At 66.3% G+C, this 56,054-nt stretch carries 50 protein-coding genes, 4 tRNA genes and 1 pseudogene (1 of these 55 running past the window's edge); 34 read left to right on the top strand and 21 right to left on the bottom strand.

All coding sequences use genetic code 11. The annotated features are described in order from the left end of the window. Both C265_RS13240 and C265_RS13235 read left to right on the top strand, forming a co-directional pair. Positions 1–1,031 carry the 3' portion of a triacylglycerol lipase gene (locus C265_RS13240; protein ID WP_010813119.1) on the top strand. The gene continues 79 nt to the left of window position 1, outside the view, so the window shows 1,031 of its 1,110 coding nt (coding positions 80–1,110); the start codon falls outside the window, past its left edge; it ends in the stop codon at positions 1,029–1,031. Continuing rightward, the gene (locus C265_RS13235; protein ID WP_010813118.1) at positions 1,018–2,067 is read left to right on the top strand and encodes a lipase secretion chaperone; all 1,050 of its coding nucleotides are present in this window, start codon (positions 1,018–1,020) and stop codon (positions 2,065–2,067) included. Before C265_RS13240 ends, C265_RS13235 begins: the two co-directional genes overlap by 14 nt. Positions 2,068–2,140: 73 nt before the next feature. Here the strand turns inward: C265_RS13235 and C265_RS13230 are convergent, their stop codons facing one another. Next, positions 2,141–3,829 carry an electron transfer flavoprotein-ubiquinone oxidoreductase gene (locus tag C265_RS13230; RefSeq protein WP_010813117.1) on the bottom strand — a complete coding sequence of 563 codons (1,689 nt, stop codon included), beginning with the start codon at positions 3,827–3,829 and terminating at the stop codon, positions 2,141–2,143. 311 nt (positions 3,830–4,140) lie between these two features. Between C265_RS13230 and C265_RS13225 the strand changes: the two genes are divergently transcribed. From C265_RS13225 to C265_RS13205, 5 genes are all read left to right on the top strand, one after another. After that, the gene (locus tag C265_RS13225) at positions 4,141–4,926 is read left to right on the top strand and encodes an SDR family oxidoreductase (RefSeq protein WP_010813116.1); all 786 of its coding nucleotides are present in this window, start codon (positions 4,141–4,143) and stop codon (positions 4,924–4,926) included. Positions 4,927–5,194: 268 nt separating this feature from the next. Continuing rightward, positions 5,195–5,797: a TRAP transporter small permease gene (locus tag C265_RS13220; protein ID WP_010813115.1), complete on the top strand. Its 603-nt coding sequence runs from the start codon at positions 5,195–5,197 to the stop codon at positions 5,795–5,797. Next, positions 5,794–7,098 (top strand): TRAP transporter large permease, encoded by a 1,305-nt coding sequence (locus C265_RS13215; RefSeq protein ID WP_010813114.1) that lies wholly within the window; start codon positions 5,794–5,796, stop codon positions 7,096–7,098. Before C265_RS13220 ends, C265_RS13215 begins: the two co-directional genes overlap by 4 nt. A 49-nt stretch (positions 7,099–7,147) precedes the next feature. Beyond that, on the top strand, positions 7,148–8,179 hold the full coding sequence (locus tag C265_RS13210; protein ID WP_010813113.1) for a DctP family TRAP transporter solute-binding subunit: 1,032 nt from the start codon (positions 7,148–7,150) through the stop codon (positions 8,177–8,179). A 52-nt stretch (positions 8,180–8,231) separates the two neighbouring features. Further along, positions 8,232–8,633, top strand: a complete 402-nt coding sequence (locus C265_RS13205) for a thioesterase family protein (RefSeq protein ID WP_010813112.1) — start codon at positions 8,232–8,234, stop codon at positions 8,631–8,633. A gap of 15 nt (positions 8,634–8,648) precedes the next feature. Here the strand turns inward: C265_RS13205 and C265_RS13200 are convergent, their stop codons facing one another. Next, entirely contained in the window at positions 8,649–9,194 is a 546-nt protein-coding gene (locus C265_RS13200; protein ID WP_010813111.1) for a PAS and helix-turn-helix domain-containing protein, read from the bottom strand. A 182-nt stretch (positions 9,195–9,376) separates the two neighbouring features. On the opposite strand from C265_RS13200, the gene C265_RS13195 reads away from it, so the two are divergent. After that, positions 9,377–10,078, top strand: coding sequence for a CoA transferase subunit A (locus C265_RS13195; protein ID WP_010813110.1), 702 nt, complete (start codon positions 9,377–9,379; stop codon positions 10,076–10,078). Positions 10,079–10,089: 11 nt separating this feature from the next. Continuing rightward, positions 10,090–10,728, top strand: coding sequence for a CoA transferase subunit B (locus tag C265_RS13190; RefSeq protein ID WP_010813109.1), 639 nt, complete (start codon positions 10,090–10,092; stop codon positions 10,726–10,728). 213 nt (positions 10,729–10,941) lie between these two features. Here the strand turns inward: C265_RS13190 and C265_RS13185 are convergent, their stop codons facing one another. Both C265_RS13185 and C265_RS13180 read right to left on the bottom strand, forming a co-directional pair. Beyond that, positions 10,942–11,424, bottom strand: coding sequence for a DUF411 domain-containing protein (locus tag C265_RS13185; protein WP_010813108.1), 483 nt, complete (start codon positions 11,422–11,424; stop codon positions 10,942–10,944). 10 nt (positions 11,425–11,434) lie between these two features. Beyond that, positions 11,435–12,211 carry a 3-hydroxybutyrate dehydrogenase gene (locus C265_RS13180; RefSeq protein ID WP_010813107.1) on the bottom strand — a complete coding sequence of 259 codons (777 nt, stop codon included), beginning with the start codon at positions 12,209–12,211 and terminating at the stop codon, positions 11,435–11,437. A 205-nt stretch (positions 12,212–12,416) separates the two neighbouring features. Between C265_RS13180 and C265_RS13175 the strand changes: the two genes are divergently transcribed. The 14 genes from C265_RS13175 to C265_RS31395 all read left to right on the top strand — a co-directional run bounded on the left by C265_RS13175 (position 12,417) and on the right by C265_RS31395 (position 25,049). Continuing rightward, positions 12,417–13,298, top strand: a complete 882-nt coding sequence (locus C265_RS13175; RefSeq protein WP_010813106.1) for an alpha/beta fold hydrolase — start codon at positions 12,417–12,419, stop codon at positions 13,296–13,298. A 44-nt stretch (positions 13,299–13,342) separates the two neighbouring features. Further along, complete coding sequence (locus C265_RS13170) at positions 13,343–13,705, top strand: RidA family protein (protein WP_010813105.1); 363 nt, start codon at positions 13,343–13,345, stop codon at positions 13,703–13,705. Between the two features lie 15 nt (positions 13,706–13,720). After that, entirely contained in the window at positions 13,721–15,949 is a 2,229-nt protein-coding gene (locus C265_RS13165; protein WP_010813104.1) for a bifunctional (p)ppGpp synthetase/guanosine-3',5'-bis(diphosphate) 3'-pyrophosphohydrolase, read from the top strand. A gap of 21 nt (positions 15,950–15,970) precedes the next feature. Further along, positions 15,971–16,047: transfer RNA gene (locus C265_RS13160), tRNA-Val, on the top strand. Positions 16,048–16,407: 360 nt separating this feature from the next. Further along, positions 16,408–18,315 (top strand): threonine--tRNA ligase, encoded by a 1,908-nt coding sequence (thrS, locus tag C265_RS13155; protein WP_010813103.1) that lies wholly within the window; start codon positions 16,408–16,410, stop codon positions 18,313–18,315. A gap of 48 nt (positions 18,316–18,363) precedes the next feature. Continuing rightward, positions 18,364–18,885, top strand: a complete 522-nt coding sequence (infC, locus tag C265_RS13150) for a translation initiation factor IF-3 (protein WP_078195944.1) — start codon at positions 18,364–18,366, stop codon at positions 18,883–18,885. A gap of 167 nt (positions 18,886–19,052) precedes the next feature. Further along, positions 19,053–19,250 (top strand): 50S ribosomal protein L35, encoded by a 198-nt coding sequence (gene rpmI, locus C265_RS13145; RefSeq protein ID WP_006575466.1) that lies wholly within the window; start codon positions 19,053–19,055, stop codon positions 19,248–19,250. 28 nt (positions 19,251–19,278) lie between these two features. After that, positions 19,279–19,635 carry a 50S ribosomal protein L20 gene (rplT, locus tag C265_RS13140; RefSeq protein WP_008650487.1) on the top strand — a complete coding sequence of 119 codons (357 nt, stop codon included), beginning with the start codon at positions 19,279–19,281 and terminating at the stop codon, positions 19,633–19,635. Between the two features lie 238 nt (positions 19,636–19,873). Further along, positions 19,874–20,905, top strand: a complete 1,032-nt coding sequence (gene pheS, locus C265_RS13135) for a phenylalanine--tRNA ligase subunit alpha (protein ID WP_010813101.1) — start codon at positions 19,874–19,876, stop codon at positions 20,903–20,905. 57 nt (positions 20,906–20,962) lie between these two features. Next, entirely contained in the window at positions 20,963–23,410 is a 2,448-nt protein-coding gene (gene pheT, locus C265_RS13130; protein ID WP_010813100.1) for a phenylalanine--tRNA ligase subunit beta, read from the top strand. Positions 23,411–23,511: 101 nt separating this feature from the next. Next, positions 23,512–23,922: an integration host factor subunit alpha gene (locus tag C265_RS13125; RefSeq protein ID WP_037024300.1), complete on the top strand. Its 411-nt coding sequence runs from the start codon at positions 23,512–23,514 to the stop codon at positions 23,920–23,922. A 116-nt stretch (positions 23,923–24,038) separates the two neighbouring features. Next, complete coding sequence (locus C265_RS13120; protein WP_010813098.1) at positions 24,039–24,464, top strand: MerR family transcriptional regulator; 426 nt, start codon at positions 24,039–24,041, stop codon at positions 24,462–24,464. A gap of 55 nt (positions 24,465–24,519) precedes the next feature. Then, positions 24,520–24,596, top strand: a tRNA-Pro gene (locus C265_RS13115). Between the two features lie 141 nt (positions 24,597–24,737). Then, a complete protein-coding gene (locus C265_RS31395) occupies positions 24,738–25,049 on the top strand; it encodes a hypothetical protein (protein WP_081645124.1) in 312 nt (103 codons plus the stop codon). Positions 25,050–25,600: 551 nt separating this feature from the next. Here C265_RS31395 and C265_RS32850 read toward each other — a convergent pair. The 4 genes and pseudogenes from C265_RS32850 to C265_RS13090 form a co-directional block, all read right to left on the bottom strand. Continuing rightward, positions 25,601–25,876: pseudogene (locus C265_RS32850) on the bottom strand (BrnA antitoxin family protein); the annotation flags it as partial. Further along, entirely contained in the window at positions 25,860–26,024 is a 165-nt protein-coding gene (locus tag C265_RS31385) for a BrnT family toxin (RefSeq protein ID WP_246840206.1), read from the bottom strand. The gene C265_RS31385 and the pseudogene C265_RS32850, both read right to left, overlap by 17 nt. 278 nt (positions 26,025–26,302) lie before the next feature. Further along, the gene (locus C265_RS13095; protein WP_010813094.1) at positions 26,303–26,809 is read right to left on the bottom strand and encodes a cupin domain-containing protein; all 507 of its coding nucleotides are present in this window, start codon (positions 26,807–26,809) and stop codon (positions 26,303–26,305) included. Between the two features lie 43 nt (positions 26,810–26,852). After that, a complete protein-coding gene (locus C265_RS13090; protein WP_010813093.1) occupies positions 26,853–27,113 on the bottom strand; it encodes a hypothetical protein in 261 nt (86 codons plus the stop codon). Between the two features lie 268 nt (positions 27,114–27,381). On the opposite strand from C265_RS13090, the gene C265_RS13085 reads away from it, so the two are divergent. The 4 genes from C265_RS13085 to C265_RS13070 all read left to right on the top strand — a co-directional run bounded on the left by C265_RS13085 (position 27,382) and on the right by C265_RS13070 (position 28,741). Next, on the top strand, positions 27,382–27,726 hold the full coding sequence (locus tag C265_RS13085) for a hypothetical protein (RefSeq protein WP_231881416.1): 345 nt from the start codon (positions 27,382–27,384) through the stop codon (positions 27,724–27,726). A 39-nt stretch (positions 27,727–27,765) separates the two neighbouring features. Beyond that, positions 27,766–27,999 carry a hypothetical protein gene (locus C265_RS13080; RefSeq protein WP_010813091.1) on the top strand — a complete coding sequence of 78 codons (234 nt, stop codon included), beginning with the start codon at positions 27,766–27,768 and terminating at the stop codon, positions 27,997–27,999. Between the two features lie 91 nt (positions 28,000–28,090). Continuing rightward, complete coding sequence (locus tag C265_RS13075) at positions 28,091–28,279, top strand: hypothetical protein (RefSeq protein WP_010813090.1); 189 nt, start codon at positions 28,091–28,093, stop codon at positions 28,277–28,279. A 102-nt stretch (positions 28,280–28,381) separates the two neighbouring features. Then, the gene (locus tag C265_RS13070; RefSeq protein WP_010813089.1) at positions 28,382–28,741 is read left to right on the top strand and encodes a hypothetical protein; all 360 of its coding nucleotides are present in this window, start codon (positions 28,382–28,384) and stop codon (positions 28,739–28,741) included. A gap of 17 nt (positions 28,742–28,758) precedes the next feature. Here C265_RS13070 and C265_RS13065 read toward each other — a convergent pair whose 3' ends face one another. Both C265_RS13065 and C265_RS13060 read right to left on the bottom strand, forming a co-directional pair. Further along, on the bottom strand, positions 28,759–33,615 hold the full coding sequence (locus C265_RS13065; protein WP_010813088.1) for an NAD-glutamate dehydrogenase: 4,857 nt from the start codon (positions 33,613–33,615) through the stop codon (positions 28,759–28,761). A gap of 170 nt (positions 33,616–33,785) precedes the next feature. Then, positions 33,786–34,340 carry a hypothetical protein gene (locus tag C265_RS13060; protein WP_011615017.1) on the bottom strand — a complete coding sequence of 185 codons (555 nt, stop codon included), beginning with the start codon at positions 34,338–34,340 and terminating at the stop codon, positions 33,786–33,788. 394 nt (positions 34,341–34,734) lie between these two features. On the opposite strand from C265_RS13060, the gene C265_RS13055 reads away from it, so the two are divergent. After that, on the top strand, positions 34,735–36,252 hold the full coding sequence (locus tag C265_RS13055) for an acetyl-CoA hydrolase/transferase family protein (RefSeq protein WP_010813086.1): 1,518 nt from the start codon (positions 34,735–34,737) through the stop codon (positions 36,250–36,252). 81 nt (positions 36,253–36,333) lie between these two features. Here C265_RS13055 and C265_RS13050 read toward each other — a convergent pair whose 3' ends face one another. The 3 genes from C265_RS13050 to C265_RS13040 form a co-directional block, all read right to left on the bottom strand. Next, a complete protein-coding gene (locus C265_RS13050; RefSeq protein ID WP_010813085.1) occupies positions 36,334–36,693 on the bottom strand; it encodes a hypothetical protein in 360 nt (119 codons plus the stop codon). 319 nt (positions 36,694–37,012) lie between these two features. Beyond that, positions 37,013–37,990 carry a tripartite tricarboxylate transporter substrate binding protein BugE gene (locus tag C265_RS13045; protein WP_010813084.1) on the bottom strand — a complete coding sequence of 326 codons (978 nt, stop codon included), beginning with the start codon at positions 37,988–37,990 and terminating at the stop codon, positions 37,013–37,015. Between the two features lie 341 nt (positions 37,991–38,331). Further along, positions 38,332–38,407 (bottom strand) — tRNA-Lys (locus C265_RS13040). A 146-nt stretch (positions 38,408–38,553) separates the two neighbouring features. Here C265_RS13040 and C265_RS13035 point away from each other — a divergent pair. After that, positions 38,554–39,462 (top strand): LysR family transcriptional regulator, encoded by a 909-nt coding sequence (locus tag C265_RS13035; protein ID WP_010813083.1) that lies wholly within the window; start codon positions 38,554–38,556, stop codon positions 39,460–39,462. 133 nt (positions 39,463–39,595) lie between these two features. Next, positions 39,596–40,984: an 8-oxoguanine deaminase gene (locus C265_RS13030; protein ID WP_010813082.1), complete on the top strand. Its 1,389-nt coding sequence runs from the start codon at positions 39,596–39,598 to the stop codon at positions 40,982–40,984. A gap of 116 nt (positions 40,985–41,100) precedes the next feature. Here C265_RS13030 and C265_RS13025 read toward each other — a convergent pair. Further along, positions 41,101–41,176, bottom strand: a tRNA-Lys gene (locus C265_RS13025). A gap of 225 nt (positions 41,177–41,401) precedes the next feature. Between C265_RS13025 and C265_RS13020 the strand changes: the two genes are divergently transcribed. Next, positions 41,402–41,665 (top strand): DUF1488 domain-containing protein, encoded by a 264-nt coding sequence (locus C265_RS13020; RefSeq protein ID WP_010813081.1) that lies wholly within the window; start codon positions 41,402–41,404, stop codon positions 41,663–41,665. 221 nt (positions 41,666–41,886) lie between these two features. Here C265_RS13020 and C265_RS13015 read toward each other — a convergent pair whose 3' ends face one another. From C265_RS13015 to folD, 5 genes are all read right to left on the bottom strand, one after another. Then, positions 41,887–43,677, bottom strand: a complete 1,791-nt coding sequence (locus C265_RS13015) for a SulP family inorganic anion transporter (RefSeq protein ID WP_010813080.1) — start codon at positions 43,675–43,677, stop codon at positions 41,887–41,889. A gap of 19 nt (positions 43,678–43,696) precedes the next feature. Next, positions 43,697–44,215 (bottom strand): homoprotocatechuate degradation operon regulator HpaR, encoded by a 519-nt coding sequence (gene hpaR / locus C265_RS13010; RefSeq protein WP_010813079.1) that lies wholly within the window; start codon positions 44,213–44,215, stop codon positions 43,697–43,699. 86 nt (positions 44,216–44,301) lie between these two features. Then, positions 44,302–45,132, bottom strand: a complete 831-nt coding sequence (xth, locus tag C265_RS13005) for an exodeoxyribonuclease III (RefSeq protein ID WP_010813078.1) — start codon at positions 45,130–45,132, stop codon at positions 44,302–44,304. Further along, positions 45,129–47,213 (bottom strand): M3 family metallopeptidase, encoded by a 2,085-nt coding sequence (locus C265_RS13000; protein WP_010813077.1) that lies wholly within the window; start codon positions 47,211–47,213, stop codon positions 45,129–45,131. Before C265_RS13000 ends, xth begins: the two co-directional genes overlap by 4 nt. 103 nt (positions 47,214–47,316) lie before the next feature. Then, on the bottom strand, positions 47,317–48,168 hold the full coding sequence (folD, locus tag C265_RS12995; protein ID WP_010813076.1) for a bifunctional methylenetetrahydrofolate dehydrogenase/methenyltetrahydrofolate cyclohydrolase FolD: 852 nt from the start codon (positions 48,166–48,168) through the stop codon (positions 47,317–47,319). 159 nt (positions 48,169–48,327) lie between these two features. Here folD and C265_RS12990 point away from each other — a divergent pair, with 159 nt between their 5' ends. Further along, the gene (locus C265_RS12990; RefSeq protein WP_010813075.1) at positions 48,328–49,008 is read left to right on the top strand and encodes a hypothetical protein; all 681 of its coding nucleotides are present in this window, start codon (positions 48,328–48,330) and stop codon (positions 49,006–49,008) included. A gap of 101 nt (positions 49,009–49,109) precedes the next feature. Here the strand turns inward: C265_RS12990 and C265_RS12985 are convergent, their stop codons facing one another. Together C265_RS12985 and C265_RS12980 are read right to left on the bottom strand one after the other, a co-directional pair. Beyond that, the gene (locus tag C265_RS12985; protein WP_010813074.1) at positions 49,110–49,742 is read right to left on the bottom strand and encodes a response regulator transcription factor; all 633 of its coding nucleotides are present in this window, start codon (positions 49,740–49,742) and stop codon (positions 49,110–49,112) included. 170 nt (positions 49,743–49,912) lie between these two features. After that, positions 49,913–52,498 carry a PAS domain S-box protein gene (locus C265_RS12980; RefSeq protein WP_037024292.1) on the bottom strand — a complete coding sequence of 862 codons (2,586 nt, stop codon included), beginning with the start codon at positions 52,496–52,498 and terminating at the stop codon, positions 49,913–49,915. 423 nt (positions 52,499–52,921) lie between these two features. On the opposite strand from C265_RS12980, the gene aceE reads away from it, so the two are divergent. After that, positions 52,922–55,609 carry a pyruvate dehydrogenase (acetyl-transferring), homodimeric type gene (gene aceE / locus C265_RS12975; protein WP_010813072.1) on the top strand — a complete coding sequence of 896 codons (2,688 nt, stop codon included), beginning with the start codon at positions 52,922–52,924 and terminating at the stop codon, positions 55,607–55,609. A gap of 167 nt (positions 55,610–55,776) precedes the next feature. Next, positions 55,777–56,054: acetyl-CoA carboxylase biotin carboxyl carrier protein subunit (locus C265_RS12970; RefSeq protein ID WP_010813071.1), on the top strand; the 278-nt coding region annotated here is incomplete at its 3' end.

Here is a 56,054-nt window from a genome sequence, read left to right as displayed (position 1 = left end):
GGCTCGCAGGCACAGCCACGCTGGTCGCAGCGGCCATGCTGGCGCAGCCAGCACCAGCCCTGGCCGCGAGCGGCGACTACGCGAAGACGCGTTACCCGATCGTGCTGGTCCACGGACTGACCGGCGCGGCCAGGATGGGTGGTGTGCTCGACTACTGGTATGGCATCCCCGAAGTGCTGCGGGCCAACGGCGCGCAAGTCTATGTGGCCACGGTGCCGTCGTTCAACAGCGACGAAGAGCGCGCCCTGGCGCTGCAGGCCTATGTGCGCGCGGTCAAGCTGGAAAGCGGCGCAGACAAGGTCAACCTGATCGGCCACAGCCAGGGCGGGCCGACCTCGCGCATGCTGGCGGCGATGTCGCCGCAGGACGTGGCCTCGGTCACCACCATCGGCAGCCCGCATCGCGGCAGCGAAGTGGCCGACACCGTGCTGGACCTGATCAATGGCGTCAACAGTATTCCGATCGCCGGGCCGGTACTCGTCGGCATCATCCAGGGCGTGCTCGATACAGTGGGCTGGTTCAACGGCATCGGCAACGGGCAGGCGCTGGACCAGGATGCGCTGGCCTCGCTCAAGATCCTGACCACGCGTGGCGCCGCCGAGCAGAATGCGCGCCTCGATGCCACGCTGGTGCCCGGCACGAAATCGGCACTGGGGCCGGATTGCAATACTGCTGGCGCGGTGTCCGAGCAACGGCAGGCGCGCGATGCCGCGGGCAACTTCGTCACCCATACCCAGGCCGCGTATTCCTGGACCGGGCAGGGTGGGCCGTTCAGCCTGCTGCGCTCCAACCTGCTGGACCCGACCACGGTGATGATGTCGGCGTCGGCCGGGCTGATGGACCTGAAGGGCGCCGGCCCCAATGACGGGCTGGTCTCGGTCTGCAGCAGCAAGTGGGGCCGGGTGCTGGCCACGGGCTACTACTGGAACCATCTCGACGAGGTGAACCAGATGGCCGGCCTGTACCAGGACGTCGATCCGCGCACGGTCATCCTCAGCCACGCCAACCGGCTGCGCAATGACCAGCTCTGAGCGCTCGCCGCGGCCCTGGCTGGCCTTGCTGCCGGCCGGCGCGGCGGCGGCCGCGGTGTACTGGCTGACGATGCCGTCTGGCCCGGTTGCCGTGCCGCAGCGCCCGGCAGCGATCACCACCGCTGCGAGTCCTTCGGCGACATCGGCTGACGCCGGACCCGCCGGCGTGGCTGCCTTGCCATCGCTGTCCGGCGTCGACGTGCCCGCGGGCCCCGAACTCGACGCGCAAGGCAACCTGCGCCTGACGCGCGCGCTGCGCACCTACTTCGACTACTTCCTCAGCGCCCGCCACGACGCCGGCGGCGCCGACGCGCTGGACCGGCTGGTGTACGACGATATCCGCCGCCGCGTGCCGCAGCCCGCGGCAGGGCAGGCGTGGCAGCTGTGGCAGCGCTACCTGGCTTATCTTGCCGAGATTCAAGCGCTGGCCGCGCGCAAGCCGCGGGCGGATACGAACGGCACGCTGGATGCGGCACAAGTGCGGCAGTTGCGCGCGCTGCAGGCCGGGCGTAACGGCGCGCGGCAGCACCTGCTGCCGGAGGTGGCGGCAATCTGGTTCGGCGACGAGCAGGTGTATGACGATGCCATGCTGGCGCGGCTGGACATCGCGGCACAATCCGGCCTGGATGACGCGCAGCGGCGGCAGCGGCTGGCCGAACTCGAAGCCACGCTGCCCGAGCCACTGCGTGCGGCACGGGAGGCCAGCGCGCGTCCGCAGGCGATCAGCGACACCATCGCCGGCATGCAGGCCGCCGGCCGCAGTGCGCAGGACATCGGTGCGGCGTTGGCGCAGGCCTACGGTGCCGAGGTGGCGCAGCGCTACCAGCAGCAGGCGCAAGCCGGGCAGGCCTGGCAGCAGCGCTACGACGACTACGCCGCGCGCCGCGCGCAGATCGAGTCATTCCCGGGGTTGTCGGAGCAGGACCGCCGGCAGCAGCTGGATGCGCTGCGCAGCCAGGCCTTCGGCAATCCCGCCGAGGCGCTGCAGGCCGAGGTGGTCGACAAGGCGATGGCCGCGCGGCGGCAGGCACGATAGCCGCGCTGCATCGCCCAAAGAAAAACGGCACCGGGTTTCCGGTGCCGTTTTTTCTGCCGCTGGCGCGGCAGGCTTACATCCCGACGTAGTTCGGACCGCCGCCGCCTTCCGGCGTCACCCAGACGATGTTCTGGGTCGGATCCTTGATGTCGCAGGTCTTGCAGTGAACGCAGTTCTGCGCATTGATCTGCAGACGTTCCTTGCCCGACGTCTCGTCCTGCACGAACTCATACACACCTGCCGGGCAGTAGCGCGACTCGGGGCCGGCGTACTTGTCCCAGTTGATGTTGACCGGAACGCTGGCGTCCTTGAGCGTCAGGTGCGCCGGCTGGTTCTCTTCGTGGTTGGTGTTGCTGATGAACACCGAGCTCAGGCGGTCGAAGGTCAGCTTGCCGTCCGGCTTCGGATACTCGATCTTCTGGCACTCGGCCGCGGGCTTCAGGTACACATGGTCCGGCTTCACGCGGTGGATGGTCCATGGCGGGTTGCGGATGCCCAGCTTGGGCAGCAGCCATTGCTCGATGCCGGTCATCAGCGTGGCGGTGGTGCGGCCCTTCTTGAACCACTGCTTGAAGTTCTTGGCCTGCAGCAGTTCCTTGTGCAGCCAGCTCTGCTCGAACGCGGTCGGGTAGGCGGCCAGCTCATCGTGCTGGCGGCCGGCCTGCAGCGCGTCATAGATGGCCTCGGCGGCCAGCATGCCGGTCTTGATGGCGGCGTGGCTGCCCTTGATGCGCGAGGCGTTCAGGTAGCCGGCGTCGCAGCCGACCAGCGCGCCGCCCGGGAACACGGTCTTGGGCAGCGACAGCAGGCCACCGGCGGTGATGGCGCGGGCGCCGTAGGAGAGGCGCTTGCCGCCCTCGAAGTACTGGCGGATTTCCGGATGCGTCTTGAAGCGCTGGAATTCCTCGAACGGAGACAGCCACGGGTTGGTGTAGTCCAGGCCGACCACAAAGCCGACCGCGACCTTGTTGTCTTCCATGTGGTACAGGAACGAGCCACCGTAGGTGGCGGGGTCGAGCGGCCAGCCGGCGGTGTGCACCACCAGGCCGGGCTTGTGCTTGGCCGGGTCGATCTCCCACAGCTCCTTCAGGCCGATGCCGTAGCTCTGCGGATCCTTGCCGGCATCGAGCTTGAATTTCTCGATCAGTTGCTTGCCCAGGTGGCCGCGCGCGCCTTCGGCGAAGATGGTGTACTTGGCATGCAGTTCCATGCCCAGCTGGAAGTTGTCGGTGGGCTCGCCTTCCTTGTTGATGCCCATATTCCCGGTGGCCACGCCCTTGACCGAGCCGTCTTCGTTGTAGAGCACTTCGGCGGCGGGGAAGCCCGGGAAGATCTCAATGCCCAGCGCCTCGGCCTGCTGGCCCAGCCAGCGCACGAAGTTCGACAGGCTGATGATGTAGTTGCCTTCGTTGTGGAAGCACTCTGGCAGCAGGGCCGGAGGCGTGCCCTTGGAGCCGGACTCGTTCAGGAACAGGAACTTGTCTTCGGTGACGGCCTGGTTCAGCGGCGCGCCCAGTTCCTTCCAGTTCGGGATCAGTTCATTGAGGGCGCGCGGGTCCATGATGGCGCCCGACAGGATGTGGGCGCCGGGCTCGGAGCCCTTTTCCAGCACGCACACGTTGACGTCGGCGCCTTTCTCCTGCGCGAGTTGCTTCAGGCGGATGGCGGTGGCCAGGCCGGCGGGGCCGCCGCCGACGATGACCACATCGTATTCCATGGCTTCGCGCGGGCCGAACTGCTCCAGGAGCTGTTGCTGATCCATTGTCTCTAACCCTCTATTTCTTTGCTGCTTGCTTGCAATTGTGGGAAATGCGGTGATCGTTTTGCCGAGAACCGGGCCAGCGCGCGGACGGGAACCGCGGATGGGTGAGTTGGCAGCGATTTGGGGTCCAAAGACTCCCGGATCGCGCGTTTTCCCTCTTTCCCTTTGCTGGTCAAGTTCTTAGAATCTCCGGCATTGTCCGGGACTCGCCACCCACAGGCAAGGATTTTTTTGGAACGGTCGTTCTTTTTTTTGATATGCTGCCTTCTGCTCCCGAATAGGCCGGAGGAGCTCCCGCACAAGAGGTAATCATGGGTTTGTCGATCAATCTGGAAGGCAAGGTCGCGCTGGTCACCGGCGCTTCAAGCGGGCTGGGCTCGCGTTTCGCGACGGTGCTGGCTGCCGCCGGCGCCAAGGTAGTGCTGGCCTCGCGCCGCACCGAGCGGCTCAAGGAACTGCGCGCTGCGATCGAGGCCGAGGGCGGCAGCGCCCATGTGGTGCGGCTGGACGTCACCGACCCGGACAGCATCCGCGCGGCGGTGGCGCATGCGGAGACTGAGGCCGGCTCCATCGACATCCTGGTCAACAACTCCGGCGTGTCGACCACGCAGAAGCTGACCGATGTGACCGCCGACGACTTCGATTTCGTGTTCGACACCAATACTCGCGGTGCCTTCTTCGTCGCCCAGGAAGTGGCCAAGCGCATGATCGCGCGCGCCAAGGGCGCCGAGCGCAACGGCAGCCCGCTGCCGCAGGCGCGGATCGTCAATGTCGCGTCGGTGGCGGGGCTGAAGGTGCTGTCGCAGATCGGCGTGTATTGCATGAGCAAGGCGGCCGTGGTGCACATGACCAAGGCCATGGCGCTGGAATGGGCGCGCCATGGCATCAATACCAACGCGATCTGCCCGGGCTATATCGATACCGAGATCAACCACCACCACTGGGATTCGGACGCCGGCCAGAAGCTGATCCAGATGCTGCCGCGCAAGCGCCTGGGCAAGCCGGAGGATCTCGACGGCCTGTTGCTGCTGCTCGCATCCGACCAGTCGCAGTTCATCAACGGCGCTGTCATCACCGCCGACGACGGCATGGTCTGACCGCCTGATCGCTGACCGGGGGGCGCAAGGCCCCCTGCATCCCGGCTGCGCGCCAAAAGCGCCGCGGGATGCCCGGACTGCACGCCCAGGGCTTATCCGGTCCCCTTGGGTGCGCCGTCGTCAGCACACATCAATCATCAGAAAATTCGTGCGTGGCGGGCCAGTCTTGGCATAATCCGCCATGTCTGCAGATTAAGTCTTTACATACAAGTAAAAAAACGCCGCGGTGGCCGCATGGCCCGAGCGGCCCGGACCGGAGGCCGGGGAGATGGAGCAACAAGAAGAGGCACGGCGCAACGCCGTGCCGCAGCACGTCGTCGATTCCGCGGTGATCCCGCAGGCCGCCGACGAAGCGCAGGACGCTGATTTCCGGGTATCGCCCCGCATCGAGGACTGGATTGGCGTGATCGTGATGGTGCTGCTGGTCGGCATCACCTTCGCCAACGTGGTGGTCCGCTATTTCACCGACGAGTCATTTGCCTGGACCGAGGAGTTCTCGGTCTTCCTGATGATCGTGCTGGCGCTGGTCGCCGGCAGCGCCGCGGTGGCGCGCGATCGCAATATCCGCATCGAATTCTTCTTCGAGCGCGGCAGCGCGGCCCGCCAGCGCCGCCTGGCGATCCTGTCGGCGCTGGCGGTGGCGGTGATGTTCATCGCGCTGGCGGTGCTGGGCGCACGCATTACCTGGGATGAGTACACCTTCGGCGAGACCTCGCCGGGCATCGGCGTGCCGAGCTGGTGGTACTCGATCTGGCTGCCGGTGCTGTCTGCCGGCATCGCGCTGCGCGCGCTGGGGCTGGTGCTGCGCAACGTGCGCGCGCTCAAGGCGCTGCATGAAGGCAAGGCCACCACGACGGAGAAGGCGCAATGACGTTCGTCGCCATCACCCTGTTCGTGGTCTTTATCGGCCTGATGCTGCTGGGCGTGCCCATCGGCGTGTCGCTGGGCCTGGGCGGCCTGGTTGCCATCGGCCTGTCCAATCTCGACACCCAGATGTTCGGCCTGCTGGCCGTGCCGCAGAACTTCTATGCGGGGCTGGCCAAGTATCCGCTGCTGGCGATCCCGATGTTCGTGCTGGTGGGGTCGATCTTCGACCGCTCCGGCGTGGCGCAGCGGCTGGTGACCTTTGCCATCGCCATCGTTGGTCGCGGCCCGGGCATGCTGCCGCTGGTGGCGATCCTGGTGGCGATGTTCCTCGGCGGCATCTCCGGCTCCGGCCCGGCCAACGCGGCCGCGGTGGGCGGCGTGATGATCGCGGCGATGTCGCGCGCCGGTTATCCGGGCTCGTACAGCGCCGCGGTGGTCGGCGCGGCAGCCGCGACCGACATCCTGATCCCGCCGTCGGTGGCCCTCATCATCTACAGCGTGCTGGTGCCCGGCGCATCGGTGCCGGCCTTGTTCGCCGCGGGCATGATCCCCGGCATCCTGGCCGGCGTGGCGCTGATCGTTCCGGCCGTGTGGCTGGCGCGCAAGCACAACATGGGCGCGATCGAAGCCGCGCTGCCGCGCCCGCCGTTCTGGAAGAGCCTGCGCGAGGCCGCATGGGGCCTGGTGGCGCCGTTCCTGATCCTGGGCGGCATGCGCGCCGGCTGGTTCACGCCGACCGAAGCCGCCGTGGTGGCAGTGGTCTACGGCCTGTTCGTCGGCATGGTGGTGTACCGCAGCATCGGCATGCGCGACCTGTTCACCATCTTCCAGGAGGCGGCCGAGACCTCGGCAGTGATCCTGCTGGTGGTGGCACTGGCCGGCATCTTCGCCTATGCGCTGTCGACGCTGGGGGTGATCGACCCGCTGGCGCACGCCATCGCCAATTCCGGGCTGGGCGAGTACGGCGTGCTGGCGCTGATCGTGCTGCTGCTGATGACGGTCGGCATGTTCCTGGACGGCATCTCGATCTTCCTGATCTTCGTGCCGCTGCTGCTGCCCATTGTCAATGCCTTCCACTGGAACCCGGTGTGGTTCGGCGTGGTGCTGACGCTGAAGGTGGCGCTGGGCCAGTTCACGCCGCCGCTGGCCGTGAACCTGATGGTGTCGTGCCGGATTGCCCGGGTGCGCATGGAAGAGACCGTGCCCTGGGTGATCTGGATGTTGCTGGCGATGTTTATCGCCATGCTGATGGTGCTGGCCTATCCGCCGCTGGCGACCTGGCTGCCTGAGTACCTCGGCTACTGATGTTCCGCATTCACAAACAAGAATTGACGCTTTCCCGAGAGGAGATGAAATGAAACGTCGTGCCCTGATGCTCGCAACGGCTGCCGCCATTGCCGCCGCTTCCGCCTTCGCCCCCGCCGGCGCAATGGCCCAGACCTACAAGTCCGAGTACAAGATGTCGCTGGTGCTCGGCCCGGCCTTCCCGTGGGGCAAGGGCGGCGAGATCTGGGCCGACCTGGTCAAGCAGCGCACCAACGGCCGCATCAATATCAAGCTGTACCCGGGCACCTCGCTGGTGGCCGGCGACCAGACCCGCGAGTTCTCGGCGATCCGCCAGGGCGTGATCGACATGGCGGTGGGCTCGACCATCAACTGGTCGCCGCAGGTCAGGGAACTGAACCTGTTCTCGCTGCCGTTCCTGATGCCCGACTACAAGGCGCTGGACGCGCTCACGCAGGGCGAAGTCGGCAAGTCGATCTTCGCCACGCTGGAAAAAGCCGGCGTGGTGCCGCTGGCCTGGGGCGAGAATGGCTTCCGCGAGGTGTCCAACTCCAAGCGCGAAATCCGCAAGCCGGAAGACCTCAAGGGCATGAAGCTGCGCGTGGTCGGTTCGCCGCTGTACATCGAGACCTTCAACGCGCTGGGCGCCAACCCGACCCAGATGAGCTGGGCCGATGCGCAGCCGGCGATGGCCTCGGGCGCGGTCGACGGGCAGGAGAACCCGCAGTCGGTGTTCGCCGCCGCCAAGCTGTACACGGTGGGCCAGAAGTTCGTCACCACCTGGGGCTACGTGGCTGACCCGCTGATCTTCGTGGTCAACAAGCAGATCTGGGAAAGCTGGACCCCGGCCGACCGCGAGATCGTGAAGCAGGCCGCCGTCGACGCCGGCAAGCAGGAAATCGCGCTGGCCCGCAAGGGCCTGGCCGAGCCGGGCGCGCCGGCCTGGAAGGATATGGAGGCGCACGGCGTCAAGGTCACGCACCTGACGCCGGCCGAGCATGACGCCTTCCGCAAGGCCACCGCCAAGGTCTACGACAAGTGGAAGAAGCAGATCGGCACCGACCTGGTGACCAAGGCCGAAGGCGCGATCGCCAAGCGCTGAGCCAAGCAGAGGGCCCGCCAGACCCGGCGGGCCTGTTCTTTTGGAGGCTGTGATGAAGCACGTCTATACGGTGGTCATGCCGATCCGCTGGGGCGACATGGATGCCATGGGCCATGTCAACAACACCGTCTACTTCCAGTACCTGGAGCAGGCGCGCATCGAGTGGTTCGCGTCGCTGGGCCGCGGCGGCAAGGATGCACGCGGGCAGGGGCCGGTCATCATCAATGCGCACATGACTTTCCTGAAGCAGCTGCGCTACCCGGGCGACATCGAGTGCCGCGTCTACGCCGGCCAGCTCGGCCGCACCAGCTTCGAGACCCGCATGGAAATCCGCCGCACCGACCAGCCCGACGTGGTCTGGGCCGAGGGCGGGGCCAAGGTGGTGTGGTGCGATTACACGCAGGAGAAGTCGGTGCCGGTGCCGGCAGAGATCCGCGCGATCATCGAGGGCTGATGCCTGCCACGGGGCTCAGTGGTTGACCAGCCGCTGCACCAGGTCCACCGACGTGCTGGCCCCGTACTTCTTCATCAGCCGCGCCCGGTAGATGTCCACCGTGCGCGGGCTGATCGCCAGCAGCTTGCCGATCTGCTTGCTGGTCTTTCCCTCCACCAGCTGCGCCGCGATCTCGCGTTCGCGCGCGGTCAGCTCCGCAGTGACCTGGCGCTTCTGCGACAGATCCTCGAAGGTCCAGATCCCCGCGCCCAGCGGTTGCGTGCGGTCCAGTGCGCGCCCGGTGACATGGCACCAGAACAGCTCGCCGCCGGCGCGCTTCATGATGCGTTCGTCCGAGTACATGCCGCGCTTGCCCATGATCGGCGCGATGCGCGCGCCGGTGCGCTCGAATTCGTCGGCGGTGGGGTAGAGCACCTGGAAGGACTGGCCCAGCAGCGCTTCGCGCGTGGTGCCGAAAATGCGGCAGACCTCCTCGTTGCAGTCCTCGATCACGCGTTCGCGTGACAGCACCAGGCCCACGGGGGCGAGCTGGAAGGCGGTCTGGTAGTCGATTGCGGGCATCTGCTTATGTATTTTTACGTAATGGCGTAGCCGGCTGCGCTTGCGTATGCTGTCGGTCGGACGAGTTGCGGCGACTGTCGCCCGCCTGTTGCCGATTGTACCGTTACAATTTCCCTGCGTCGCCCGCCGCACAACCCGGTGGCGGGAAGAGCGACAGGGAACTACCGAGGAAGGAGCGAAGCATGAACAAGGTCTACGCCAGCGCCGCAGAAGCGCTTGCAGGCGTCGTCCGCGACGGCCAGACGATCGCCGTGGGCGGTTTCGGCCTGTGCGGCATCCCCGAGGCGCTGATTGCCGCGCTGCGCGACAGCGGCGCCAAGCAGCTGACCTGTATCTCCAACAACGCCGGCGTCGATGGCTTTGGCCTGGGCCTGCTGCTGGCCACGCGCCAGATCAGGAAGATGATCTCGTCCTACGTGGGCGAGAACAAGGAGTTCGAGCGCCAGTACCTGGCGGGCGAACTTGAGCTGGAATTCACCCCGCAAGGCACGCTGGCCGAGAAGCTGCGCGCCGGCGGCTCGGGCATCCCGGCCTTCTTCACCAAGACCGGTGTCGGCACCATCGTCGCCGAAGGCAAGGAAATCCGCGAATTCGACGGCCAGCAGTACGTGATGGAGCGTTCGCTGACCGCCGACGTGGCGCTGGTCAAGGCATACAAGGCTGACAAGGCCGGCAACCTGGTGTTCCGCCGCACCGCGCGCAACTTCAACCCGATGTGCGCCATGGCGGGCAAGGTCACCATCGCCGAGGTCGAGCATATCGTCGAGACCGGCGAGCTGGACCCGGATGAAATCCACCTGGCCGGCATCTTCGTGAAGCGCCTGGTGCTGAACACCACCCCCGAGAAACGCATCGAGCAGCGCACCGTGCGCGCGGCCAGCTAAGGAGACGCATCATGGCATGGACACGTGACGAAATGGCCGCGCGCGCCGCGACCGAGCTGCAGGACGGTTTCTACGTCAACCTGGGCATCGGCCTGCCGACGCTGGTGGCCAACTGGGTGCCCGAAGGCATGGAAGTGTGGCTGCAGTCCGAGAACGGACTGCTGGGCATCGGCCCGTTCCCGACCGAGGACGAAGTCGACGCCGACATGATCAACGCCGGCAAGCAAACCGTGACGACGCTGCCGGGCTCGTCGATCTTCTCGTCGGCCGACTCGTTCGCGATGATCCGCGGCGGCCACATCAACCTGGCGATCCTGGGTGCGATGCAGGTCAGCGAAAAGGGCGACCTGGCCAACTGGATGATCCCGGGCAAGATGGTCAAGGGCATGGGCGGCGCGATGGACCTGGTCGCCGGCGTCGGCCGAGTGGTGGTGCTGATGGAACACACCGCCAAGAAGAAGGATGGCACCGAGGACATCAAGATCCTGAAGGACTGCAACCTGCCGCTGACCGGCGTGGGCGTGGTCAACCGCATCATTACCGACCTGGGCGTGATCGACGTGACCGACGAAGGCCTGAAGCTGGTGGAAACGGCTCCGGGTGTCAGCCGCGAGGAAATCCAGGCCAAGACTGGCGCTCCGCTGCTGTAAGCGGGCTGAGCTCCGAAGCCTGGCAGGGCCCCTGAGGTGCGATGCGCCGCAGGGGCTTTTTTGTCGGGTCGCTTCGCTTTGGAATTGCCCGGCCGGGCTACGCCAGCCGGCTGCATTCCCTAGCTCTTCCGGCGAATAGCCCGGCAATATCGCTGCGCACTAAGCTGGCTGCTCTCCGGCAAGGCGCAGACCCTGCCGCCCGGCGGCCGCAGGTCAGCCTGCCTGCTTGTTGTAGCTGGCGAACACCGAAGCGGCGCCGTCCGCTTTTACGATCAGCACGTCGAACGGGTCCTTGCGCGGGCCCTGTTCCATGCCGGGCGAGCCGACCGGCATGCCCGGCACGGCCAGGCCGACGGCCTTGGGCTTTGCTGCCAGCAGCTTGCGGATATCCGCCGCCGGCACATGGCCCTCGATGGCGTAGCCGCCGATATACCCGGTGTGGCAGGAGCCAAAGCGCTCCGGCATGCCGAAGCGCTTGCGGTACACGCCGGTGTCCTCGACATCATGCACCGTCACGGTGAAGCCGTTGCTGCGCAGGTGCTTGACCCAATCCTCGCAGCAGCCGCACAGCGGGCTCTTGTAGACGTCGATGGCAAGCGGCTTGGCGGCTTGCGCCAGCGCGCCGGCCACCGGTGCCAGCGCCCCGGCCGAGACCGCGCCCAGCGCCAGCGCGCGCAGGAAACTGCGTCGTTGCATCGTTTGCTCCTTACTGCGCCACCCAGCCGCCGTCCATATTCCAGATCGCGCCGCGGACCTGGCGGGCCGCTTCGGACGACAGGAACACGGCCAGCGCGCCCAGCTCATCGGGCGTGACGAACTGTCCCGAGGGTTGTTTCTCCAGCACCAGCTCGCGCTTGGCCTGTTCCACCGGAATGCCTTCCTTCTGCGCGCGGGCTTCGACCTGCTTCTGCACCAGTGGCGTCAGCACCCAGCCCGGGCAGATCGCGTTGGCGGTGACGCCGGTCTGCGCGGTTTCCAGCGCGGTCACCTTGGTGAAGCCGACGATGCCGTGCTTGGCCGCCACGTAGGCGGACTTCTGCGCCGAGGCCACCAGCCCGTGGGTGGAGGCGACATTGATGATGCGGCCCCAGTCCTTCTGCTTCATGCCGGGCAGCGCCAGGCGCGTGGTGTGGAAGGCCGAGGTCAGGTTGATGGCGATGATCGCGTCCCAGCGCTCGGGCGGGAAATCCTCGATCGCGGCCACGTGCTGGATGCCGGCGTTGTTGACCAGGATGTCGGCGCCGCCGAAGTCGGACTGCGCGTAGCGCATCATGTCTTCGATCTCGGCCGCCTTGCTCATGTCGGCGCCGTGGTAGCCGACCCGGATCCCCTGGCCGGCCTGCGCGATTTCTGCCTTTGCGGCGTCCGCGTCACCAAAGCCGTTGACGATGATGTTGGCGCCCTGGGCCGCCAGCGCTTTCGCGATGCCGAGCCCGATGCCGCTGGTCGAGCCAGTCACCAGTGCGGTCTTGCCGTTGAGCATGTAAGCCTCCGTCGAGAGAAAGGAATGCCACAGAAAGGTTGCCACAGGGTTGGCGGAGCGCGCCGTGGCGGTGCACGGCCGCGCACGCGGGACGCTGACACTGTGCTGTGGCATTGTACCCGCTGCGGCGTACAATCCAGCTTTGCTCAACCTCCGGCAGCGCCGTCTTTTTGCGGTCCGCGGTCCGGTTCGTCAGGGAGTCCAGATGTCTGCCAGTCCGCGTCTCGGTTTTGTCCAGTGCATCAGTCCGGCGGGCCTGCACCGCATGGCCTACCACGAGTGGGGCGACCCCGCCAATCCGCGCGTGCTGGTGTGCGCGCATGGGCTGACGCGCACCGGCCGCGACTTCGACACCGTCGCCAGCGCGCTGTGCGGCGACTACCGCGTGGTCTGCCCCGATGTGGTCGGGCGCGGCCGCTCGGAATGGCTGGCCGATGCCAACGGCTACGTGGTGCCGCAGTACGTGTCCGACATGGTCACGCTGATTGCGCGGCTCAATGTGGAGAAGGTGGACTGGTTCGGCACCTCGATGGGCGGGCTGATCGGCATGGGCCTGGCCGGGCTGCCGAAGTCGCCGGTGCGCAAGCTGTTGCTCAACGACGTGGGCCCGAAGCTGGCGCCGTCGGCGGTGGAACGGATCGGCGCCTACCTGGGACTGCCGGTGCGCTTCAAGACCTTCGAGGAAGGCCTGGCCTACCTGCAGACGATCAGCGCATCGTTCGGGCGCCATGCGCCGGAGCAGTGGCGCGAGCTCAACGCCGCCATCCTGAAACCGGTGCAGGGCACGGACGGCCTGGAATGGGGCTTGCATTACGATCCGCAGCTGGCGGTGCCGTTCCGCAAATCCACGCCCGAGGCCATTGCTGCCGGCGAGGCCGCGCTCTGGCGCAGCTTCGAGGCCATCGAAGGCCCGGTGCTGGTGGTGCGCGGCGCGCAGTCGGACCTGCTGCTGCGCGAGACCGTGGCCGAAATGGTGGCGCGCGGCAAGCATGTGAGTTCGGTGGAAGTGCCCGACGTGGGCCATGCCCCGACCTTTGTCGATCCGGCGCAGATTGCGATCGCCCGGCAGTTCTTTACCGGGGCCTGATGGCATCGCATGCCGGCCTTGTTTTTATCAGTCAACGCATTGTCATGAGTAACCTTGAACTGAAGCGCGCCCATGTGGGCAAGCGGTTGTCCGAATACGCGGTCTATAACGGCGTGGTGTATCTCGCCGGTCAGGTGCCCGAGGTCGATCCCAAGGCCGATATCCGCGGCCAGACGCGCGAGGTCCTCGGCCATATCGACCGGCTGCTGGCCGAGGCCGGCAGCGACAAGACCCGCATCCTGTCGTGCCAGATCTTCCTGACCAATGTCGACCAGATCGGCGAGATGAACGAGGTCTGGGACGCCTGGGTGCCGCAAGGCAACACGCCCCCGCGCGCCACCGTCGAAGCCCGTCTGGCCAATCCCGATTACCTGATCGAAGTGGTGGTGACCGCTGCGCTCAACTGATGCAGGCGTTGTGACATGGTGACGTCCACCGACCTGACCGGTCGGGTCGCGGGCATTCCGGATGCCGAACTGGTCGAACGCGCACTGGCCTACGTGCGCGAGCATGGTGCCGAGGTAGCGCTGCCCACCGGCGAGACCGTGCTGTCGCACGCGCAGGGCATGCTGCGCATTCTCGACGGCCTGCGCGTCGACGACGCCGCGCGTGCCGCCGCCTGCCTGTTCGGGCTGGTGGCCTTCGTGCCCGGTACCGAGGCCGAGATCGCACCGCGCTTTGGAGACGAGGTGGCACGGCTGGTCGACGGTGTGCGGCAGCTGCTGCGCATCGGTGCCATCGCCGGCAGCCGCCCCGAGGCCGAGCCGGCCGCGCCGTCCAAGAACGAAGCGCAGGCGCGCCACGAACAGGTCGAGGCGCTGCGCAAGATGCTGCTGGCGTTTGCGCAGGACATCCGCGTGGTGCTGGTGCGCCTGGCCTCGCGGCTGCAGACCCTGCGCTGGCTGGCCGAGACCAAGCAGGCGCCGCAGCCGGGGGTGGCGCGCGAAACGCTGGACATCTACGCGCCGCTGGCCAATCGCCTTGGTATCTGGCAGATGAAGTGGGAACTGGAGGACCTGGCGTTCCGCTTCGAGCAGCCCGATACCTACAAGCGCATCGCCAAACTGCTGGACGAGAAGCGCATCGAGCGCGAAGGCTATATCGGCGGCGCCATCGAACGGCTGCAGTCCGAGCTGGCGACCGCCGGCATCCGTGCCGAGGTCAGCGGGCGGCCCAAGCATATCTACAGCATCTGGAAGAAGATGCGCGGCAAGGAGCTGGATTTTGCCGACCTGTACGATGTGCGCGCCTTCCGCGTGATCGTCGACGATATCAAGGACTGCTACACGGTGCTCGGTATCGTCCACCATATCTGGCAGCCGATCCCGCGCGAGTTCGACGACTATATCTCGCGGCCCAAGGCCAATGGCTACAAATCGCTGCATACGGTGGTGATCGGCGATGACGGGCGCGCCTTCGAGGTGCAGATCCGCACGCATGAGATGCACCACTTTGCCGAATACGGCGTGGCCGCGCACTGGCGCTACAAGGAAGCGGGCAGCCGCGGCTATGCCGGGCAGTTTTCCGCCAGCGAGCGCTATGACGAGAAGATTGCCTGGCTGCGCCAGCTGCTGGCGTGGAAGGACGATGCCGACCACAGTGTTGCGCACGACGAATCGTGGGAGCAGATCAAGCACGCCGCGATCGACGACCACATCTACGTGCTGACGCCGCAGGCGCGCGTGGTGGCGCTGCCGCAGGGCGCCACCGCGGTGGACTTTGCCTACTACCTGCACAGCGACCTCGGCCACCGCTGCCGCGGCGCGCGCGTGGACGGCACCATGGTGCCGCTGAACACGCCGCTGAAGAACGGCCAGACCGTGGAGATCATCGCGGTCAAGCAGGGCGGACCGTCGCGCGACTGGCTCAACGCGGACCTGGGCTACCTGGCCAGCAGCCGCGCGCGGGCCAAGGTGCGGGCCTGGTTCAATGCGCTCGATTCGCAGGAGACCATCGCCCAGGGCCGCGTGCTGATCGACAAGACCCTGCAGCGCGAAGGCAAGACCGCGGTCAAGCTGGAAGACCTGGCCACGCGGCTGGGCTTCAAGACGCCGGAGGACCTGTTTGCGGCAGTGGCCAAGGATGAGTTCAGTCTGCGCCACGTGGAGCACGCGCTGCGACACCCGGAGGGCGAGATCCAGGCGCCGCTGAGCGAGGAAGACGCTGTCACCAAGAAAAGCCGCGCCACCAGCGTGGCGCGCGGCGCCAAGAGCGGCGTGCTGGTGGTGGGGGTGGATTCGCTGATGACGCAGATGTCGCGCTGCTGCAAGCCGGCGCCGCCGGACGACATCGTCGGCTTTGTCACGCGCGGGCGCGGGGTGTCGATCCATCGGCGCAGCTGCCACACCTTCCAGCAACTGGCCGGGCGCGCGCCGGAGCGGGTGATCCAGACCGAGTGGGGCCAGAAGAGCCACGCCGCGGTCTATCCGGTCGATATCCATGTCGAGGCGATCGATCGCCAGGGGCTGCTGCGCGATATCTCCGAAGTGCTGTCGCGCGAGAAGATCAATGTCACCGGCGTCAAGACGCTCTCCAGCAAGGGCGTTGCGCGCATGCAGTTCACTGCCGAAGTGTCCGAGGCTACGCAGCTGCAGCGCGCACTGCAGTTGATCGAAGACGTCCAGGGGGTGTTGCAGGCGAAAAGAAAGTGATGCTATACTTGCGGCTTCGCTAGGCTCGTAGCTCAGCTGGTTAGAGCACCACCTTGACATGGTGGGGGTCGTTGGTTCGAGTCCAATCGAGCCTACCAACGAATTGCAGTAAAGCAGTAAAAGAAGTGTGGCAAGTCCGATTCAACCCCATACGGAACGGAAGCGCATCATGGTTATGACACCGCGAACTACTACCGCTGGCAAGCGACAGTAGTCGAGGTGCGCCTTCGACCCGGTTGGATCGGGTTTGACAAAGAGAAACGCGGCCTTGGCCGCGTTTTTTTTCGTCTGTCGCCTGCCAGCGTCCTGATAAGCTGCCGCGTTTCCGGTGCGGCAGGGCAGGGCAGCAAAGAATAAATCGCCGGTCCCGCAGGCATGCAGGGCCGGTGCCACAAGATGCAGTTTGATCCGCTCGGGCGAAGCGCAAGACGCCGCCGGCGGAATCCTGGAGAGTCGAAATGATCGCAATCACGCTGCCGGATGGGTCCCGCCGCGAGTTTCCCGGCCCGGTGACGGTTGCCGAAGTGGCGCAGGGCATCGGTGCCGGCCTGGCCAAGGCCGCGCTGGCCGGCAAGGTGGACGGCCAACTGGTCGACACGAGCTACAGGATCGACCGCGATGCCGAGCTGGCCATCGTCACGGACAAGGACGCCGATGGCGTCGATGTGATCCGCCACTCCACGGCGCACTTGCTGGCCTATGCCGTCAAGGAGCTCTATCCGGAAGCGCAGGTGACGATCGGCCCGGTGATCGAAAACGGCTTCTACTACGACTTTGCCTACAAGCGTCCCTTCACGCCCGAAGACCTGGCCGCCATCGAGAAGAAGATGACGGAACTCGCTCGCAAGGACGAGAAGGTCGTGCGCGAAGTATGGAACCGCGACGAAGCGGTGGCGCTGTTCGAGTCGATGGGCGAGAAGTACAAGGCCGAGATCATCGCCTCGATCCCCGCCGGCCAGGAAATCGGCCTGTACCGCGAAGGCAGCTTCGTCGACCTGTGCCGTGGCCCGCACGTGCCGTCCACGGGCAAGCTGAAGGTCTTCAAGCTGATGAAGGTGGCCGGCGCCTACTGGCGCGGCGACGCCAACAATGAGATGCTCCAGCGCATCTACGGCACGGCCTGGGCCAGGAAGGAAGACCAGGAAGCCTACCTGCACATGCTGGAAGAGGCTGAGAAGCGCGACCACCGCAAGCTGGGCAAGACGCTCGACCTGTTCCACCTGCAGGAAGAGGCGCCCGGCATGGTGTTCTGGCACCCGAAGGGCTGGCAGGTGTGGCAGGCCGTCGAGCAGTACATGCGCGGCCGCCTGACGGACGCCGGCTACGATGAGGTTCGTACGCCGCAGGTGATGGATCGTTCGCTTTGGGAAAAGTCCGGCCACTGGCAGAACTACAAGGAGAACATGTTCGTCACGGAGTCGGAGAAGCGCGACTACGCGATCAAGCCGATGAACTGCCCGGGCCATGTGCAGATCTTCAACCACGGCCTGCGTTCGTACCGCGACCTGCCGCTGCGCCTGGCCGAGTTCGGCGCCTGCCACCGCAACGAGCCGTCGGGCGCGCTGCACGGGCTGATGCGCGTGCGCGGCTTTGTGCAGGATGATGCGCACATCTTCTGCACGGAAGAGCAGATCGTGGCGGAGGCCAAGGCCTTCAACGAACTGGCGTTCTCGGTCTACGACGACTTCGGCTTCAAGGATGTGAAGGTCAAGCTGTCGCTGCGCCCGGACCAGCGTGCCGGCTCCGACGAGATCTGGGACCACGCCGAAGAGGGCCTGCGCCTGGCGCTGCGCGCCTGCGGCGTGGATTGGGAGGAGCTGCCGGGCGAGGGCGCGTTCTACGGCCCCAAGGTCGAGTACCACATCAAGGACGCGATCGGCCGCTCGTGGCAGTGCGGCACGCTGCAGCTTGACCTGGTGCTGCCGGAGCGCCTGGATGCCGAATACGTCTCCGAGGACAACTCGCGCAAGCGCCCGGTGATGCTGCACCGGGCCATCCTGGGCTCGTTCGAGCGTTTCCTGGGCATCCTGCTGGAAAACCACGCCGGTGCGCTGCCGGCCTGGCTGGCCCCGGAGCAGGTGGTGGTCATGAATATTGCGGATTCGCAGGCGGAATACGCCGAAAGCGTCGTGCAATTGCTGCAAAAACAAGGGTTTAGGGCCAAGGCTGATTTGCGTAATGAGAAAATTACGTATAAAATCCGCGAGCATTCGCTTCAAAAGGTTCCCTACCTGCTGGTAGTGGGCGACAAGGAGCGGGATGCCAGTCAAGTGGCCGTGCGTGCCCGTGGCAACGTGGATCTGGGTGTGATGCCCGTCTCCGCGTTTGTTGAGCGTCTGCAAAACGACGTCGCCAGCAAAGCCTGATGGGTGGTGAGCACGGCTTGTTTTTTTGTCTTCTTGAGGTAACGCAACATCGCTACGGACAAAGGTCATCGCATCAACCGGGAAATCAGCGCGCCTGAGCTGCGCCTGGTAGGGGTTGATAACGAACAGCTCGGCATCGTCAAGTTCATGGACGCGCTCCGGCTGGCTGAAGATAAGGACTTGGACCTGGTCGAGATCGCGCCGAACGCGGTTCCGCCCGTCGCCCGGATCATGGATTATGGGAAGTTCAAGTACGAGGAAGCCAAGCGCGCCCACGAGGCGAAGCTGAAGCAGAAAATCATCCAGGTCAAGGAAGTCAAGTTCCGGCCGGGTACGGATGATGGCGACTACAACGTCAAGCTGCGCAACCTGAAGCGCTTCCTGGAAGACGGCGACAAGACCAAGATCACGCTGCGGTTCCGTGGTCGCGAGATGGCGCACCAGGAAATCGGCGCGCGCATGCTCGAACGCCTGAAGGCGGACCTGGAAGAAATCGGCCAGGTCGAGCAGATGCCGAAGATGGAAGGGCGCCAGATGGTGATGGTGCTCGCCCCCAAGAAGAAGAAGTAATTCCTGCGCGGTGCAGCGGCCGGGATGCCAGGCATCCCGGTGTTGCTTCGTGCGGAAGTCGCGCGCGGTCCGCAAGGGCCGCTGTGCAACAACAAGTGGATGCGGGTCTTGCAAGCGTCGGCGTGAGCCGTCCACCTGCATGCATGTCATATGAGCTGGAGTTTTTCATGCCGAAGATGAAGACGAAGAAAAGCGCCTCCAAGCGCTTTACTGCACGTCCGAACGGTTCGTTCAAGCGTGGCCAGGCCTTCAAGCGTCACATCCTGACCAAGAAGACCACCAAGAACAAGCGTCAACTGCGCGGTACTCAGGACGTCCATGAGACGAACCTGAAGTCGGTGCGCGCGATGATGCCTTACGCATAACCCCTGACGAAAACGAAAGGAGAATTACATGCCTCGAGTAAAGCGTGGGGTCACTGCACGGGCCCGTCACAAGAAAGTCATCGACGCTGCCAAGGGTTACCGCGGCCGTCGCAATAATGTCTACCGCATCGCCAAGCAGGCGGTCATGCGTGCTGGCCAGTACGCATACCGCGATCGCCGCAACAAGAAGCGCGTGTTCCGCGCCCTGTGGATTGCGCGTATCAATGCCGCGACGCGTGAGCATGGCATGACCTACAGCGTGTTCATGAACGGTCTGAAGAAGGCCTCGATTGAACTGGACCGCAAGGTGCTGTCGGACATGGCTATTCACGACAAGCCTGCCTTTGCCGCCATCGTCAACCAGGTGAAAGCCACCGTTGCCTGATGCCGGCTGCGGCAGCGCGTAAGCGCTGCCGGGCAAGCACCGACCGCAAGGTCGACCGCCGACTGCAAGGTCCGCTGAAACGGGGCTCCTCACCGAGCCCCGTTTTTATTTCGAATGCCGTTTCAGTTGCCGCTATCCGGTTGCCGAGACCGCATTCGAAACGAACACCGCACGTAGTGCCAACCCACGTCGGACCGGTGCGTACCGGCCCGACGCCAAAAATCCCACGACCGCCGCCATGTCTCAGGATCTGGATCAAATTGTCGCCGATGCCCAGGCCGCCTTCGCTGCTGCCAACGACAACGCCACGCTGGAAAACGAAAAGGCCCGCTTCCTGGGCAAGACCGGCGCGCTGACCGAACTGCTCAAGGGCCTCGGCAAGCTCGACCCGGAAACCCGCAAGACGGAAGGCGCCCGCATCAACCAGATCAAGCAGCAGGTTGAAGCCGCACTGCAGGCACGCCGCCAGGCGCTGGCCGATGCGCTGATGAACGCGCGCCTGGCCGCCGAGGCCATCGACGTCACGCTGCCTGGCCGTGCGGTCAGCCGCGGCAGCCTGCACCCGGTGATGCGCACGTGGGAGCGCGTCGAGCAGATCTTCGGCTCGATCGGTTTCGATGTGGCCGACGGCCCCGAGATCGAGACCGACTGGATGAACTTCACCGCGCTGAACAATCCGGACAACCATCCGGCGCGTTCGATGCAGGACACGTTCTACGTGGATGGCCGCGACAGCGAAGACAAGCTGTTGCTGCTGCGCACGCATACCAGTCCGATGCAGGTCCGCTACGCCAAGATGCATGTCGAGAAGTACGCCGGCAAGGCGATGCCGCCGATCAAGGTGATCTGCCCGGGCCGTACCTACCGTGTCGACAGCGACGCCACGCACTCGCCGATGTTCAACCAGGTCGAAGGCCTGTGGATCGGCGAGGACGTCAGCTTTGCCGACCTGAAGGGCGTGTACACAGACTTCCTGCGCAAGTTCTTCGAGCGCGATGACATCCAGGTGCGCTTCCGCCCGTCGTACTTCCCGTTCACCGAGCCGTCGGCGGAGATCGACATGGCCTTCGGCAATGGCAAGTGGCTGGAGATCTCCGGTTCGGGCCAGGTGCATCCGAACGTGCTGCGCAACATGGGCCTCGATCCCGAGCGCTATATCGGTTTCGCGTTCGGCTCCGGCCTGGAGCGCCTGACCATGCTGCGCTATGGCATCAACGACCTGCGCCTGTTCTTCGAGGGCGACGTGCGCTTCCTGCGCCAGTTCGCCTGACGCGCCGCCGTCCCCTCGTCAACGACCACACAGAATACTTACCGGATCAGAAGCGCCATGCAATTCTCGGAATCCTGGCTTCGCACCTTCGCCAACCCTGAAAAGATCTCCACCGACGCGCTGTCGCACACGCTGACCATGGCCGGCCTGGAAGTGGAAGAAGTGGGCTCGGTCGCGCCGCCGTTCGACAGGGTGGTGGTCGCGCGCGTGCTGTCGACCGAGCGCCATCCCAATGCCGACCGCCTCAACGTGTGCCAGGTCGATGCCGGCACCGGCGAGACCCTGCAGATCGTCTGCGGCGCGCCCAACGTCAAGCCCGGCATTCTGGTGCCGTGCGCACTGGTCGGCGCCGTGCTGCCGCCGTCCGAGGATGGCGGCAAGCCGTTCGAGATCAAGATCGGCAAGCTGCGCGGCGTGGACAGCTACGGCATGCTGTGCTCGGCGCGCGAACTCAAGCTGTCGGAGGACCACGGTGGCCTGATGGTGCTGCCGGAAGACGCGCCGGTCGGCCAGGATATCCGCCAGTACCTCGACCTGGACGACCAGGTCTTTGTCATCAAGCTGACGCCGAACAAGGCCGACTGCCTGTCGATCCACGGCGTGGCGCGCGAAGTGTCGGCGCTGACCGGTGCCGCGCTGAACCTGCCGGAGATGAAGCCGGTGCCGGTGACGATCCAGGACAAGCTGCCGGTCAAGGTATCGGCGCCGGACCTGTGCGGCCGCTTCTCCGGTCGCGTGATCCGCGGCGTGAATGCGCGCGCGGCCACGCCGGCATGGATGGTGCAGCGCCTGGAGCGCTCGGGCCAGCGCAGTGTTTCCGCGCTGGTCGATATCTCGAACTACGTGATGCTGGAACTGGGCCGTCCGTCGCACGTGTTCGATCTGAGCAAGATCCACGGCGGCCTCGACGTGCGCTGGGGCCGCAAGGGCGAGCAGATCAAGCTGCTCAACGGCAATACCATCGAGGTCGACGAGCAGGTCGGCGTGATCGCCGATGACAAGGAGATCGAAAGCCTGGCCGGTATCATGGGCGGCGACAGCACCGCCGTGACGCTGGACACCACGGACATCTATCTCGAGGCCGCATTCTGGTGGCCCGCCGCGATCCAGGGCCGTGGCCGCCGCTACAACTTCTCGACCGATGCCGGACACCGCTTCGAGCGCGGCGTGGACTACGCCACCACGGTCGAGCATATCGAGCGCATCACCGCGCTGATCCTCGAGATCTGCGGCGGCCAGGCCGGCCCGGTGGACGACCACGTGGTCAACCTGCCGCAGCGCAAGCCGGTCAGCCTGCGCGTGGCGCGCGCCGAGCGCGTGCTGGGCATCGAGCTGTCGTCTGCAGCCATCGCCGATGTATTCCAGCGCCTGCAGCTGCCGTTCACACGCACCCAGGGCGCCGAGGGCGAGGTGTTTGAAGTCACGCCGCCGAGCTACCGCTTCGATATCGAGATCGAGGAAGACCTGATCGAGGAAGTGGCCCGCATCTATGGTTTCGAGCGCATTCCGGCACGTCCGCCGATCGCCGAGAGCGAGATGCGCCCGACCAACGAGGCCCGCCGCTCCAGCCACGTGGTGCGCCACGCCGTGGCCGCGCGCGATTACCAGGAAGTCATCAACTTCGCCTTCGTCGAAGAGAAGTGGGAGCGCGACTTCGCCGCCAACGACAACCCGATCCGCCTGCTGAACCCGATCGCCAGCCAGCTGGCGGTGATGCGCTCGACGCTGATCGGCGGCCTGGTCGACAAGGTGCGCTACAACCTGAACCGCAAGGCTGCGCGCGTGCGCCTGTTCGAGGTGGGCCGCGTGTTCCATCGCGACGCCAGCGTGAAGGATGGCGGCCTGACGGTGGCCGGCTACGATCAGCCGATGATGGCCGCGGGCATTGCCTATGGCCCGGCGTTCGAAGAGCAGTGGGGCATCCCCGCGCGCAACGTCGACTTCTTCGACATTAAGGGCGATGTCGAGGCACTGTTCCATCCGCGCGTGCCGCGCTTCGAGCCGGTGTCGCACCCGGCGCTGCACCCGGGCCGCGCCGCGCGCGTGCTGCTCGACGGCAAGGCCGTGGGCGTGGTCGGCGAGTTGCATCCGCGCTGGCTGCAGGAATACGAGCTGACGCATGCCCCGGTAGTGTTCGAACTGGCGCTTGACGCGCTGCGCGACACCGGCCTGCCGTTGTACACCGAGATCTCCAAGTTCCCGGCCGCCGTGCGCGACCTGGCCGTGGTCGTGAAGCAATCGGTGCGCGTGCAGGACCTGCTCGACGCCATGCGCGCGGCACTGGAAAAGCAGGGCTACGGCCGCTACTGCCAGAGCCTGGTGGTGTTCGACGAGTTCCGTCCCAAGGGCGCTTCCGCTGCCATTGGCGCGGACGAGAAAAGCCTTGCGTTCCGGGTGACCTTGCAAGATACTGGGTCGACCCTCCAGGACGAAACCGTCGACAGCGCAGTGCGCTGCATGGTCGACGCGCTGACAGAGGCCTTCCAGGCCCGGCTGCGCGGCTAAGCCATCGCCAGTACGCAACAAGTACGCGACGGACACACGATAAACAAGGGCGCCCGGGCTTGCCCCGGGCGGATCGCCAGACACACACTTGAGCGATCGACATGAATGATCGAGACGCGAATTCCATGACCGCTGCAGCACTGGGTGAGATGAGCGACCGGCAGGCTTCCTCCCTTGACGACGCTATGCCGGATGCGCGCGCGACCGAAGTTCCCACGCTGACCAAGGCCGAACTCGCCGAGATGCTGTTCGACCAGGTGGGCCTGAACAAGCGCGAATCGAAGGACATGGTCGAGGCCTTCTTCGACGTCATCCGCGAAGCGCTGGAGCAGGGCGACAGCGTCAAGCTGTCCGGCTTCGGCAACTTCCAGTTGCGCGACAAGCCGCAGCGGCCCGGCCGCAATCCCAAGACCGGCGAAGTCATTCCAATCACCGCGCGCCGCGTGGTCACGTTCCACGCCAGCCAGAAACTCAAGGGCCTGGTGGAAGAACGCGCCGGCATCGTCGGCTGACGCGTCACCCGAACGGCGGATTGCTTCCCGAAGCCGGCATCGGTATGCTTCTGGGCGCGCACCTGGTGCGCGCCAACCGCATGGCCGGCATGGCCTGACGCTCGTCTACACACCACATGTCGGACAAATCCAGCGATCGCATCGCGTTGCCGCCGATTCCGGCCAAGCGCTACTTCACCATCGGTGAGGTGAGCGAGCTTTGCGCCGTCAAGCCGCACGTCCTGCGCTATTGGGAACAGGAGTTCACGCAACTCAAGCCCGTCAAGCGCCGCGGCAATCGCCGCTACTACCAGCACCATGAAGTCCTGCTGATCCGCCGCATCCGCGAACTGCTCTACGAACAGGGCTTCACCATCAACGGCGCGCGCAATCGCCTCGATGAAGGCCGTCATCACAGTGGGGCAGCGGCAGCGCCTGAGGCCGCAGAAGTTGGTGAAGAAAATGCGGCGGCATTGTCGGTCGACATCGGCGGCCTGCGCAATGAACTGGTCGAAGTGCAGCACCTGCTCGCGCAACTGCGGGAGATCGCGAAGCACGGATAATTTCGACGTCGGGAGCTAGTCATACGGGAAATGCTTCTGTTATAATCTTTTGCTTCGGGGCGTAGCGCAGCCTGGTAGCGTACCTGCATGGGGTGCAGGTGGTCGGAGGTTCAAATCCTCTCGCCCCGACCAGACAAAACCCGCTTGGTGAATAGCCAAGCGGGTTTTTTATTTTCTGCGTGGAAATGGCCGGCCGGTGCGGTAACGCTTTGATACAGCCGTCGCCGATGCCCGTTGCTATGCTCTGCCATCCTCCCGACCGATTCCCCACTTATGTTCCGAAAGCTCTGTGTGGCTACCCTTGCGCTCCTCTGGCTGACGGCCGCGGCTGCCGCACGCGCCGATGACCGCGGCTACCGGAGCGCATATCGTGGCGGTGAGTACAAAGAGAAATTCCGTAGCGGCCCTTGTGAAATCGAACGCGAACAGAAGCGCGATGGCGAATACAAGGAAGAGCGCAAATGCAAGGGCGGTCCGCGTGGCTATGAGCGGAAGCAGAAGTACCGCGACGGCCCTTGCCTGATCGAGCGCGAATGGAAGGACGACGGTGAATATGAAGAGAAGGTCGAATGCAAGCGTGGATAAGTGCATGACCTTTCGGCCCGCCATGCGCGGCGCTGGCTGTTACTGCGAAAAGCAGGCCCGCTTTCTACCTAACCTGTTGCAACGATAGCGATCGCTGCTGTCGTTCTTACTTTTCCTGTGGAGCTTGCGCCATATATGCGCAACGCACGCAAGCACTCGGACGCCCGGGAAGGGCAGGTCGCCGATTGCATCAGCGAGCTTGGTTGGACGCGGCCGGTGCTGGCTGACTCCGGCTAGCCCGCCAAGCTGCCCTATTGGACCGCATCCAATACTCAGGCATGGTGTGGCTCTGACATAGGCCAAAGGTCTTCTCGCTGGATCAGGGAATCGGCTTCGCTGTCGGTGAGACTGTCACTCACAAAGAAGTCGCGGCGTTCGACGTTGTTTCCAATGGCACGTTCGAGGGTTACCCGACGATACGTTGCCTGATGCGCAGGGTCGTTCGCGAAGGCTGTTACCGGGCGATAGGTGAGAACGGATGACAAGGTGTTGGGGTTGTCACGGACCGTGGTTCCATGCAGTGGGCCCCCAACGTAGGTAATGTCCATGGCCTGTTGAAGCGCAACGTTCAGCGTTGCGTTCATCAGCGTCTGCCAACCTTCCCCGCTGGCGCGGAATGCATCCAGTATGTCCGCGTCATAGCGAATGCTCACCAGTTCCTTGGTGCTGGCGAGCCTGGGTCGACCGCGGCCGCGTTTGCCGAGCGGCTTCATGGCCTGCATCTCTTTCGCCGAGACCTCGTACGTGTCCGGATCCGCAGCGATGCCGCGGTTGATGGCCGCGTCCTCTTCGTCGGTCGGCACGACGATCTTAGGCTTGGTCGACATAGTTCCTTGCCTCGCGTTTGTTGGCCTTGCGCAGGCTGATGATATGCATTGCATTCCCGCCCTGGGTGAACACCACGCAATAGAGGCGCTCATCAATGACGCCGAAGCCCCCTGCCAACAGGCTCGGCCAGTGGAACCTTGCTGCCAGCGCGAGCGAAACACCGTGCTTGGACTGGTTGCTGACATCCTTGGCAATAATTGTAGCTGCAAATAATGGGTGAGCCCAAGATTATCTGTGCTGCAGGATATGAATCCGCATCCTGAGTGCCTGTTGGGCTATACGCGCTGCTCGGTCGTTGCCAGCAAAGGCGGCGAGATACCCAGGTTCTCCCGTCATGGCCCGCCGGCACCCTGGCTTAGACTGGTCCCGCTGTACTCACCAGCCCGCCCGCACCCCACCGCGGCGGGCTGTTTCTTGGGTGGAGACTAGCGCGTCAGCCTGCGCAACAGCGCGTCATGTCCGCTTGCCAGGCCGGCAAGCGCCGTTGCGTCGGCCAGTTCGAATTCGCTGAACTGGAAGGCTGGTGCCACGGTGCAGCCGACCAGGGCGAAGTCCACGCCATCGGCCATATCCACGCGTTCGGCGGCAAACCATTGGCCGGCGGGCACCATTGCCTGGAAGGCCGCGCCGGGATGCCGCAGCGGGTCGCCCAGGCGCTGCGTGACGATGGTGCCGTCCACGATCCGGTGCACGTCCACGGGGGAGCCTGCGTGGTAGTGCCAGAGTTCGTCGGACCGGATGCGATGCCACGCGGAATAGTCGTTGCCGCACAGCATGTAGTGGATCGCGGTGCAGGCTGCGCGTGTGCGACCGTCCTGGCAGACGACCTGCTCTTCGCCGCGATAGGTTTCGCGGTAGTAGCCGCCTTCCGGATGCGGCTGCAGGTCGAGCGAGCGGATCAGTTGGCTGGCGGTCGGGCTGAGGTCTGGCATGTGGGCAAGCGGCGTGGCGCATCGGCGATGCGGAAGCCGTAGCTTAAAGCAGTGCGAAGCGTGCCTGGCCGGGGCCGACGAGGGCGGGGCGGCTGACCGGGTAGCGGTGACGGGTGCCCTGGGCGTCGAAGGACAGGAAATCCGGCGTCCAGCGCAGGGCCTGCAACTGGAGTGGCTCGATGCCGTCGACGAGGATGGCGCCGGCGTCCACGCAGACACTGCCGCAAGGCAGGCGCAGGGATTCGCAGTCGTCGCCGAAGTAGTAGGCCTCGAGCAGGATGGAATCGGACTGGTACAAGGGCATGGGCAGTATCCGGATACTGTATGGATGTACAGTATAGCTCTGGCCAGCGCTTCGGTCATCCCCGACGATTCTCATTTTCGTGCGCCGCCACACCCTGCGGCGCTGTGCCATTGCCGCGTCGAAGTTGGTGGCAGGCGGTGTCGGCCTGGATTGGTATAACCTGAAAGCGATGCCGGTCGCACAGCATGGTCGTGCCAGGACCGGCAGGGTCGCTGCGGGGGATGCCATGGCGAGGTGCGGGAGCAGGGCTTGCTGGTTTGGTTTGGGCGTGGTGCTGGGCGCGGCGATGGGCGGTGCCTGCGCCATGCTGGTGCGCACGGCCGCGGAGCGGCGGGTGCTGCGCCAGCCCGATGTGCCGCTGGTGCCGTCCGATCCCACCGCGGATCAGGCGCTGACCGATACTGCCACTGACGTGGTGGAGTACGGCGGCTTCGTGATCCACGTGTATTGCCACGCGCTGGGCATGGGGCGGTTCAAGGCCCTGTGCGATATCTGGGAGTCGGGCGCCGTGGTGCTGGAGGGCGGCGCGCCGCCGGCCACGCACGCCACGCCCGAAGATGCGCGGGCCGCGGCGATTTCGTGGGCGCGGCAATGGGTGCAGCACAATGGCTGAGGGCGCCGCCGCGCAATCATCGCCGTGACAGGAGATGCCATGCACGCCTGTGACCTGTGTCATCAGCTGGTGGGCGAACCGTCCAGCGTGCCGCCACACGAGCACCTGGCTGCCTCTGGCATTGCGGCCATGAGCAACCGGTGCAAGGTCGACAGCCGCTGGCGCTGCACGGGCTGCGGCGCCTGGATGTACCAGAGCACGGCATTGGGTGAGCCGCCGAATATGTGGCGAATGGGCCCGCGCCCGGTCGACTGGCCTGATAATGTCGGCTGAGCAGGCATGGCCGCGCCGCCACCGGGCAGTGCGGCCATGCCCCGTATCGCGCCCGGCTCAGGCTCTCGGGCGTCTGTTTCAAGGAGATTTCATGTTTGTTTGTGGGAACCAGGCTTGCGGTGCGCGCTGGGAGCCGAATGAGGTGCAGATCCGCAATGAAGGGCAGGGTCCCGTGTTCCGCTGCCCGCAATGCGGCGCACGCAATCACGTCCAGGCACGCACCGCGCGCGACGGCAGCACGGTCTACCGCCAGGTGGCGGCGAAGCCGGTACCGCGCTAGCCCGGATCGTCGGGCGGCAAGCCATGTCACCCCACGCATGTGGGGTCAAATTCACATGGTTGCCGCCTTAAGCTTGCTCAGGCGGGACCGTTATACACAATCATGGACTTTGCCGACCTTCCTCAAGACTCTGCCTCCAATGCTGAACGCATGGGCTGGGCGAACGCTTCGCCGGAAGTGATCGCCAAGGTATTGAATTCAGCACTGGCAGCGCAGGACCTCTCAGGGTTTGCCGCGCTGCTGTCGGATATCGCGCGCGACCGCGGCCTCAAGGGCGAGCGTGCCGCGCACCAGTCGATCTACGACATGCCGTACGCCAGCCTGCTGCCCAGGCAGAAACACCTGCTTTCCGATGCCTTCGACCTGCTGGTCCTGCTCGGGCTGGAACTGCGCCCGCGTGGCGCAGGCGCCGGCATCGGCGACGATGCGGACCTCGACACGGGCGCGGAAGCAGACGAATAAGCCCGGGCTGGCCAGCGCTATGCGCGTTCCAGCATACCGATCTCGCGCACCGCGACCGACAGCATCGACAGCCCCGCAGCCCCCGAGGCGCGCTGGTCGGCCAGCATGCGCGTAAAGCGTTCCAGCGCGCCATGACGGCTGGAGCGCCAGGCATCGATCATGGCGTCGGGCGTATCCAGTTCACCCTCCTGTGACAGCACGCTGACGGTCAGTGCGCGCTTGAGCCGCCCCAGGTCTTCCAGCGTGGTGGTGCGTGCCAGCAGGTCCCAGTGCGTGTCCGATGGCAGCGCCAGCGCGCGCTCGCGCAGCCAGCTGAAGCTCAGGTGGCTGTCCAGCGCGAAATAAACCCCCGCCACCAGGTCCAGGCTGCGTTCGCACGCCGTGGCCACTTCGGCGATATCGAGCGCGGCGGCGGAGATCTCGCTGCCGGCCACGCGCACAGCCAGCGCTTCGTCGACCCCTGCATCCGTCAAGGCCCGGGTGCGCTCTGACAGTGCCGTCGCATCGGCCGGCGGCAGCAGCCGCGGCAGTTGCGGGGCCAGCCATTGCGCGGCCTGGGCAAAGCGCGCCAGGTCCTCGGCGGCCTTGCTGCCGCTGCGCAGATAGCGGATGAACCACAGGCACGCGCGCTCCAGCAGCAGCGCCACGGCCCCGAACATGCGCGCCTGCTCGGCATCGGCCACACGGTTGTCCAGCGCATCGATCTCCTGCCACAGGGTGGTCAGGCCGAAGACATCGCGTGCGATCAGGCAGGCGCGCACGATATCGGCCGGGCGTGCGTCGGTCTCTTCCATGATCCGGTGCACGAAGGTGGCGCCGATACGGTTGACCAGCATATTGGTCAGGTGTGTCGACAGGATCTCGCGCCGCAGCGGGTGGCGCTGCATCGCGTCGGCGTAACGCTGGCGCAGCGGCACCGGGAAATAGTCCGACAGCAGTCCGGCGACCAGCGTGTCTTCCGGCACGTCGGAGGCCAGCAGTTCGTCGTACAGCCACATCTTGCTGTAGGCAAGCAGCACGGCACGCTCGGGCGATGCCAGGCCTTCATCGGCCAGCTTGCGCTCGGCGATTTCTTCCTCCGAAGGCAGGAACTCCAGCGGCCGGTTGAGCCGTCCGGCGCGCTCCAGCCAGCGCACCAGGCGCGCCTCGCCGTCGAGCAGCGCGGGGCTGCTGCGCCCGGCCACGGACAGTGCCTGGGTCTGGTAGTAGTTGTCCTGCAGCACCAGCAGGCCGACCTCGTCGGTCATCTCGGCCAGCAGCTTGTTGCGCTGCTTCTCGGTCATTTCGCCGTCGGCAACCACCAGCCCGAGCAGGATCTTGATATTGACCTCGTGGTCCGAGCAGTCCACCCCGGCCGAGTTGTCGATGGCGTCGGTGTTGATGCGCCCGCCCTTGCGCGCGAACTCGATGCGGCCCAGCTGGGTGAAGCCGAGGTTGCCGCCTTCGCCGACCACCTTGCAGCGCAGGTCATTGCCGTTGACACGCACCGCGTCGTTGGTGCGGTCGCCGGCCTGCAGGTGGGTTTCCTGGCTGGACTTGACGTAGGTGCCGATGCCGCCGTTGTAGAGCAGGTCGACCGGCGCCATCAGGATGGCGTGGATCAGCTCGGCCGGCGACAGCGTGGCTGCCGTGACCCCCAGCACCGCCTGCACCTGCGGCGACAGCGCGATGGTCTTGGCGCTGCGCGGATAGATGCCGCCGCCGGCGGAAATCAGCGTGGCGTCGTAGTCGGCCCAGCTTGAGCGGGGCAGGCCGAACAGCCGCGTGCGTTCCTGCAGGCTCCTTGTCGTGTCCGGGTCGGGATCGAGGAAGATATGCCGGTGGTCGAAAGCCGCCACCAGCCGGATATGCGGCGACAGCAGCATGCCGTTGCCGAACACATCGCCCGACATGTCGCCGATGCCGGCCACGGTGAAGTCCGTGGTCTGGATATCGACACCCATCTCGCGGAAATGCCGCTTGACCGATTCCCACGCACCGCGCGCGGTAATGCCCATCTTCTTGTGGTCATAGCCGACCGAGCCCCCGGACGCAAAGGCATCGCCCAGCCAGAAGCCGTATTCGGCCGAGATCGCGTTGGCGAAGTCGGAGAACGTCGCGGTGCCCTTGTCGGCGGCGACCACCAGGTAGGGGTCGTTGTCGTCGTGGCGCACCACCTCGGGTGGCGGCACCAGCTGGCCGCCGACGAGGTTGTCGGTGAGGTCCAGCAGCCCGCGCAGGAAGGTCTGGTAGCAGGCGATGCCCTCCTGCAGGAACGCATCGCGGTCGGTGGGCGGGGGCGGGCGCTTGACCACGAAGCCGCCCTTGGAGCCCACCGGCACGATCACCGTGTTCTTGACCATCTGCGCCTTCATCAGGCCCAGCACTTCAGTGCGGAAGTCCTCGCGCCGGTCTGACCAGCGCAGTCCGCCGCGGGCCACGCGCCCGCCGCGCAGGTGCACGCCCTCAACGCGCGGCGAGTAGACCCAGATCTCGAACATCGGGCGCGGCTCGGGCAGGCCGGGGACCAGCGCGGGATTGAACTTGAACGACACATATGGGCGCGGCTGGCCTTCCTCGCCGCGGTGGAAATAGTTGGTGCGCACGGTGGCGTTGATCACGCCCAGGAAAAGCCGCAGGATGCGGTCCTCGTCCAGGTTGGGCACCTTGTCCAGCGCCGCGCCGATATCGGCCAGCAGCTTGTCGCAGCGCGCCTGGCGGGCGGTGTCGGTGGCGACCTCGCTGAAGGTGTCGAAGCGCGCCACGAACAGGCCGACCAGCATGGCGGCAATGGCCGCGTTGCCGGTCAGCGCGCGCTCGATATAGGCGTCGCTGAAGGTCGAGCCTACCTGGCGCAGGTAGCGGGCATAGGCGCGCAGGATGGTGACGTCGCGTGCGGCCAGCTCGGCGCGCAGCACCAGGCGGTTGAAGTCGTCGTTCTCGATCTCGCCGTGCCAGGCGCGCGCGAACGCATCCTCGAACAAGGCCTTGACGCGCGCGATGTCGAATTCCGCCGCGCCGCCGCTGTCGGCAATCTCCAGCCCGAAGTCGTGCACCCATACCGGCGCGCCGCTGTCGGGTTCGATCAGGTAGGGGCGCTCTTCATCCACGCGCACGCCCAGGTGTTCCAGCATGGGCAGGCTGTGCGACAGCGCGATCGGCTCGCCGGCACGGTACACCTTGAAGCGGAACACCCCCGGCGCGGCCTCGATCGGCCGGTACAGGTTCATCGCCATGCCGTTGCCGCGCAGCGCGTGCTCCATCAGCTCGATATCGCGCACCGCGGTGCGGGCCGGGTAGTCCTCACGGTAGCCGGCGGGGAACGAGCCGCCGTAGCGCTGCAGCAGCCGGTTGCCTTGCTCTTCGCCGTGGCTTTCATGCAGGGCTTCGGCGAGATCGTCCTGCCAGCGGCGGCTGGCGTGCACGATGCGCGCCTCCAGCTCACGCGTATCAACATGCGGCATGGTGCCGGGCTCGCCGCGCACGGTCAGCTGGATGCGCGCCAGCGGCGACTCGGACAGCAGCGGCGTGAACTCGCAGCTGGTGCCGTGGAAGGCCGCGGTCAGCAGCCTCTGGATCTTCTGGCGCAGGTCGGTGTTGTACTTGTCGCGCGGCACGAACACCAGGCACGAGACAAAGCGGTCGAAGCGGTCGCGCCGTACAAAGAGCCGGGTGCGCTGGTGTTCCTGCAGCCGCAGGATGCCGGTGGTGATGTCGAACAGTTCATCCTCGGTGGCCTGGAACAGTTCATCGCGCGGATATTGCTCAAGGATGGTCACCAGCGACTTGTAAAGGTGCCCCTTGGCCAGGAAGCCCGCGCGCGCCAGGATATTGGCGCACTTGAGCCGCACCAGCGGAATTTCCGCAATCGGCGCCGTATAGGCAGTCGAGGTGTACAGGCCGACAAAGCGCCGCTCGCCGAACAGCTGCCCCTTTTCATCGAGCAGCTTGACGCCGACATAGTCGAGATAGCCCGGGCGGTGCACGGTGGCGCGCGAATTGGCCTTGGTCAGGAAGATCGGCGAGGCCCCTTCGATGATCGCGGTGGCCGCGGCGGGCAGCAGCGTGAGATCTTCGGCATCAGGCTCGCGCAGGCTTTCGCGCAGGATGCCCGCGCCCGAGCCCGGCACGCCGCGCAGGAAGTAGCGGCCGTCCTGCGACACCAGCTGGTAGTCACGCTGGCCGAGGAAGGAGAAGTGGTCATCCATCATCCAGTCCAGGAAGGCGCGCGCCTCGACGCTCTCCGGCGCGGCCGCGTCGGGCGCCTGCGCCATGGCGGCGATGGTGGCCTGGGTGATGCCGCACATCTTCGACCAGTCTTCCACCGCCGCGCGCACGTCGACCAGCACCTGCGCAATGCCGCTGCGCAGCGCCTCCAGCCGCGCGGCCTCGCCGCTGCGGTCGATCTCGAAATGGATAAAGGATTCCAGGCGCGAGCTGTCCCCGGCCTCGCCGGCGCCGCCCGGGGCGATCCGCTCGATGCCGCCGCGAGCGTCGCGCCAGACCCGGAACACGGGATGGATGGCCGAGTGCAGCGCCAGTCCCTGCCGGTTGATCTCCATCGTCACCGAGTCGACCAGGAAGGGCATGTCGTCATTGACGATCTCGACCACGGTGTGGTCCGAGTGCCAGCCGTGCTCTTCCAGGTTGGGATTGTAGACGCGGATGCGCGCATTGCCGGGGGTGAATTTCTGTGCGGTCTGCCAGTGCGCCATCACGGCGCCGTAGAGATCGTCGACGTCGCGCTGGAGCAAGTCCTCGGCGTCGGCCTGGTCGTAGTAGTGCAGCAGGAAGGGCTCGACCACGGCGAACATCGCCGCCGGCAGCCGCTCGCGCGCGAAGCTGGCCAGTTCGTCCAGCAGGTGCGCGACCTTGTCTTCGTTCTCCTGCGGCATGATCCCTCCTCGCGGTGTCGACGGGCGGCCCGCGGCATGTGCCGGGGCATGCTCATACTTTAGGAAAAATCCGCATGCCCGGCGCAAGAAAAGTGGCGGGTATGACGATGGCGCGCGAAGAAAAGGTGGGCGGCCTCCCGCTGCTGCCCGCGGGACGGCTTGCGCGGCGCTCAGAGGCGCGTGGCGGCGAGGGTGGGGCAAGAGGTGGGGCGGTGTGCGACCGGCGGCAGGCCGGGGCAATGCGAGGGCGCGACAGCTTTTTCCTGCCGGGCGGCTTCGGTGCCCGCGCGAACCTGGCGAGTGGTGTGGTCGCTCAGCGTGGTCTTCATCCGCTCCAGCAGGGTGCCCAGCGCAGCGCGCTCTTGCGAACTGAACGCCGCCACTGACACGCTGTGCAGCGCGCTGAGGGCCTGCGCGGTGCGCTGCAGCCGGTTGGCTGCGCTTTCTGCAATGCGGGGCGCCTGAGTGCCGGCGTACTCGATCCAGCCGTCGCGCCGCAGTTCATCCAGCATCGTCTCGGAACGCTCGACATCGATCGGCATCGGGCCTGTCAATGGCGAGCCGCGCACGAAGGCATCCTGGCGGATGGCCCGCAGCAGCAGCCACTGGGAGTAGTTCAGGCCAGAGGCGCATAGCGTCTGTTCCAACGCACCTTGCCAGGCGGTTACGGCATCAACCAGGGCAAGGACAACCGGCTCGCTGGGTTCGAGGGGTCTTGGCTGCATGAATGGCGTCTCCTGTTTTGGTTTGCCGCCACTGCGATGCGCTGGCATCCGTCGCGCGGGTACCAGGGGCCGGAGCATGGCCGGCCCGGGCGGCACGGGCGCCGCAGCCTCTCTGGCGGGGCACGGTCGACCGATGGGCCAGACACTACCAGAATCTTTTGCCGGAATTGTGACAGGTCGGGAATGCCCTGTGGCACCACAGGGACATAGTATCCCGCACGACCCCTGGCATGGCTTGAGCTATGAATGAAGCGACTGGGAGCCATGACTTTAAATCACAGCCAGAATGTATGCGGCTGGCTACACTGCCTGCCGGAGACCCCGCCAACGAGCCTTCAGGCCAGCAGGGGCGCGCGGCGCGGGCACGGGCCCGGCCGCCAGACCGGAGATAAGGATGTACAAGGAACGCATTCGCCTGGCCAGGCTGCACGACAAGGTAGTCTCGGCCGACGAAGCCGCCGCGCTGATCCGCGATGGCATGACGGTAGGCATGAGCGGTTTCACGCGCGCGGGCGACTGCAAGGAAGTCCCGTTTGCGCTGGCGCGGCGCGCGGCCACCGAGCCGCTGCGCATCACCCTGATGACCGGCGCGTCGCTGGGAAACGACATCGATCGGGTACTGGCCGAGGCGGGCGTGATTGCGCGCCGCCTGCCGTTCCAGTCCGACGCGACGCTGCGCCGCAAGATCAACGCAGGCGAAGTGATGTTCATCGACCAGCACCTGTCCGAGACCGTGGAGCAACTGCGTTCCGGCCAGATCGCACCGGTGGACGTTGCCGTGGTGGAAGCGGTGGCGATCACCGAGCAGGGCGGCATCATCCCCAGCACCTCGGTCGGCAACTCGGCCAGCTTCGCCATACTGGCGCGCAAGGTGATCGTCGAGATCAACCTGAACATGCCGCTGGAGCTGGAAGGGCTGCACGACATCTACTTCCCGGTGCGGCGCCCGTACCGCCAGCCGATCCCGCTGATTGCGCCCGAGCAGCGCATTGGCCTGCCGTATATCCCCATCGATCCCGAGAAGATCGCGGCCATCGTCATCACCGCCAAGGACGATAGCCCGTCCAACGCGCTGCCGCCGGATGCCGATACCCGCAATATCGCCGGCCATCTCAACGATTTCCTGCTGCGCGAAGTCCGCGCCGGCAGGCTCTCGCCCGCGCTGCAGCCGCTGCAGGCGGGCATTGGCACCATTGCCAACGCGGTGTTGCACGGCATGGTCGATTCACCGTTCCGCGACTTGCAGATGTATTCCGAGGTGCTGCAGGACAGCACCATCGAACTTCTGGATGCGGGGCGCCTGGCGTTTGCCTCGGCCTCTTCGGTGACGCTGACGCGCGAGGTGTACCAGCGCTTCCTGTCCAACCTGGACCGCTATCGCTCGCGCCTGCTGCTGCGTCCGCAGGAGATCAGCAACCATCCTGAGATCCTGCGCCGGCTCGGGCTGATTACCATCAACACGGCGCTCGAGTGCGACATTTACGGCAACGTCAACTCCACGCATGTGGGGGGCACGCACATGATGAACGGCATCGGTGGCTCCGGCGATTTTGCGCGCAATGCGCACCTGTCGGTATTCGTGACCAAGTCGGTGGCCAAGGACGGCGATGCCTCCAGCATCGTGCCGATGGTGGCGCACGTGGACCATACCGAGCACGACGTCGACATCATCGTCACCGAGCACGGCCTGGCCGACCTGCGCGGCCTGGCGCCGCGCGAACGCGCGCGCACGGTCATCGACAACTGTGCCGACCCGCAATACCGCGAGCTGCTGGGCGACTACTTCCGGCGCGCCAGCACCCATGGCGGCCAGACCCCGCACCTGCTGGAAGAGGCGCTGTCCTGGCATGTCGGCTTCCGCGACCGCGGCACCATGCTGCCCGCGCAGCCGGCCCAGGCGATGGCAGCCTGAGCGCGGCTTCCGCCAGAAAGCAAAACAGCCCGCGCAAGCGGGCTGTTTGCCTTGGTGCCGCCGGTTGGCGGCGGGGCAGGCTTACTGCGCCTTGCCGCCCTGGCTGGCAGGCGCCTTGGCGCCGTCGGTGTACGGATCAGCCTTGCCGGCCTTGGCGCCGTCGGTGTACGGATCGAACTTGCCGGCCTTGGCGCCATCCGTGTTCGGGTCGAACTTCTTGCCCGAGTTGGTCAGGTCCGACTTGGTCGATTGCTTGGCGCCATCGGTGTACGGGTCGAACTTGCCGGATTTGGCGGGGTTCTGGTTCGGGCTGGCCTTCTTGGTGTGGCTGCCACCGTAGAGATCGCCGCCTTCGGTGTAGTTCTTCTGCGCATAGACCTGCGTCGCGCCCAGCGCGGCCAGTGCTGCAACGATCAGGGTCGAAACGGTCTTCTTCAGCATCTTGCTTATCCTCGCGATTGACGGTCGCGCAGCGCCTGCGCGAATCCGGTTTTGGGGCCGAGCCTGGCCGGTGGCGGCTGGGCACATGTGGCGGAACACCCGGTTAATGTACCGAGTCAGCGCTTGTCCGCAAAGTGAAAGTTTCTTCTACAAGTATTGAATACCGATGGCGTTGCCTGCGTACTGCGCCGGATCAAATGCAACGATTCTGGGGCAGATGTGGGTGACTGATGGCACATTTTCAACTGGCAGCCATAAAAAAACCGGCTGCCAGGTGGCAGCCGGTCATGACCCCTCGCGGGACGGTTTCGCCGTCCGGTTATTCCAGTGTGATGTTCTGGTCGCGTGCGATCTTCTTGCGCAGGTCCAGCTCGCGCTTGATCTGGGCGGCGTACTGCGCCGGGGTGTTGCCGTCGGTGTAGGCACCGCTGTCGGCCAGGCGGCGCTTGACGTTGGGGTCCTGCAGCGCCTTGACCGCGGCATCATGCACGCGCGTGATAATTGCCGCCGGCGTGCCGGCCGGGGCCACCAGGCCGTACCAGGCCATGTTGTTCATGTCCTTCATGCCGGCTTCGGCAAAGGTCGGCACGTCTGGCAGGCCCTCGACCCGCTTGGGCGCCGCCACTGCCAGCGCGCGCAGCTTGCCGGCCTGGATATGCGGCATCGACGACGGCAGGTTGTCGAACTGCGCGTTGACCTGGCCGGCCAGCGTGTCGTTCAGCGCAGGGCCCGATCCGCGGTAGGGGATATGGACCATGTCGGTCTTGGTGATGTCCTTGAACAGCTCGCCGTCCAGATGCGAGATGCTGCCCTTGCCGGCCGAGGCGTAGCTGTACTTGCCGGGGCTGGCCTGCAGCATCGCGACGAACTCCTTCAGGGTCTTGGCCGGCACCTTCGGGTTGACCGTCAGCACGTTCGGCACGTTGACCAGGTTGGTGATCGGCGCGAAGTCCTTGAGCGGGTCGTACGGGTTCTTGGGGTTGGTGGCGGGGTTGGTCGCCATCGTGCTGACGGTGGCGATGCCCAGCGTGTAGCCGTCCGGGGCGGACTTGGCGAGCGCGTCGGCGCCGATCGCGCCGCCGCCGCCGCCGCGGTTTTCCACCACCACCGGCTGGCCCAGCTCGCGGCCAAGGCCGTCGGAGACCGCGCGCGCAACGATGTCGGTGGTGCCGCCGGCCGCGAACGGAACGATCAGGCGGATCGGCTTGTTGGGGTAGGACTGGGCTTGGGCCAGGCCGTGGGCCAGGCCAAGGGCCGCGATGCAGGCGGCTGCGCCGGCGCTGATAACTGCTTTCAAGGAGTGCCTCCGTTCTTCTTTCACTGATTCGCCAGGCGGGCTGCAGGCGTTTCTTCGGACCCAGACCTTTCGTCTGCGCCCCGCGCTGTCACGGTTCCCCGCGCTGGCATGACCGGGCCGTGCCGGGATGCGGCGACGGCCGGCACCTTGCGATAGTTCCGCGATACGGAACTATGTTCCACAATGTGCGCGGATGCGATTCAACCGGGAAAGCGGGCGCAGGGGAATTGGTGAGAACCCGCGTATCAAGAAACCGGCAGCCATGCCGACCGCGCGCGCAAAGCAGCGCGGCGGAAATGAAAAAAGCCGGAAGCAAGGCTTCCGGCTTTTCCTGAATTCGCTGGTGGGGCGTGAGTGACTCGAACACTCGACCTACGGATTAAGAGTCCGCTGCTCTACCAACTGAGCTAACGCCCCAACGAAGAAAAAGATTTTAGCAAGGTATCTGATAAGACGCAATAGCCTTCGCGCAATTTTTGCGAGCCAGGCTGCACTGGCCGCTACAATGCCAGCCACCGCGCGCGTCCCGCGCGGTGGTTACTATCCAACTGCTTGCCCAGTCCATGCACGCCAGAGTCCTGCGCTATCTCGACGAGGTCGTCCGCCGCGGTTCGATCCGCAAGGCGGCCGAGCACCTGCATGTGGCGCCGACCGCGGTCAACCGCCAGATCCTGGACCTGGAGGCGGAACTGGGCGCGCCGCTGTTCGAGCGCATCAGCAAGCGGCTGCGGCTGACGCCGCTGGGCGAGATGGTGCTGGCCCACGTGCGCCAGACGCTGCGCGAGCACGACGCGCTGCGCGAGCGCATCGAGGACTTCAAGGGCGCGCGCCGCGGCGAGGTCACCGTGGCGGTCACGGCCGGCCTGGCGGGCTCGCTGATGCCGTCGCTGGTGCATGACTTCCGCCAGCGCTACCCGGGCATCGTGGTGCGCGTCGCCGACCTGCCGGTGGCCGATATCACCACGGCGGTGGGGCAGGGCGACGCCGACCTGGGCCTTGGCTATGACCTGCCTGAGCTGCCCGCCTTCCGCGCGCTGGCCACCAGCGACTGGCAGATCGGCGCGGTGGTGCCGCCGGGCCATGTGCTGGCGGCCCGGCAATCGGCGCTGCTGAGCGAATGCGTCGGCTATCCGCTGATCCTGCCGGCGCCCTCGCTGTCGATCCGCGCCATCCTGGATGCGGCCTTTGCCCGCAATGCGATCGAGGTCTCGCCGGTGGCGGAGTCCACCTCGACCGCGCTGATCCGGCAACTGGTGATGCTGGGCACCGGCATCGCGCTGCTGAACCCGCTCGATGTGATGGAAGAGCGCGCCCGCCAGGCGCTGGTCTACGTGCCACTGCGCGACCGCCACCTGCAGGGCCAGACGCTGACGCTGGTGGCGCGCGCTCGCGGCCCGCTCAGCGCCGCTGCCGAGCTGATGGCCGAGCGCATCGGCGATGCGCTGGCGGTCTTGTTCGCGCAGGCGCGCTGAGCAACAGGGTGTCGCAGGTGTCCACTTTTTGTGGACAGGATGATCGGAATTCTGCGCTTGGGGGATTGCACTTCGCCGCCGTAGACTGGCTGCCATCCAGTCCCCCAATTCGTTTTGCAGAAGGAATTCCGCCATGACCCTGATTGCCCTGAGCGCCGACGTGCTGGTCACCATGGATGCGCGGCGCCGCGAGATCCGCGATGGCGCCCTGGTTGCCGAAGGCCCCGCCGTGCAGTGGGTCGGTCCGACCTCGGAACTGCCGCCGCAGTACCGGCGCATGGTCGACGACGGCAGCGCGCAGGTGCTCGACATGCGCGGTCGCGTGGTCACGCCCGGTCTGGTCAACACCCACCACCACATGTACCAGAGCCTGACGCGCGCGGTGCCAGCCGCGCAGGACGCCGAGCTGTTCTCGTGGCTGACCAACCTGTACATGCTGTGGTCGCACCTGACGCCGGAAATGATCGCGGTGTCGACCAAGACCGCGATGGCCGAGCTGATGCTGTCGGGCTGCACCACCACCAGCGACCACCTCTATTTGTTCCCGAACGGCTCGCGCCTGGATGACTCGATTGCCGCGGCGCAGGAGATGGGCATGCGCTTCCACGCCGCGCGCGGCTCGATGAGCGTGGGCCGCAGCAAGGGCGGCCTGCCGCCGGACGTGGTGGTGGAAGAGGAGGCCGCCATCCTGCGCGACAGCCAGCGGCTGGTGGAGCAGTACCACGACAGTGCGCGCCACGCGATGCTGCGCGTGGTGCTGGCGCCGTGCTCGCCGTTTTCGGTGTCACGCGACCTGATGCGCGAGTCGGCCAATATGGCGCGGCACTATGGCGTGTCGCTGCACACGCACCTGGCCGAGAACGACAACGACATTGCCTACTCGCGTGAGAAATTCGGCCTGACGCCGGCCCAGTATGCCGAGGACCTGGGCTGGGTCGGACACGATGTGTGGCATGCGCACTGCGTCAAGCTGGACGACGAGGGCATCGCACTGTTTGCCCGCACCGGGACCGGCGTGGCGCATTGCCCGTGCTCGAACATGCGGCTGGCATCCGGCATTGCACCGGTGCGCGCCATGCGCGATGCCGGCGTGCCGGTGGGCCTGGGCGTGGACGGCAGCGCGTCGAACGACGGCGCGCATATGCTGGGCGAGGCGCGCCAGGCCATGCTGCTGCAGCGCGTTGGCTACGGGCCGGCCGCCATGAGCGCGCGCGAGGCGCTGGAGATTGCCACGCTGGGTGGCGCGCGCGTGCTCAACCGCGACGATATCGGTGCGCTGGCGCCGGGCATGTCGGCGGATTTTGTCGCCTTCGACATGTCGCAGGTCGGCTTTGCCGGCGCCGGCCATGACCCGGTGGCGGCGCTGGTGTTCTGCACGCCGGCCAATGTCGCGGCGAGCGTGATCAACGGCAGGGAAGTGGTGCGCGACGGTGCACTGCTGACGGCCGACCTGCCCAACGTGCTGCTGCGCCATCGCGCGCTGGCGCGCACGCTGTTCGAGCGCGCCAGCCAGGGCGCCTGATGCACGGGGCCGCTGTGGCGTGGGCACGTGCCTGCGCCGCGGCGGATTAGCCAATCAGGCAAGCGCACAAAGCAAAAGGCCGGAAGCATTGCTGCTTCCGGCCTTTCTGTATTCGGTGGTGGGGCGTGAGTGACTCGAACACTCGACCTACGGATTAAGAGTCCGCTGCTCTACCAACTGAGCTAACGCCCCAACGAAGACCGAGATTCTAGCATGATTTTCGGCGCTGTCAAATGTTTGACGCACTTGCCGGAACAACCCCGTCATTGTGACCGGGAGCCACACATACGCGCGGATGGAACTCGAAGGCGGCCGTGATGGTCTTCGCAATGAGCGCATTCGCATGGGCTCTATCCATACGATTTTGCCGGAGCCATGTTAGGATGTTTCTCCACTTGCATATGGAGGGCTGCACCGATGGAAATCAAATTCCAAGAGCAAGAGCGCTACGACATCAATAATGAAGGCTTGTTGTTCCAGGCACTTGTCAATGGCGAGAAGGTGACTTGCGTGGTGACACGCGAAGCACTGTGGGAAGGCTTCAGTGCCGACCAGGTCCTGTCGCTGGAAGAGGCATTCCGTGCCGGCCGCGAAACCATCGAACGCGCCGCCGTGGTGCTGATCGAGCAGGGCGCGCCCCAGCCAATCGTCGTCAAGCGCGCCCACGTGGCGCCGATCTGATGCGGATGGATGCCCCGGCCAGGCTCCGGCATGCCGCGGGCGCCTATCTGTTATCAGGTTCCCAGACGTAGGGCCGTCCGGCCTTGCGTGCCAAGCCGGCAACGCCGGCACAGGCAGATCCCCGCTTTTCCCGTTTCAGTTTCCAGGTTTTTCCTGCAGCCGTACTGTTGCTGAACGCTGGTGCGCGGCCGCCGCTCATGCCGACGCGCCGGCGCTTCAGTTCATTGTGCTGCCGGGGTCGCGGCGCCTGGTCGTGATGCGCATTCTTCAAAGATCCGCACCGTGCATTGCGCGCAGATTTCCGGCGAGAGCTGGCCGACGATCGTGTGCAGCGCCTGCCGCTTCGTCGGGAAGATATGGTCGGCTCCGAGCTTGTCGGTAAAGCCGGTCTGCGCCCAGGTCTGCAAGACCTGCGTGCGCGGGCGGTGGAAGTACAGATCGCCGCCCAGCGCGCGCCGTTCGGCGAGCTCGTTTTCCCACATCTCGGCACCGGCCAGGTCGATGAAGTTCATGCTCTTGGTCATCGCCAGCAGGTGCGTCTGGCCGGCGTTGACCGTGCGCAGCCAGTGCAGGCGATCCGTCACGTACTGCACCGCGCCGAAGTAGATCGCGCCTTCCATGCGCAGCAGCTTCAGTTGCGGGCATTCCGGCTGCGGGCGGCGCAGCTCGTCCAGCGGCGTGAAGCGCCGGCCGGGATCGTCGGCATCGGGCACCAGGCTGCGCACGGCCGGCCGCGAGGTGCGGTACAGGTAGGCCACCAGCGACAGCACGGTGCCGAGCAGCACCGCCATCTCCAGCCGGATCACCAGCGTGGCGGCGAAGGTGCCGATGGCGATGGCAAATTCCGTGCGGCTGAGCGTGAAGATGCGGCGCAGCCGCGCGGTGTCGAGCAGGCCCCACGCCACCAGCAGCAACATCGCGGCGATCGCCGCCATCGGGATCTGTGCCAGCAGCGGGGCGCTGACGGCCACCAGCGCCACCAGCCACAGCGCCGAGAACACGCTGGCCAGTGGCGTGCGCGCGCCGGCTTCGAAATTGGGTACCGAGCGGTTGAGCGAGCCGCACGAGATATAGCCCGAGAAGAAGCCGCCCGCGATATTGGACAGGCCCTGGCCGATGAACTCGCGGTTGGCGTCGATATGCTGGCCCGAGCGCAGCGCCACCGCCTTGGCGATCGAGATCGACTGGCCCAGCGCGACGATGGTCAGCGCCGAGGCGATGCCCAGCAGGTCTGGCAGCTTGCGCCAGTCCACATCGGGAAGGTGGAAGCGCGGCAGCGCCGACGGGATCGGCCCGACCACGTTGACATGGTGGGCGCCGCCCGCGCCGGACTGGTTCAGCAGCAGCGCCACGCCGTAGCCGGCCAGCAGCCCCAGCAGCATGAACGGCAGCCGCCGCCACAGCCGCTTGCACAGCAGCGTCACCACCAGCGTGACCGCGCCTACGGCGGCCGCGCCCCAGTTGATGGCGTCGATGTTCTCGAACAGGTGGCGCAGCACGCCGAATGCACTGGTGCCGGTTGGCACCGCCAGCCCGAACAGGTCCTTGAGCGCATACAGGCCGATCAGCGTCGCGGCGCCGCAGGTGAAACCGAGCAGCACCGACGGCGAAATAAAGTTGGCCAGCGTGCCCAGCCGCAACGTGCCCACGGCGAGCTGCATCACGCCCACCACGATGGTGACCGCCAGCGCCAGCCCGATATAGGCCGGGCTGCCGGCAAACGCAAGCGGGCTCAGCATCGCGAACAATGCCAGCGAATTGGCGTTGGTCGGCCCCGACATCACGTGCCAGCTCGAACCGAACAGCGCCGCCACGATGCACGGCACCACCGCGCTGTAGATGCCATATTGCGGCGGCAGGCCCGCCAGCGTGGCGAAGGCCACGCCCTGCGGCAGCACCAGCACGGCGCCGAGCAGGCCGGCCACCAGGTCGGCGCGCAGCGTGTTTTTGTCGACGCGCTGGCTCCATGGGAACAGGCGCGGCAGAAGTGATCCGGGATGGGACGCGGGCATCGGTAATGAAGGGGCAGGCTCAGCCGGCCTCGCCGCCGCGCCCAGGCGGTGGCGAGGCAACGGATTCGGGCGGGGTGGATTCGGGCAGGTTCGGCTGCGGCGCCAGGCCGGCCAGCATGGCGTCGAGCGCGCGGTAGACCTCGGTCAGGCGCTCCGGGCCGAGCCGCTGCGCCAGCTCCTGGTAGCGCGCATCGACCAGCGGCTCCATTTGCACGATGATGGCGCGCGCCGACGGCGTCAGGCTGACCAGCTGGCGGCGCTGGTCGGTGGCAGAGCGGGTCCGTTCGACCAGCCCGGCGTCTTCCATGCCGCACAGCATGCGGGTCAGGCTGGGGCTCAGGATCAGGCAGGCATCGGCCAGCTGGTTCGGCTCCATCGGCTCGCGCTCGTTGAGCGTGCGCATCACGCGCCATTGCTGCTCGGTGATGCCGAACTGCCGCAGGATCGGGCGAAAGCCGGCCAGCAATGTCTCGCGCGCTTGCAGCAGCAGGTGAGGAAGGTTGCGGTGGCGGAACATGGCCTGGCGGGTGTGGCTCATGCCCGCAGTGTAGCGGGCGCGGCGCCGCGCGGCGAGCGGGGCTTGTGCGGACTTGCCTGAACCCGCGCGCGGCGCCAGCGGCGCGTTCAGTTACAACTGAGCGTGGCGACCACCGGCGTGTGGTCCGACGGCTGCTCCCACGTGCGCGGCACGCGGTCGATCACGCAGGCGCTGCAGCCGCTGGTCAATGCCGGCGACAGCAGGATGTGGTCGATGCGCAGGCCCGCATTGCGGCGGAACGCCATCATGCGGTAGTCCCACCACGAGAAGGCCTTCTCCGGCTGCTCGAACTGGCGGAACGCATCCGCCAGGCCGAGCTCAACCAGTGCGGCAAAGGCGGCGCGCTCCTGCGGCGAGACCAGGTTCTGGCCTTCCCATTTCTTGGGGTCGTGCACGTCGCGGTCTTCCGGCGCGATATTGAAGTCGCCCAGCAGCGCCAGCTTCGGGTAGCGCTTCATTTCTTCGCGCAGCCACGCCGTCATCGCGTCCAGCCACTTGAGCTTGTAGACGAACTTGTCCGAGTCCGGCGCCTGCCCGTTGGGGAAGTAGGCGCAGACCAGCCGCAGGTCGCCATAAGTGGCAGCGATCACGCGCTGCTGCGCGTCCTCGAAGCCGGGGATGTTGCGCACCACGTCGGCGGGGCCGGGCATGCTGGCGTCGCGTGCGAGGATGGCCACGCCGTTGTACGTCTTCTGCCCGGTGTAGATGCTGTGGAAGCCCGCGTTCTCCAGTTCGGCCAGCGGGTACTTGTCGTCCGGCAGCTTCAGTTCCTGCAGGCACAGCGCGTCGATCGGCGCGCCGGCCTGGTCCTGCTCGGCCAGCCATTGCAGCACCTGCGGCAGGCGCACCTTGAGCGAGTTGACGTTCCAGCTGGCAATGCGAAGCGGGCCGCTGGCGGGCAGGGCGGCCGCGCTCATGCTGCCATCCCGCCGTGGCGCAGCAGCGCGTCGATCTGCGGCGCGCGGCCGCGGAACGCGACAAACGAGTCCATCGCCGGACGGCTGCCGCCCACCGACAGGATCTCGCGCTGGTAGCGCGCGCCGGTCTCGCTGTCGAGCACGCTGCCCGACAGCTGAGCGGCTTCCTCGAACGCCGCGTACACGTCGGCCGACAGCACCTCGGCCCACTTGTAGCTGTAGTAGCCCGCCGCATAGCCGCCGGCGAAGATATGGCTGAAGGTGTTCGGCCAGCGCGACAGCGGATGCTGCGGCACCACGTGCACGCGGTCGTTGATCTGGCGCGACAGGTCCAGCACCGAGGTGGCGCCGGCCGGATCGAAGTCGGTGTGCAGGTGCATGTCGAACGACGAGAACACGATCTGGCGCAGCGTCATCATGCCGTTCTGGAAGTTCTTGGCGGCCAGCATGCGGTCGAACAGCGCGCGTGGCAGCGGCTCGCCGGTGTCGATGTGCTGCGTCATGCCGGTCAGCACCTCGTACTCCCAGCAGAAGTTCTCCATGAACTGCGACGGCAGCTCCACCGCATCCCATTCCACGCCGTTGATGCCCGACACGCCGAGCTCGCCCACCTGCGTCAGCATGTGGTGCAGGCCGTGGCCGAACTCATGGAACAGGGTGATCACTTCATCGTGCGTGAACAGCGCGGGCTTGTCGCCCACCGGCGCGGAGAAGTTGCAGGTCAGGTAGGCCACCGGCGTCTGCACGCCGCCTTGCTCCAGCACCTTGCGGCCGCGCGCGTCGTCCATCCAGGCGCCGCCGCGCTTGCCTTCGCGCGCGTACAGGTCGATGTAGAACTGGGCCAGCAGTGTGCCGTCGGCGGTGGTGACGCGGAAGAAGCGCGCGTCCTTGTGCCAGGTCTGCGCCTGCTCGGGCTCGATGCGCACCGAGAACAGCTTCTGCACCACGCCGAACAGGCCCTCGAGCACCTTCGCTTCCGGGAAGTACTGCTTGACCTCTTGCTCGGAGAACGCATAGCGCTGCTGGCGCAGCTTCTCCGAGGCATAGGCGACATCCCATGGCGCCAGCTCAGGCAGCCCCAGCTCTGCGGCGGCAAAGGCCTTCATTTCGGCCCAGTCCTTCTCGGCGTAGGGGCGCGCCTTGACGGCGAGCTCGTCGAGGAACTTCAGCACCTCGGCCGGCGATTCGGCCATCTTCGGCACCAGCGAGACTTCGCCGTAGCACTGGTAGCCCAGCATCTGCGCCTCTTCGCGGCGCAGGGCCAGCTGCTCGCGCATATTGGCGGTGTTGTCCCAGTCGGCCTGGCCCTGACCATGCTGCGGGCCCAGTTCCGAGGCGCGCGTTACATTGGCTTCATACAGGGTCTGGCGCAGCGCGCGGTCGTCCGCGTACTGCAGCACCGGGAAGTAGGACGGGAAGTGCAGCGTGAATTTCCAGCCGGCCTTGCCATCCTTCTCTGCGGCATGGCGGGCGGCTTCCCTGGCGTCATCGGGCAGGCCGGACAGGCGGGCCTCGTCCTCGACATGCAGCGCGTAGGCGTTGGTGGCATCCAGCACGTGGTCGGAAAAGGCCTTGGACAGCTGGGCCTGCTGTTCCTGGATCTCGGCGAAGCGCGGCTTCTTGTCTTCAGGCAGTTCGGCACCGCCCAGGCGGAAGCCGCGCAGTTCGTTTTCGATCAGCTGGTGGCGGGCCGCGCTCATGCCGGCGAACTCCGGGCTGGCAGCCAGCGCCTTGTACTTGTCATACAGCGCCAGGCTCTGGCCGAGCGAGGACCAGAACTCGGTCATGCGCGGCAGGTTCTCGGCGTGAGCCTTGCGCAGTTCGGGCGTATCGGCCACGGCGCTCAGGTGGCTGACCACGCCCCAGGCGCGGCCCAGCGGCTCGGTGGCCGCTTCCAGCGCCTGCACGGCGTTGCCCCAGTCGGCGGGCGTGGCGGGATCTTCGGCGCGGGCGACAGCCTGCTGCGCGCGTTCCAGCAGCACGTCCAGCGCCGGGCTGATGTGCTCGGGCCGGATCTCGGCAAAGCGGGGCAGGTCGGAAAAGTCCAGCAGAGGATTGGTAGCGTTGGCGGCTTGGTCCATGGCGTGTTCTCGGTTGGCTGGCCTCGATCGGGCGATAATCCCGCAGATGGGGCCGGGGCGCCGGATTTTCCAGGGCCCCGGGTGGCGTATCGTACGCGCGGCCTCAGCCGGCGGCGCGCTCGGCGGCTTCCAGCGTATTGACCAGCAGCATGGTGATGGTCATCGGGCCGACGCCGCCCGGCACCGGCGTGATGTAGCCGGCGACTTCACGCACGCCGGCAAAGTCGACGTCGCCGCACAGCTTGCCGTTGTCGTCGCGGTTCATGCCCACGTCGATCACCACCGCGCCCGGTTTGACCATGTCGGCGGTGATCAGGTTGCGTTTGCCGACCGCGGCCACCACCACATCCGCGTCGCGGGTGTGGGCGCCGATGTCGCGCGTCTTGCTGTTGCAGATGGTGACGGTGGCGCCGGCCTGCAGCAGCAGCATCGCCATCGGCTTGCCGACGATATTGGAGGCGCCCACCACCACGGCGCGGGCGCCGCGCAGCGGGAACTGGACCGATTCCAGCATCTTCATGCAGCCGTAGGGCGTGCACGGGCGGAACAGCGGGGCGCCGGTCATCAGCGCGCCGGCATTGGCCACATGGAAGCCGTCGACATCCTTTTCCGGGGCGATGGCTTCAAGCACCTTGTGGCTGTCGATATGCTTGGGCAGGGGCAGCTGCACCAGGATGCCGTGGATGTTGGGGTCCTGGTTCAGGGCCTCGATGCGGGCCAGCAGTTCCGCCTCCGACAGGTCGGCCGGGTAGCGGTCGAGCGAGGAATGAAAGCCGTTGTCCTGGCAGGCCTTGACCTTGTTGCGGACGTAGACCTGGCTGGCCGGGTCCTCGCCGACCAGGATCACGGCCAGGCCGGGCCGGTGGCCACGCTCGGTCAGGCGGGCGGCGCGCAGGGCGGCTTCGGAGCGGATTTGTTTGGCAAGGGCATTGCCGTCGATCAGTTGGGCAGGCATGGAGGCAGGGCGGGTTTGTGGCCGGGAGGTGGAGGTGCCGCCGCGCGCCGGAGCGCGGGTTGGGCTAAAGGCGGAATTATAAAGGTTGCGTGGGGCTTGCCGCACGGAGCTTGAGCGGGTGCAAGGCCGGGCGGGGGCAGCGCTGGTAGCATCGGCCGAATGCACACCGCGCTTCCATCCCTGCTGTCCCATCCCTTGCTGCTGTTGCTGTCCCTGGCGGCACTGCTGTGGGCGCTGACGCGCCGGCCCTGGCAGCTGTTGCGGCGCAATGCGCTGCAGAACGCCTGGCTGGGTGCGATGGTGCTGGTGGCGCTGCTGTGGACGTTGCGCGCCACCCTGGTCGGCGGGCTGGTGATCCAGTTGCTCGGCGCCACGCTGATGGTGACGCTGTTCGGGCTGCCGCTGGCGCTGCTGTCGCTGTTCGTGGTGGACGTGGTGTCGCTGTTCGGGCTCGAATACCTGGCCGGGCATGGCTGGGCCCAGTTCGACTGGCCCTCGCTGTGGGTGCGCTACGTCTGGCTGGCGCTGCTGCCGGCGCTGATCTCCGCAGCGTTGCAGGCGATGATGCGGCGCCTGCTGCCGCGCCATCCGTTCGTCTTTATCCTCGGGCACGGCTATTTCACGGCCGGGCTGGCCGCGCTGGGCGCCAGCGCGGCCGAGGCCGGCTGGCGCCACCTGACGGCGCCGGGCCTGCCATGGAGCATTGCCGATACCCTGACGGCAGCCGTCATCCTGGCCTTTGGCGAGGCCTTCCTGACCGGCATGCTGGTGGCGATTTTTGTGGTCTATCGGCCACAATGGGTGGTCACGTTCCGGGACGAGGAATACCTGGACCGCTGACGGGACTGAGGGGGGCAGGGGCGGCGCCGGACGGCGCGCGGAGAGGGCAGCCGATGCGGCCGCGGGCCGCACCGGGTCAGGCAGAGGCAGGCGCCAGCCGCTCAGCTGTTGCGTGACAGCGCCAGGCGCAGCAGGTCGGCGACGGTGTTGACGTTGAGCTTTTCCATGATGTTGGCGCGGTGCGCCTCCACGGTCTTGATGGAAATGCCCAGGTCGTCGGCGATCTGCTTGTTCAGGCGGCCGGCAACGATGCGCTCGAGCACCTGCTGCTCGCGCGTGGTCAGCTTGCCCAGCAGGTCCTTGGCGGCGCGCTGCTCGCGTGCGGCGGAATGGTCGGTGCGGGCCTTGGTCAGCATGCGCTCGACCAGTGCGCGCAGCTCGGACTCATCGAAGGGCTTTTCGATGAAGTCGATGGCGCCGCGCTTCATCGTCGATACCGCCATCGGCACGTCGCCGTGGCCGGTGATAAAGACGATGGGAATGTCGATCTGCTCGGCCAGCATGCGCTCCTGCAGTTCCGGGCCGCTCATGCCGGGCATGCGCACGTCAAGGATCAGGCACGACACCTGGCTGGCATCGTAGGCGGCGAGGAACTGCTCGGCGCTGGTGAAGCTGCGCACCTGGTAGCCATTGCCCTCCAGCAGCCAGGTCAGCGAGTCGCGCATGGCTTCATCGTCGTCGACGATGAACACGGTCTCGCCGCGGTGGGGCGTGGGGTTTGGCGTTGCGGTCATGTAGTCTCCTCGGGACAACAATTCATTGCTGCGAAGTGTAACCGGCAGCGGCCCTCTGTGGCGAGACAGGCCCCCCACATCCGTGGGGGAAACGGGGCGGGCCGGCTTTTTGTGGAATCCTTGGGCATACCCGGGCGCGAAGGCCTCGGCAACAGGGCCTGTGCTTCGGCTTAATGCTCGGCCAGCGCCGATTGCAGCGGCAGCATGATTTTAAATGTACAGCCGATGCCGTCGGCATTGTTCTCCACCCACAGGCGGCCCTGGTGCGACTCGATGATCGAGCGGCAGATGTTCAGCCCCATGCCCATGCCGTCGGACTTGGTGCTGAAGAAGGGCTCGAACAGGCGCTCCTTGGTGGCTTCGTCCACGCCCGGGCCCTGGTCGATCACGTCGATATGGACGCTGTCGCCAATCTCGCCCGGCTCCACCCGCGCGTGCAGGCGCACCACGCCGCCGGCGTGCAGGGCGGGCAGGCCGGCCATGGCCTCGACCGCGTTCTTGAGCAGGTTCACCAGCACCTGCTCGATCAGCACCGGGTCGACATAGACCGTCAGCGGCGGGGTCGGCAGGCGGGTCAGGATGGTGACGCGGCGGCGCGTGGCCTCCAGGTCGGCCAGGCCTACCGCGTCGGCGACGATGTCGTGCAGCGCGGCCTCGCGCCGCTGCGGCTGGCTGCGCTTCACGAAGCCGCGGATGCGGCTGATGATGGTGCCGGCGCGCACCGCCTGGGCCGAGGTCTTCTCCAGCACCGGGATCAGGTCCTCCGGCGTGCTGCGGCCCGAGTGCAGCCGCGCCACCGCGCCCATGCAGTAGTTGTTGATGGCCGCCAGCGGCTGGTTCAGTTCATGCGCCAGCGACGAGGCCATCTCGCCCATGGTGGTCAGGCGGCTGGTGAACTGCAGGCGCTCTTCATGCTGGCGCGCCATTTCCTCGGCGGCCTTGCGCACCGTGATATCGGTGGCGATCTGCATCTGCGCCAGGTGGCCGTCGACCCACTGGATATAGCGGCGGCGCACTTCGAACCATTTCTGCATGTCCGGCACGAACACTTCGCGCGCGTCCGATGCGTACGGCATCAGCTCGGACGCCGGCAGGCCGGCATAGGCGTCGACATAGTCGGTGTTGTCGCTGGAGACCTGGTCCTTGTCGAGGTCGTCGCCGGCCAGCTTGAGGTGGCCCTCGGCCTCCCAGCCGAACAGCTGGCGGTAATAGCGGTTGGCAAAGAGCAGCTCCGCCTTGTCGGTGGCCAGCACCGACACCGCGGCATCCAGGCTTTCCAGCACCGTGGTGAAGCGGTCATGCGCCGCGGCCAGTTCCTCGCGCGCGCGCTTGGGCTCGGTGATGTCCGTCATCGAGCTCATCCAGCCAGTATGGCGGCCGCGGCTGTCCACCAGCGGCGACACGTACATGCGCGCGTAGAAGCTGCTGCCGTCGCGGCGCATCACGCGCATCTCGTAGCCGCCGGCGGGCGACTTGCCCTGCAGCGTCAGGTCGATCTGCTTCTGCATCTCCTGCTGGTCGTTGGGCGGCCAGTAGGGGAAGGGCGGCAGGCGCCCGACCAGGTCGTTCTCCTGCCAGCCGGTCATGCGGCAGAAGGCCGGGTTGACATAGGTGATGCGGCCGTTCAGGTCGAGCGCGCGCAGACCGATCAGCATCGAGTTTTCCATCGCGCGCCGGAACGAGGTCTCGGCCAGCAGCGCGCGCTGCGCCTCGGAGCGGCGGCTGGTGTGGCGCCACATGCTCCACAGGCTCCACAGCAGGAAGCACGACAGCCCCACCACCAGCCACAGCAGCATGTTGTTGGGCAGGTTCGACGCCGGCGGGTAGGCATCGGCGCGCAGCGACAGGGAGTGGCCCGGCGGATCCAGCAGCACCTCGTACGACAGCGCGTTGCCCGGCACCGGCCGCAACGAGGTGCTGGCGCGGGTCTGGTTGTTCTTGTCGATCAGCGAGAAGCGGTAGCGCTCGGTCAGCTCGGGCGGCAGCAGGTGCGTCAGGATGCCGTTGATCGAGTACAGCGCGCCAAGCGTGCCGAGAAACTCGTTGTCGCGCACGATCGGCACTTCCATCAGCATGAAGCTGTCGCCGCGCTCGTTGACCAGTGGGCGCGAATAGACCACTCGCTGGGTCTCGCGCGCGGCGTCGAAGGTGTCGAGCACTTCCGGTTCGAGCGGCTGGTCCTGGTTCTCGCGCAGGCGGCTGGCGAATTCCGAGGTCGATGGCAACGACCAGCGGCCGCGCTTGGTGGCATCGAGCCAGTTGATGAAAACGATCTCGGGGTTTTCGCGCAGGATTTCCTGCGCCGCGGTGCGGTAGGCGCCTTGCTCAAGCTGCGCGGCGGCGATGTCGCGCGCCAGCGAGGCCAGCTGGTCCTGGTTGCTCAGCAGGGACAGGCGCACGCGCTGCTGCGCCCAGGCGGCGTCGCGGTACAGGGCGTCGCGCTGCTGCTGGCGCTCGGTCTCGTGCAGGGACCACAGGATCACGCCCATGGCCACCGTGAACAGCACGATGGCAACCAGCGGGATGAACATGAACCAGCTGGTGGCCACCAGGTTGCGCCAGCGCAGCCACCACAGCCCGCGCGGTGCGGCCACGGGGGCGCCGTCGTCGGGGCCCAGCGCCTCGATCGGCCCCAGTCCGGCAGCCGGCGAAGGGGCGTGCGCGGGGTCGCCTCCGGCCGCCTTGGCTGACCCCGACGCGTCGGGAGGAAGCATGGCTGCACGCAGGCTGGAAAGGAGTCGGTCGAAAAACGGCATGGGAGGGATTGACGGCTGACCGACCAGTGTACCGAGATTATTGCGGTGCGTCGCTTGGGGAAAGCGCCAATGAAAACATTGCTGCTGCGGCCGGGGCGAGTAGGCTTATGGCGCATGGCGGGGCAGCCGGGCAGTGATTCTTGGTGCGCCGCCGCATAATTCCACATTATAAAAAACGATACCGCAATTTGAAAATTTCACTTGTGCTGGACTTTGGGCTTCCATAGAATCGGTTCGACCCAAGAATGCGGGCGGCAGCCATGCGCCTGCCGCGCGGAGAAACCGGAACAGGTTTCCCGGCGGCGGCCCCGATGCAAGGCGGCATGGTGCCGGATCCGCAAGTCGGTGCGAGTCATACGTAAAGTCGTGTCCGGGCGCTGCCAGCGCGGGCGCGGATGCAAAGAATTCACCCAGGAGACAGTCATGTCCGCCGTACCAGAGCAGATTCTCGGCGCCTCGAGCGCCAACGACGCCGATCCCCAGGAAACCCATGAATGGCTCGACGCCCTGCAGGGCGTCCTGGCCGCCGAAGGTCCGGCGCGCGCCGCTTTCCTGATCGACAAGCAGATCGAATACGCACGCGTGAACGGCGTGACCCAGCCGTTCCACGCCGAGACGCAGTACATCAACACGATTCCGGTCGAGCAGCAGGCCCGCATCCCCGGCGACCAGGACATCGAGCACCGGATCCGCTCGTACACCCGCTGGAACGCCATGGCGATGGTGCTGCGCGCCAACAAGCACACCAACGTCGGCGGCCACATCTCGTCGTTCGCCTCGGCGGCCACGCTGTATGACGTCGGCTACAACCACTTCTGGCGCGCCCCGTCGGAAGCCGGCGGCGGCGACCTGGTGTTCGTGCAGGGCCACTCGGCTCCGGGCGTATATTCGCGCGCCTTCCTGCTCGGCCGCCTGACCCAGGACCAGCTCGACAACTTCCGCCAGGAGGTGGACGGCAAGGGCATCTCGTCCTACCCGCACCCGTGGCTGATGCCGGACTTCTGGCAGTTCCCGACGGTGTCGATGGGCCTGGGCCCGATCATGGCCATCTACCAGGCCCGCTTCATGAAGTACCTGGACAGCCGCGGCCTGGCCAAGGCCGGCGACCGCAAGGTCTGGGCCTTCCTGGGCGACGGCGAGACCGACGAGCCGGAATCGCTGGGTGCGATCGGCATGGCCGGCCGCGAGAAGCTCGACAACCTGGTCTTCGTCATCAACTGCAACCTCCAGCGCCTGGATGGCCCGGTGCGCGGCAACGGCAAGATCATCCAGGAACTGGAATCCGAATTCCGCGGTGCCGGCTGGAACGTGATCAAGGTGGTGTGGGGCAGCAAGTGGGATTCGCTGCTGGCGCGCGACACCAAGGGCCTGCTGATGAAGCGCATGATGGAATGCGTCGACGGCGAGTACCAGACCATGAAGGCCAAGGACGGCGCCTATGTCCGCGAGCACTTCTTCAACACGCCTGAGCTGAAGGCGATGGTGGCCGACTGGTCCGACGACGACATCTGGCGCCTGAACCGCGGCGGCCACGATCCGCACAAGATCTACGCCGCCTACAAGGCCGCCAGCGAGCACAAGGGCCAGCCCACGCTGATCCTGGCCAAGACCATCAAGGGCTATGGCATGGGCGACGCCGGCCAGGCCATGAACGTGGCCCACCAGCAGAAGAAGATGCCGGTGGACGCGATCCGCAAGTTCCGCGACCAGTTCAATCTCCCCGTTGCCGACGACCAGCTGGAAGATGTGCCGTACATCACCTTCCCGGAAGGTTCGAAGGAACTGGAATACATGCGCCAGGCGCGCCTGAACCTGGGCGGCTACCTGCCGGCCCGCCGCCAGAAGGCCGAAGCGCTGCCGGTCCCGCAGCTGTCCGCGTTCGACGCGCTGCTCAAGGCCACCGGCGAAGGCCGCGAAGTGTCCACCACCATGGCCTTCGTGCGGATCCTGAACACGCTGCTGAAAGACAAGCAGATCGGCAAGCACGTGGTGCCCATCGTGCCGGACGAGTCGCGCACCTTCGGCATGGAAGGCCTGTTCCGCCAGGTCGGCATCTGGAACCAGGAAGGCCAGAAGTACGTGCCGGAAGACCATGACCAGCTGATGTTCTACAAGGAATCGCAGACTGGCCAGGTGCTGCAGGAGGGCATCAACGAAGCCGGCGCCATGTGCGACTGGATCGCGGCCGCCACGTCGTACTCGACGCACGGCGTGCAGATGATCCCGTTCTACATCTACTACTCGATGTTCGGCATCCAGCGTATCGGCGACCTGTGCTGGGCCGCTGCCGACATGCGCTCGCGCGGCTTCCTGCTGGGCGGCACCGCCGGCCGCACCACGCTGAACGGCGAAGGCCTGCAGCATGAAGACGGCCACTCGCACGTGTTCCACGCCGCGATCCCGAACTGCATCTCGTACGACCCGACCTTCCAGTACGAACTGGCGGTGGTCATGCAGGACGGCCTGCGCCGCATGTACGCCGAGCAGGAAGACGTCTACTACTACCTGACGGTGATGAACGAGAACTACGAGCATCCGGAAATGCCGGCTGGCGTGGAGCAGGACATCGTCAAGGGCATGTACCAGTTCCGCAAGGGTGTCGAGAACAGCAACGCGCCGCGCGTGCAGCTGCTGGGCTCGGGCACGATCTTCCGCGAGGTGATCGCCGCTGCCGACCTGCTCAAGAAGGACTGGGGCGTGGAGTCGGACCTGTGGGGCTGCCCGAGCTTCACCGAACTGGCCCGCGAAGGCCACGACGTCGAGCGCTTCAACCTGCTGCACCCGACCGAGACCCCGCGCGAATCGCACGTGGCCAAGAGCCTGAAGTCGGCCCGCGGCCCGGTGATCGCCTCCACCGACTACGTGCGTGCGTTTGCCGAGCAGATCCGTCCGTTCGTGCCGCGCCGCTACGTGGTGCTGGGCACCGACGGCTTCGGCCGCTCGGACACGCGCGAGAAGCTGCGCCACTTCTTTGAAGTGGACCGCTACTGGGTCACGCTGGCCGCGCTCAAGGCGCTGGCCGACGAGGGTGCGATCGGCCGCGACAAGGTTGCCGAGGCCATCAAGAAGTACAACCTCGACCCGAACAAGCCCAACCCGATGTCGGTCTGATCCGGCAGCCAGCACCAACCCCCGCAGTACGGCAACGCCGTGCCGCGGGCGCCCCGGCCAGAGCCCGGACGGCGCCTTGCGGCATGGCGGCGTGACAGAAGCGGGCGGCGAAGGTAATCTCGCCGCTTGCGGATGTCGCGCGTGCCGGCCTGCCCAGGAGACACTGAATGAGTCAAGCGATTGAAATCAAGGTGCCGGATATCGGCGACTATGACGCCGTTCCCGTCATCGAAGTGCATGTGAAACCCGGCGACAGCATCAACGCGGAAGACGCGCTGGTGACGCTGGAATCGGACAAGGCCACCATGGACGTGCCCTCGCCGCAGGCCGGCGTGGTCAAGGACGTCCGCATCAAGGTGGGCGACAACGTGTCCGAAGGCTCGGTGCTGGTGATGCTGGAGGCGGCCAACGAGCCCGCCGCCGCAGCAGCCCCGGCGCCGGCCGC

The sequence above is a fragment of the Cupriavidus sp. GA3-3 genome (assembly GCF_000389805.1).
GTDB classification, from domain to species: domain Bacteria; phylum Pseudomonadota; class Gammaproteobacteria; order Burkholderiales; family Burkholderiaceae; genus Cupriavidus; species Cupriavidus necator_D.
Note: the sequence above shows the minus strand (reverse complement) of the source record. Positions and strands in the feature narration are given on the sequence as shown.

Excerpts from the sequence above, each read along its gene's own strand:
- C265_RS13060 (WP_011615017.1), bottom strand. The coding sequence starts at position 34,340 with ATGCAGCCAAGACCCCTCGAACCCAGCGAGCCGGTTGTCCTTGCCCTG.
- rplT (WP_008650487.1), top strand. The coding sequence starts at position 19,279 with ATGCCTCGAGTAAAGCGTGGGGTCACTGCACGGGCCCGTCACAAGAAA.
- C265_RS12980 (WP_037024292.1), bottom strand. The coding sequence starts at position 52,498 with ATGCCGTTTTTCGACCGACTCCTTTCCAGCCTGCGTGCAGCCATGCTT.
- C265_RS12985 (WP_010813074.1), bottom strand. The coding sequence starts at position 49,742 with ATGACCGCAACGCCAAACCCCACGCCCCACCGCGGCGAGACCGTGTTC.
- C265_RS13235 (WP_010813118.1), top strand. The coding sequence starts at position 1,018 with ATGACCAGCTCTGAGCGCTCGCCGCGGCCCTGGCTGGCCTTGCTGCCG.
- C265_RS13185 (WP_010813108.1), bottom strand. The coding sequence starts at position 11,424 with ATGCAACGACGCAGTTTCCTGCGCGCGCTGGCGCTGGGCGCGGTCTCG.
- C265_RS13065 (WP_010813088.1), bottom strand. The coding sequence starts at position 33,615 with ATGCCGCAGGAGAACGAAGACAAGGTCGCGCACCTGCTGGACGAACTG.
- C265_RS13050 (WP_010813085.1), bottom strand. The coding sequence starts at position 36,693 with ATGCTGAAGAAGACCGTTTCGACCCTGATCGTTGCAGCACTGGCCGCG.
- C265_RS13220 (WP_010813115.1), top strand. The coding sequence starts at position 5,195 with ATGGAGCAACAAGAAGAGGCACGGCGCAACGCCGTGCCGCAGCACGTC.
- C265_RS31395 (WP_081645124.1), top strand. The coding sequence starts at position 24,738 with ATGTTCCGAAAGCTCTGTGTGGCTACCCTTGCGCTCCTCTGGCTGACG.
- C265_RS12990 (WP_010813075.1), top strand. The coding sequence starts at position 48,328 with ATGCACACCGCGCTTCCATCCCTGCTGTCCCATCCCTTGCTGCTGTTG.
- C265_RS13080 (WP_010813091.1), top strand. The coding sequence starts at position 27,766 with ATGCACGCCTGTGACCTGTGTCATCAGCTGGTGGGCGAACCGTCCAGC.
- C265_RS13020 (WP_010813081.1), top strand. The coding sequence starts at position 41,402 with ATGGAAATCAAATTCCAAGAGCAAGAGCGCTACGACATCAATAATGAA.
- C265_RS13090 (WP_010813093.1), bottom strand. The coding sequence starts at position 27,113 with ATGCCCTTGTACCAGTCCGATTCCATCCTGCTCGAGGCCTACTACTTC.
- C265_RS13015 (WP_010813080.1), bottom strand. The coding sequence starts at position 43,677 with ATGCCCGCGTCCCATCCCGGATCACTTCTGCCGCGCCTGTTCCCATGG.
- thrS (WP_010813103.1), top strand. The coding sequence starts at position 16,408 with ATGATCGCAATCACGCTGCCGGATGGGTCCCGCCGCGAGTTTCCCGGC.
- C265_RS13175 (WP_010813106.1), top strand. The coding sequence starts at position 12,417 with ATGTCTGCCAGTCCGCGTCTCGGTTTTGTCCAGTGCATCAGTCCGGCG.
- C265_RS13195 (WP_010813110.1), top strand. The coding sequence starts at position 9,377 with ATGAACAAGGTCTACGCCAGCGCCGCAGAAGCGCTTGCAGGCGTCGTC.
- pheS (WP_010813101.1), top strand. The coding sequence starts at position 19,874 with ATGTCTCAGGATCTGGATCAAATTGTCGCCGATGCCCAGGCCGCCTTC.
- C265_RS13000 (WP_010813077.1), bottom strand. The coding sequence starts at position 47,213 with ATGGACCAAGCCGCCAACGCTACCAATCCTCTGCTGGACTTTTCCGAC.
- C265_RS13190 (WP_010813109.1), top strand. The coding sequence starts at position 10,090 with ATGGCATGGACACGTGACGAAATGGCCGCGCGCGCCGCGACCGAGCTG.
- C265_RS13210 (WP_010813113.1), top strand. The coding sequence starts at position 7,148 with ATGAAACGTCGTGCCCTGATGCTCGCAACGGCTGCCGCCATTGCCGCC.
- rpmI (WP_006575466.1), top strand. The coding sequence starts at position 19,053 with ATGCCGAAGATGAAGACGAAGAAAAGCGCCTCCAAGCGCTTTACTGCA.
- C265_RS13070 (WP_010813089.1), top strand. The coding sequence starts at position 28,382 with ATGGACTTTGCCGACCTTCCTCAAGACTCTGCCTCCAATGCTGAACGC.
- C265_RS13055 (WP_010813086.1), top strand. The coding sequence starts at position 34,735 with ATGTACAAGGAACGCATTCGCCTGGCCAGGCTGCACGACAAGGTAGTC.
- C265_RS13075 (WP_010813090.1), top strand. The coding sequence starts at position 28,091 with ATGTTTGTTTGTGGGAACCAGGCTTGCGGTGCGCGCTGGGAGCCGAAT.
- folD (WP_010813076.1), bottom strand. The coding sequence starts at position 48,168 with ATGCCTGCCCAACTGATCGACGGCAATGCCCTTGCCAAACAAATCCGC.
- C265_RS13200 (WP_010813111.1), bottom strand. The coding sequence starts at position 9,194 with ATGCCCGCAATCGACTACCAGACCGCCTTCCAGCTCGCCCCCGTGGGC.
- C265_RS13035 (WP_010813083.1), top strand. The coding sequence starts at position 38,554 with ATGCACGCCAGAGTCCTGCGCTATCTCGACGAGGTCGTCCGCCGCGGT.
- C265_RS13180 (WP_010813107.1), bottom strand. The coding sequence starts at position 12,211 with ATGCTCAACGGCAAGACCGCACTGGTGACTGGCTCGACCAGCGGCATC.
- C265_RS13170 (WP_010813105.1), top strand. The coding sequence starts at position 13,343 with ATGAGTAACCTTGAACTGAAGCGCGCCCATGTGGGCAAGCGGTTGTCC.
- C265_RS13120 (WP_010813098.1), top strand. The coding sequence starts at position 24,039 with ATGTCGGACAAATCCAGCGATCGCATCGCGTTGCCGCCGATTCCGGCC.
- C265_RS13095 (WP_010813094.1), bottom strand. The coding sequence starts at position 26,809 with ATGCCAGACCTCAGCCCGACCGCCAGCCAACTGATCCGCTCGCTCGAC.
- hpaR (WP_010813079.1), bottom strand. The coding sequence starts at position 44,215 with ATGAGCCACACCCGCCAGGCCATGTTCCGCCACCGCAACCTTCCTCAC.
- C265_RS13225 (WP_010813116.1), top strand. The coding sequence starts at position 4,141 with ATGGGTTTGTCGATCAATCTGGAAGGCAAGGTCGCGCTGGTCACCGGC.
- C265_RS13230 (WP_010813117.1), bottom strand. The coding sequence starts at position 3,829 with ATGGATCAGCAACAGCTCCTGGAGCAGTTCGGCCCGCGCGAAGCCATG.
- aceE (WP_010813072.1), top strand. The coding sequence starts at position 52,922 with ATGTCCGCCGTACCAGAGCAGATTCTCGGCGCCTCGAGCGCCAACGAC.
- C265_RS13205 (WP_010813112.1), top strand. The coding sequence starts at position 8,232 with ATGAAGCACGTCTATACGGTGGTCATGCCGATCCGCTGGGGCGACATG.
- pheT (WP_010813100.1), top strand. The coding sequence starts at position 20,963 with ATGCAATTCTCGGAATCCTGGCTTCGCACCTTCGCCAACCCTGAAAAG.
- C265_RS13215 (WP_010813114.1), top strand. The coding sequence starts at position 5,794 with ATGACGTTCGTCGCCATCACCCTGTTCGTGGTCTTTATCGGCCTGATG.
- C265_RS13030 (WP_010813082.1), top strand. The coding sequence starts at position 39,596 with ATGACCCTGATTGCCCTGAGCGCCGACGTGCTGGTCACCATGGATGCG.
- C265_RS13165 (WP_010813104.1), top strand. The coding sequence starts at position 13,721 with ATGGTGACGTCCACCGACCTGACCGGTCGGGTCGCGGGCATTCCGGAT.
- C265_RS13125 (WP_037024300.1), top strand. The coding sequence starts at position 23,512 with ATGAATGATCGAGACGCGAATTCCATGACCGCTGCAGCACTGGGTGAG.
- xth (WP_010813078.1), bottom strand. The coding sequence starts at position 45,132 with ATGAGCGCGGCCGCCCTGCCCGCCAGCGGCCCGCTTCGCATTGCCAGC.